Annotated in this window: 43 protein-coding genes (2 of these 43 cut by a window edge); 21 read left to right on the forward strand and 22 right to left on the reverse strand. The window is 39.5% G+C overall.

Going from position 1 to position 57,671, the window contains the following annotated elements; all coding sequences use genetic code 11:
• The 7 genes from J7E57_RS21545 to J7E57_RS21575 form a co-directional block, all read left to right on the forward strand.
• Nucleotides 1-233, forward strand: partial view of a class I SAM-dependent methyltransferase gene (locus tag J7E57_RS21545; protein WP_215131050.1) — the final stretch only. It extends 490 nt beyond the left edge of the window; the window shows 233 of its 723 coding nt (coding positions 491-723); its start codon lies beyond the left edge, outside the window; its stop codon occupies nt 231-233.
• A 436-nt stretch (nt 234-669) separates the two neighbouring features.
• Nucleotides 670-2,079 (forward strand): S41 family peptidase, encoded by a 1,410-nt coding sequence (locus J7E57_RS21550; protein ID WP_215131048.1) that lies wholly within the window; start codon nt 670-672, stop codon nt 2,077-2,079.
• A gap of 72 nt (nt 2,080-2,151) precedes the next feature.
• Nucleotides 2,152-2,742 carry an RNA polymerase sigma-70 factor gene (locus J7E57_RS21555; RefSeq protein ID WP_215131046.1) on the forward strand — a complete coding sequence of 197 codons (591 nt, stop codon included), beginning with the start codon at nt 2,152-2,154 and terminating at the stop codon, nt 2,740-2,742.
• A gap of 497 nt (nt 2,743-3,239) precedes the next feature.
• Nucleotides 3,240-4,262, forward strand: coding sequence for a FecR family protein (locus J7E57_RS21560; protein WP_215131044.1), 1,023 nt, complete (start codon nt 3,240-3,242; stop codon nt 4,260-4,262).
• Between the two features lie 171 nt (nt 4,263-4,433).
• The gene (locus J7E57_RS21565) at nt 4,434-7,685 is read left to right on the forward strand and encodes a TonB-dependent receptor (protein WP_215131042.1); all 3,252 of its coding nucleotides are present in this window, start codon (nt 4,434-4,436) and stop codon (nt 7,683-7,685) included.
• Between the two features lie 380 nt (nt 7,686-8,065).
• Nucleotides 8,066-9,367 carry a hypothetical protein gene (locus tag J7E57_RS21570; RefSeq protein ID WP_215131040.1) on the forward strand — a complete coding sequence of 434 codons (1,302 nt, stop codon included), beginning with the start codon at nt 8,066-8,068 and terminating at the stop codon, nt 9,365-9,367.
• Between the two features lie 97 nt (nt 9,368-9,464).
• Nucleotides 9,465-10,559 carry a hypothetical protein gene (locus tag J7E57_RS21575; RefSeq protein ID WP_215131038.1) on the forward strand — a complete coding sequence of 365 codons (1,095 nt, stop codon included), beginning with the start codon at nt 9,465-9,467 and terminating at the stop codon, nt 10,557-10,559.
• 588 nt (nt 10,560-11,147) lie between these two features.
• Here J7E57_RS21575 and J7E57_RS21580 read toward each other — a convergent pair.
• From J7E57_RS21580 to spt, 11 genes are all read right to left on the reverse strand, one after another.
• Nucleotides 11,148-11,417: a hypothetical protein gene (locus J7E57_RS21580; protein ID WP_215166267.1), complete on the reverse strand. Its 270-nt coding sequence runs from the start codon at nt 11,415-11,417 to the stop codon at nt 11,148-11,150.
• 47 nt (nt 11,418-11,464) lie between these two features.
• Complete coding sequence (locus tag J7E57_RS21585) at nt 11,465-12,421, reverse strand: phosphatase PAP2 family protein (protein ID WP_251030001.1); 957 nt, start codon at nt 12,419-12,421, stop codon at nt 11,465-11,467.
• Nucleotides 12,408-13,028 (reverse strand): sterol desaturase family protein, encoded by a 621-nt coding sequence (locus tag J7E57_RS21590; protein WP_215131031.1) that lies wholly within the window; start codon nt 13,026-13,028, stop codon nt 12,408-12,410. Before J7E57_RS21590 ends, J7E57_RS21585 begins: the two co-directional genes overlap by 14 nt.
• Nucleotides 13,029-13,353: 325 nt before the next feature.
• A complete protein-coding gene (locus J7E57_RS21595) occupies nt 13,354-14,643 on the reverse strand; it encodes a DUF4833 domain-containing protein (protein ID WP_215131023.1) in 1,290 nt (429 codons plus the stop codon).
• Between the two features lie 10 nt (nt 14,644-14,653).
• A complete protein-coding gene (locus tag J7E57_RS21600; protein WP_215131021.1) occupies nt 14,654-17,197 on the reverse strand; it encodes a DUF5686 and carboxypeptidase-like regulatory domain-containing protein in 2,544 nt (847 codons plus the stop codon).
• A complete protein-coding gene (locus J7E57_RS21605) occupies nt 17,198-17,575 on the reverse strand; it encodes a GtrA family protein (RefSeq protein WP_215131019.1) in 378 nt (125 codons plus the stop codon). It lies immediately after the preceding gene.
• 2 nt (nt 17,576-17,577) lie between these two features.
• Nucleotides 17,578-18,033, reverse strand: a complete 456-nt coding sequence (locus J7E57_RS21610; protein WP_317196568.1) for a phosphatidylglycerophosphatase A — start codon at nt 18,031-18,033, stop codon at nt 17,578-17,580.
• The gene (locus J7E57_RS21615) at nt 18,033-19,358 is read right to left on the reverse strand and encodes an inositol-3-phosphate synthase (RefSeq protein WP_215131018.1); all 1,326 of its coding nucleotides are present in this window, start codon (nt 19,356-19,358) and stop codon (nt 18,033-18,035) included. The genes J7E57_RS21610 and J7E57_RS21615 overlap by 1 nt, the downstream gene beginning before the upstream one ends.
• 18 nt (nt 19,359-19,376) lie before the next feature.
• On the reverse strand, nt 19,377-20,366 hold the full coding sequence (locus tag J7E57_RS21620; protein WP_215131016.1) for an NAD-dependent epimerase/dehydratase family protein: 990 nt from the start codon (nt 20,364-20,366) through the stop codon (nt 19,377-19,379).
• Nucleotides 20,363-21,484, reverse strand: a complete 1,122-nt coding sequence (locus tag J7E57_RS21625) for a hypothetical protein (protein WP_215131014.1) — start codon at nt 21,482-21,484, stop codon at nt 20,363-20,365. The genes J7E57_RS21620 and J7E57_RS21625 overlap by 4 nt, the downstream gene beginning before the upstream one ends.
• A complete protein-coding gene (spt, locus tag J7E57_RS21630) occupies nt 21,481-22,686 on the reverse strand; it encodes a serine palmitoyltransferase (protein WP_215131012.1) in 1,206 nt (401 codons plus the stop codon). The genes J7E57_RS21625 and spt overlap by 4 nt, the downstream gene beginning before the upstream one ends.
• A 542-nt stretch (nt 22,687-23,228) precedes the next feature.
• Between spt and J7E57_RS21635 the strand changes: the two genes are divergently transcribed.
• The gene (locus J7E57_RS21635; RefSeq protein WP_215131010.1) at nt 23,229-24,125 is read left to right on the forward strand and encodes a helix-turn-helix domain-containing protein; all 897 of its coding nucleotides are present in this window, start codon (nt 23,229-23,231) and stop codon (nt 24,123-24,125) included.
• Nucleotides 24,126-24,990: 865 nt separating this feature from the next.
• Here the strand turns inward: J7E57_RS21635 and J7E57_RS21640 are convergent.
• From J7E57_RS21640 to J7E57_RS21660, 5 genes are all read right to left on the reverse strand, one after another.
• Nucleotides 24,991-25,251, reverse strand: a complete 261-nt coding sequence (locus J7E57_RS21640; RefSeq protein WP_215131008.1) for a hypothetical protein — start codon at nt 25,249-25,251, stop codon at nt 24,991-24,993.
• The gene (locus tag J7E57_RS21645; protein ID WP_215131006.1) at nt 25,238-26,317 is read right to left on the reverse strand and encodes a phytase; all 1,080 of its coding nucleotides are present in this window, start codon (nt 26,315-26,317) and stop codon (nt 25,238-25,240) included. Before J7E57_RS21645 ends, J7E57_RS21640 begins: the two co-directional genes overlap by 14 nt.
• A 1-nt stretch (nt 26,318) precedes the next feature.
• A complete protein-coding gene (locus J7E57_RS21650) occupies nt 26,319-27,578 on the reverse strand; it encodes a right-handed parallel beta-helix repeat-containing protein (RefSeq protein ID WP_251030002.1) in 1,260 nt (419 codons plus the stop codon).
• Nucleotides 27,579-27,601: 23 nt separating this feature from the next.
• Nucleotides 27,602-30,379, reverse strand: a complete 2,778-nt coding sequence (locus tag J7E57_RS21655) for a TonB-dependent receptor (protein WP_215131004.1) — start codon at nt 30,377-30,379, stop codon at nt 27,602-27,604.
• Nucleotides 30,380-30,640: 261 nt separating this feature from the next.
• Nucleotides 30,641-32,245: a tetratricopeptide repeat protein gene (locus J7E57_RS21660; protein ID WP_215131002.1), complete on the reverse strand. Its 1,605-nt coding sequence runs from the start codon at nt 32,243-32,245 to the stop codon at nt 30,641-30,643.
• Nucleotides 32,246-32,416: 171 nt separating this feature from the next.
• Between J7E57_RS21660 and J7E57_RS21665 the strand changes: the two genes are divergently transcribed.
• From J7E57_RS21665 to J7E57_RS21680, 4 genes are all read left to right on the forward strand, one after another.
• Nucleotides 32,417-32,812, forward strand: a complete 396-nt coding sequence (locus tag J7E57_RS21665) for a GNAT family N-acetyltransferase (RefSeq protein ID WP_215131000.1) — start codon at nt 32,417-32,419, stop codon at nt 32,810-32,812.
• Nucleotides 32,813-32,821: 9 nt separating this feature from the next.
• A complete protein-coding gene (locus tag J7E57_RS21670; protein WP_215130998.1) occupies nt 32,822-33,373 on the forward strand; it encodes a dihydrofolate reductase family protein in 552 nt (183 codons plus the stop codon).
• Between the two features lie 347 nt (nt 33,374-33,720).
• On the forward strand, nt 33,721-34,836 hold the full coding sequence (locus J7E57_RS21675; protein WP_215130996.1) for a M23 family metallopeptidase: 1,116 nt from the start codon (nt 33,721-33,723) through the stop codon (nt 34,834-34,836).
• Between the two features lie 217 nt (nt 34,837-35,053).
• Complete coding sequence (locus J7E57_RS21680; RefSeq protein WP_215130994.1) at nt 35,054-35,632, forward strand: YdeI/OmpD-associated family protein; 579 nt, start codon at nt 35,054-35,056, stop codon at nt 35,630-35,632.
• A 714-nt stretch (nt 35,633-36,346) separates the two neighbouring features.
• Here J7E57_RS21680 and J7E57_RS21685 read toward each other — a convergent pair.
• From J7E57_RS21685 to J7E57_RS21710, 6 genes are all read right to left on the reverse strand, one after another.
• The gene (locus J7E57_RS21685; RefSeq protein WP_215130992.1) at nt 36,347-37,405 is read right to left on the reverse strand and encodes an NAD(P)H-dependent flavin oxidoreductase; all 1,059 of its coding nucleotides are present in this window, start codon (nt 37,403-37,405) and stop codon (nt 36,347-36,349) included.
• A gap of 1 nt (nt 37,406) precedes the next feature.
• Nucleotides 37,407-37,787: a nuclear transport factor 2 family protein gene (locus J7E57_RS21690; protein ID WP_215130991.1), complete on the reverse strand. Its 381-nt coding sequence runs from the start codon at nt 37,785-37,787 to the stop codon at nt 37,407-37,409.
• A 75-nt stretch (nt 37,788-37,862) separates the two neighbouring features.
• Nucleotides 37,863-38,609, reverse strand: a complete 747-nt coding sequence (locus J7E57_RS21695; RefSeq protein WP_215130989.1) for an SDR family NAD(P)-dependent oxidoreductase — start codon at nt 38,607-38,609, stop codon at nt 37,863-37,865.
• A gap of 19 nt (nt 38,610-38,628) precedes the next feature.
• On the reverse strand, nt 38,629-38,847 hold the full coding sequence (locus tag J7E57_RS21700) for a tautomerase family protein (protein ID WP_131531439.1): 219 nt from the start codon (nt 38,845-38,847) through the stop codon (nt 38,629-38,631).
• Nucleotides 38,848-38,857: 10 nt separating this feature from the next.
• Entirely contained in the window at nt 38,858-39,394 is a 537-nt protein-coding gene (locus J7E57_RS21705; RefSeq protein WP_215130987.1) for a YceI family protein, read from the reverse strand.
• Nucleotides 39,395-39,487: 93 nt separating this feature from the next.
• Nucleotides 39,488-40,066, reverse strand: a complete 579-nt coding sequence (locus J7E57_RS21710; protein WP_215130985.1) for a Crp/Fnr family transcriptional regulator — start codon at nt 40,064-40,066, stop codon at nt 39,488-39,490.
• A 706-nt stretch (nt 40,067-40,772) separates the two neighbouring features.
• Here J7E57_RS21710 and J7E57_RS21715 point away from each other — a divergent pair.
• The 9 genes from J7E57_RS21715 to J7E57_RS21755 all read left to right on the forward strand — a co-directional run.
• Nucleotides 40,773-41,141, forward strand: coding sequence for a hypothetical protein (locus J7E57_RS21715; protein WP_215130983.1), 369 nt, complete (start codon nt 40,773-40,775; stop codon nt 41,139-41,141).
• Between the two features lie 86 nt (nt 41,142-41,227).
• Nucleotides 41,228-41,923: an ABC transporter ATP-binding protein gene (locus J7E57_RS21720; RefSeq protein WP_215130982.1), complete on the forward strand. Its 696-nt coding sequence runs from the start codon at nt 41,228-41,230 to the stop codon at nt 41,921-41,923.
• 15 nt (nt 41,924-41,938) lie between these two features.
• Complete coding sequence (locus J7E57_RS21725; RefSeq protein ID WP_215130980.1) at nt 41,939-44,446, forward strand: TonB-dependent receptor; 2,508 nt, start codon at nt 41,939-41,941, stop codon at nt 44,444-44,446.
• On the forward strand, nt 44,446-45,891 hold the full coding sequence (locus tag J7E57_RS21730; protein WP_215130978.1) for an ABC transporter permease: 1,446 nt from the start codon (nt 44,446-44,448) through the stop codon (nt 45,889-45,891). The genes J7E57_RS21725 and J7E57_RS21730 overlap by 1 nt, the downstream gene beginning before the upstream one ends.
• Before the next feature lie 9 nt (nt 45,892-45,900).
• Nucleotides 45,901-47,265 (forward strand): DUF3526 domain-containing protein, encoded by a 1,365-nt coding sequence (locus tag J7E57_RS21735; protein WP_215130976.1) that lies wholly within the window; start codon nt 45,901-45,903, stop codon nt 47,263-47,265.
• A gap of 578 nt (nt 47,266-47,843) precedes the next feature.
• Nucleotides 47,844-51,044 carry a SusC/RagA family TonB-linked outer membrane protein gene (locus tag J7E57_RS21740; RefSeq protein ID WP_215130974.1) on the forward strand — a complete coding sequence of 1,067 codons (3,201 nt, stop codon included), beginning with the start codon at nt 47,844-47,846 and terminating at the stop codon, nt 51,042-51,044.
• A 21-nt stretch (nt 51,045-51,065) separates the two neighbouring features.
• Nucleotides 51,066-53,063, forward strand: a complete 1,998-nt coding sequence (locus tag J7E57_RS21745; RefSeq protein WP_215130972.1) for a RagB/SusD family nutrient uptake outer membrane protein — start codon at nt 51,066-51,068, stop codon at nt 53,061-53,063.
• 639 nt (nt 53,064-53,702) lie between these two features.
• Nucleotides 53,703-54,713 carry a family 43 glycosylhydrolase gene (locus J7E57_RS21750; protein WP_215130970.1) on the forward strand — a complete coding sequence of 337 codons (1,011 nt, stop codon included), beginning with the start codon at nt 53,703-53,705 and terminating at the stop codon, nt 54,711-54,713.
• A protein-coding gene (locus tag J7E57_RS21755; protein WP_251030003.1) for a glycoside hydrolase family 2 protein crosses the window boundary here: on the forward strand, nt 54,713-57,671 show its 5' portion. Its footprint extends 5 nt past the window's final position; the window shows 2,959 of its 2,964 coding nt (coding positions 1-2,959); it begins with the start codon at nt 54,713-54,715; its stop codon lies beyond the right edge, outside the window. Before J7E57_RS21750 ends, J7E57_RS21755 begins: the two co-directional genes overlap by 1 nt.

Here is a 57,671-nt window from a genome sequence, read left to right on the forward strand (position 1 = left end):
TCATTGCACACGATTCCGTTTTGATCGATAATCTTTTTCAAGATCAATACGGGGCCTACCTTGAAACACTTGGCGGTGAAACATACAAGCAAAAGGTATTTGATTATATTGAATATGAAGATACCCCACGTTCTTTAAACTATCAATTGGCATTATTGCAAAAAGTTGGGTTTAGCGTTACCGAGATCCTGCACAAAAACTCTTATTTTGCAGCTTTTGGAGCGATAAAATAATAAAAAAGAGGTTGTATCATAAAGGCAATTTCAGCCCAGAGCTGTCATGTTGAGCCTGTCGAAACACCTTAAAGCGTATTTAAACAGGTCCTTCGACAAGCTAAGGATGACAAATCTCATTTATGATACAACCTCTTTGTTTTCAGCTTAAAAATTTATATATCTCTTAAACGCTGAAATAGCAACAGAGATTAACGGTTCTTATTATTAATCAAATCGGTGGCTTTTCCGTTTTTGGCGTCAATGGGTTTACCATTCTGAAGGTAAATTAAGCCGTTTCTATATACAGCCAAGCTGGATTTTCCTCCAGCTAAATAGTTGCCCGGCACAGGAATATCTCCTTCTTGTTCAAATATGCAATAGATAAGTCCACTTTGAAAATTAATCTCGGGTTAACAATAGTAGTCTTAAGTTTGTTCTTAAAATCCGAAAGGCGATGACAAACCACATAACACAATTAAAAAGAGCAACTTATTACAGCATTTATCTTGTCATTCTATTTTTAGCCATTCTGCCTTCATGCAAAAAGGGCAATAAAAACCCCGATTATCCAATTGGAAGCAACGAGAGCATTAACACCTGGATACTAGATAGCCTTAAACGCTACTATTATTGGAATGAGCAATTGCCTGCCGATCCTAATATCAGTTTATCACCAAAAGATTTTTTTAATTCCATCCGCAATGCATCCGATCGCTTTTCATATATCAGTATCCCTAACGACCCAAGCACCACAATACCAAGCAATAGAAATTTTGGTTTTGATTATGCAACGGTAAGCGACCAAAACAGCGCAAAAGTTATCGGGATCATTAAAGTTGTATTAAAGGATTCTCCCGCATCGAGGGCTGGTTTAAAACGTGGAGATTACCTCAGTAAAATTAACGGCAAAACCTTAACTGCTACTAATGCACAGGCTTTGCAAACCGAAATCTTAAACAGCGACCGTTTTTCTTTAGGTTTAGCCGAGCTGAATAACAATACCTGGACAGATACACGCACTGTTGACTTAAGCAAAGGTGTAATACTCGACCAACGGGAGATTAGCAAGGTTATAGAAAGCGACGGAAAAAAAATCGGTTACCTCTATTTTCTGGATTTTAATGGCGGTTTAGCCAGCTCACTCACTCCTGTTTTTAGTAATTTTAAAGCAGAAGATGTATCCGATCTTATCCTCGATCTCCGTTATAACGCGGGTGGTCAGGTAGCAGAAGCAGCAGGCATATGTGCCATGATCGCTAAAAATGTATCGTTCAATAAACCTTTCATTACCTACAGGGGCAATAAAAATGGCGGAGCCAAAACAGAATCTATTGGTACTGCAGCTACTTTCGATGGTACCGTAAATTTCAACACCCTCTTGCAACAAAACCTTGGCCTAAGTCGGGTTTATATTTTATCAACAGCCGCCACGGCATCTGCCTCAGAAGTAATGATCAATAACCTAAAACCTTTTATTCAGGTGGTGTTAATTGGCGAAAAAACAAAGGGAAAAGATGAAGCATCATTTAGGATATTTGATGCACGAAGCCCTAAACAGGTAAAATGGGAAATGCACCCGATTGTTTATAAACTTTCTAATGCACAGGGCAGCGGTGGGTATAGTGCTGGAATCAACCCCGATATCGCAATCAATGAAATGAGTATTTTGCCCTTGCTTCAACTGGGTGATCCTGCAGATCCCATGGTAAAAGCAGCAATCGCTGCGATAACAGGCAAAGCCATCAAAACATCGATTGCTATAAATAATGTGCTTTCCAAGCGCTTTCGGGCTGATCGCATTTTAATGGATTCGAGGGCAGAATCTGCGCAACAGAGTATCGTAACTACGCACCGATTAAAGTGATAGAAAAGGTTTTCATTGTGTTAACATTAACTTTAAACGTGACCACTAACTTGCCTCCCATAACCGCTACTTATGGAACAGTTGGAAGATTTTAAAAATGCAAAACTCCTGAATGCAGTAAAAACTGGCAATTCAGCTGCTTTTAATGAAATTTACCATCTGTACCGCAAAAAAATATATGGTTATGCCTACCATTTTACACGGGACAAAGAAGAAGCTGAAGAACTTACTCAGGATGTTTTTGTAAGGCTTTGGGAACACAGATCGAAGATAGATCCGCAAAAGAATTTCGATGCCTTTCTTTATACGCTTATCCGCAACAATTTCCTCGCTACACTTCGTAAAAAAGCCAGAGAAAAAGCATACAGTAGCGAAAACCTTAAGCATGAGCAATCTTTTTATGCCATAGAAGACGAACTTAATGCCAAAGAAACTAAACAGATTGCACAGGAAGCAATAGAAAGTCTTTCTCCGCAGGTAAAAAAAATATACCTGATGAGTAGAAATGACCACCATACACATGAGGAAATATCGCAGTTGATGGGCATCTCCAAAAACACGGTAAACAATCACCTCAAAAAATCACTGGGTATAATGCGGAAATATTTTAGCACTTATTCTCCAGAAACGATATTATCTTTTCTATTGGTGTTGCTTTGTTAAGTGGTTGGCGTGGAGCGTTAAGATAAGCGCCCTCTCCTATTTTTCATCTTCCATCATTAAGAGGTTAAGAACATTAAGTTTTTTTTTTTAGCGCAACCCAAGCGGCGCGTCCTCTTGAGAGGTCTGGTTTTTCAGAACAACATTGGAGTAGAGATGACATGCCACGTAGAATCGTCATTTCGACCGCAGTGGAGAAATCTTTGAAGTATGTTAAAAGATTTCTCCATTTCGCTACGCTTCAGTCGAAATGACGACTGATTTTCTAAGTCTGTCATTGGTAACTTGTTTCAGCATCTTTATTGCTTTATCATTAACTTTTTAATCGTTGCTATTGATTATTGCAAATTGATCATTGGTTATTATCACACCACAGTACAACACGCTACTAAACAGCACTTTACATTTTATTTTAAAAAAAATATTTTTCCGCATAGCTGTATTTAAGGTTTCAGACATATATACCATAGCGCGCAGCATAAAAGCTTACAAACATTAAAGTGAAAGAAAACATTAAAATACTATTTGAACATTATTTAACAGGTAAAACCAATCCGGAGCAAGAAAAAATCCTGATGGAGTACCTGGCCGACCCGGCAAACGCCGATTCTGAATTTCACGATGTAATGGAAAAAACCTGGACAAAACAAACGGACGAAACCGATTACTCTTTAGCCGCAGTTCAAAGACTTGCACAGATATGGAATAAAGTTGAGGAACGCCAACCAAAAAGCCGATCACTCTTCCCACTATTAAAATATGCCGCCGCAATTGTGGTCATCATTTCTGCATCGCTTGGCTGGTATGCATATAAAAAAGCGCAACAACCTGTACAAACAGCCATTGCCTTTTTAAGTAAAACCACCCAAAAAGGTGAGAAAGTAAGATTGATTTTACCTGATAGTTCTATTGTATACCTCGGCGCCGGAAGTAAGCTTACCTGGCCATCACATTTTGTGAAGGGCGGTTTAAGAAATATACAGCTTGATGGAGAAGCTTTTTTCGAAGTAAAACGCGATACCACCAGTCCTTTTATTGTACATAGCGGGCAGATGCAGACACAGGTTTTGGGAACCTCGTTTAATATCTATGCTTACCCGAAAGATGGAACCTTTAGTGTTGCCGTGCGCACTGGTAAAGTGAAAGTTTCGGAGAGCAGTCAAGGTGAACTAAAAGAACTTTCGCTACTTACTCCTGGCATGAGAATATTTTATCATTTAAGGGAACATAATTATACAGTACACACTGAACGGGTAACAGAAGTAAATGCATGGATCAAAAATAGCTTCGCTTTTAAAGATATAACGCTACCAAATATGCTCAAATCATTGGAGAGATATTACAATGTAAACATTGAGCTAAAGAGTAATAAACTTAATCAATGCAGGTTTAATGCCACCTTTTCGAACAAAAGCATCACCAATGTAATGGAAGAGCTACATGTAATGAGTGGAAAACACCTGAAATACAAAATAGATACCGGCACTAAAACAATTACCATATGGGGGGAGGGCTGCCAATGATAGGTTAGCTTATACTTGAGCGCGCAAACATACCTGCGCATTATTACCGGATTTACACCTATGAAAAATAAATTAAACCTCTTTACACAAACATGGAGCCGGATTGCTCGAACAATCCAGCTCCTAAACAAAAGTTTTTAACCCGTGAGAATTAAAAAACATCTTGAACCTATGAAAATAGGGTTTTATGAATATATAAAAGAATATATTATCCATTTCGATTACAGGCCAGCAGCATTTATGTTGGTGCTGTGCGCCCTTTTGTCAAATCAGGCATTAGCAAGAAACTTTGAGCAAACACCAGGAGAAAGTAGTGTAAGCATCAAAATAGCCGAAATGAGCATCTCGGATGCCCTTAGTCTTTTAGAGGAAAAAGCAGGCTTGTCGATTAATTACAATAAATCGATTTTTAGCCAGAACAGCAGAATAAGCCTCGAGGTAAAAAACATGCCCCTTGAACTGATCCTCAAAAAAATACTTTCAGGAACCAGGGTAGCCTATAGGTTTGCTGATACCAATACCATATTGCTTTACAAACTTCCTGATCCGGTAAAACCTGGACGTATATCGGGTAAAATACTTGATGAAAAAGGTGAAACCCTTCCTGGTGCCTCCATAAAGGTTATCCAAACAGGCAAAGCCACGCAAACCGCCAGCGATGGAAGTTACACTTTAAGCGTTGAACCAGGTACTTATACTGTGGAAGTTAGTTATATTTCTTTTGTTACCCAACGCATTAGCGAGGTAAACGTAAAGGCAGACAAAAATACACCATTAGACATTTCGTTAAAACCTGATGCAAAAGGCTTACAGGAAGTAGTAGTAACGGCCAGTTACAAAAAAGCTTCGGTTGAGGGTTTATTGGCCCGGCAGAAAAATGCCTCCGAAATCAGCAATGGGATCAGCGCAGAACAAATTAGCAGAACACCCGATAAAAACATCGGTGAAAGTTTGAAACGCATTAGTGGTGTAAGCACTATTGACAATAAGTTTGTAATCGTTCGTGGAATTGGAGAACGTTACAATTCGGCTCAGTTGGATGGCGTGACCCTGCCAAGTACAGAAGCGCAGACACGCAACTTTTCCTTCGATCTTATTCCCTCTAACCTTGTTGATAATGTAGTGGTAAGCAAAACGGTTACGCCCGATATGAACACCAGTTTTGGTGGTGGATTGATACAAATCAATACCAAAGATATCCCAACAGAAAATTTTATGAGTTTTACTGCAGGTACATCGTACAACGACCAAAGTACTGGTAAGGATTTTTTAAGTCATAAAAGAGGTAAATATGATTATTTTGGCTTTGACGATGGCAGAAGGAATTATCCTGAAGACCTTGTTGTAACAGATAGAAGAGTTGCGCCCAATAATAGTTTAACGGAAGCGGAATATGCAAAAAAGGTAGAAACGCAGAGCCGTTTATTTACCAACGATAACTTCACAATGTACCGTTACCAAGCTGCACCATCTCAAAACTATCAATTCAGTATCGGAAGAATGATCCAGATTGATACTTTAAAACAAAAGAGACTTGGTTTTACTGGGTCTGTAAGTTACCGGAACACGCAACAGATCAACACATTTGATCAACAGAAAAGAGGAGACTGGTCTGCTTCCGAATTGTATAACAATGCTGGTTCGAGTTATGGTTTTAACACCACTTGGTCTGCGTTGTTAAACATTGGCTATCAATCAGGAAAAAACAGATATAGTTTCCGCAACAATTATACACACATGTACGACAATACGTTGGTGAGAACGCTAGGGCACAGTTTTGATGTTTCGGGCAATACACCGGCGAACCGTTTGGAAGAAACAGATGATCCAACATATACAGATCTGTTACAGAACAAACTGAGCGGACAGCACCAGGCTGGTAAATTTAAAATAGAATGGAATCTGGCCCGAACATCGATCAACCGTAACGAAAAAGATGTAATACTGGCTACTCAGGTACCAAGGCTTATTGACAAGGAATATCAGTATTTTTATGATATTGTAAACAGTAGTGAACCCCGTATCCTCCCAACCTCCCGTCACCATTACGAAAATGCTGAAGAGCATTATTCGTGGGATGTGTCTACATCTACTCCCTTTGAAGTTGCAGGAATAAGAAACACCTTGAAGACAGGATATTTCGGAAACTGGAAACAGGCCCGATTTAACTGGACTATTGCTTCCTTTTCGGCCAACTTCAATACCCTACCAGATAGCTTACGCTATTTAACAATAGCAGAAATGCAACAGCCCGAGAACATTCGTGGCGCCAATGGTTTCTTCTATAATGTTGGGAATGGCTTTCAGGATATATACAAGGGCAAAAGTCTTACACAGGCTGGTTTTTTGATGTTTGACACGAGGTTTCTAGAGAAATTCAGATTGGTTTGGGGTGCACGTGCAGAATATTATAAATACGATGAAATCAATAATGGAAACAACACCAACCTCAAAATATTCAGCATTAAACCAGATAAACACTGGCAATGGCTGCCATCCGCCAATTTAACTTACAGTCCCACAAGCAGCCTCAATATCCGTACCGCCTTTTCGAGTAGCGTAATCCGACCTGAACTATTAGACAATAGCCAATTTTGGAGATATAGCCCATATCTTGGTGCACAATTTGGTAACCAGGGCTTATACAGTACCAGGATTAATAGTTACGACCTGAAAGCAGAATGGTTTCCGGGACTTGGTGAAATTATTTCTGCAGGAGGCTTTTACAAGAAATTCAACACACCCACCGAGCTTACCTTTAGTACTGCTTCAGGCAACATCAACTACTACTTAAAAAGTGCCGATTTTGCACAAGTTTATGGGCTGGAACTTGAACTACGGAAAAATTTCAGCTTTATTTCTACGCATAAACTATTTAGTAACCTAACGGCCTACGCCAATTTAACCCTTCAGCGATCGGATGTGAAAGGAACATATCTGGTGGCCAATACAGATCCAAATGGTCCATCAACCATAGAGGCTCCAAGCAAACAGAACCGCCCCATGTACGGACAGTCGCCTTACCTGGTTAACCTGGGTTTACAATATAGTGCAAGCCATTTTAGCTTCAATGTCATGTACAACAAATCGGGCTATAAAACATATATCGTAAGTGAACTGCCCGCTGATATTGAATACGAAAAATCTAGGGCACAGATAGATGCGCAAATTAGTGGGCGTTTATTAAAAAACAGGCTTGAGATAAAGATCAATGCCGGAAATCTGTTGAACAGGGCATCGGTTTTTTATCGAAACACCGCCAGCTACGAGGTAAATCCTGATTACGTTGGTGGCGATGCCGATCGCAGCACCAGGACAAGGTTAAAAGAGGGTTATAGTGACAAATATGATGATGGCGACCTGATCAGCTTTAGCCAGAAATTCGGACGCACCTACAGTACCTCTATTACTTATAATTTTTAAAGCTACCATGAAAAACAATATAAATCAATTTACACCCTTTAATCAGAAAGGAGGAACAAAGTTTCCTGCATAGCCATAAAAAAACGAAAGGTTGTACCAGAACCCTTCGTTTAAACCGATCATTTCTAGTAGAACGGCAATCAGGATAAACCTGAAATATTTTAAAAAACCTGCTGTTAAAAGCCAAGGGCAGTCAACAGATCTGCTTAGTTATCGATAAGAAATACTAAGATATAAAAAACATCCTATTTAGTGATATATAAGCTTTTATTTCCATAAAAAAGAAAGGGATTATCTGCTCTATCCCTAAATAACCAAAAAATCAACCTAAAAAACATGGATCCTACCTATTAGATCCTATGAAAAACAAAAAAACGAAAATGAAAAATTTCAAAAATTTAATCGGTCTTTTATCAATTGTTGCTGTTTCTTTTACAGCTTGTAAAAAAAATGAAGGTGGATCAGCTTCATTCGGCAACCGCAGCACTTCAGCAGCAGATTATTCACAATCATCATTACCAGTTGTAGCCGTTAGCGGAGACATTACCAGCTCTGTTACCTGGACAGCAGGAAACGTTTACGAATTAAGTGGTGTAGTAACGGTTAGAAACGGTGCAACTTTAACCATCCAACCAGGTACTTATATTAAAGCATCAGTAAATACCACAGGTGTACAAAACGGTGTATTGGTTGTAGCAAAAGATGGTACCATTAATGCTGTTGGTACAGCTGCTGATCCGATTGTATTTACCAGTCGTTACCTTTTAGACGGTGATGCCAGTACAACAGGTAAACCAGGCGATTTAGGTGGTTTAATTGTTTTAGGTAATGCAACGATCAACGTTGGCGATAAACTGATTGAAGGTTTAGCTGATCAACCTCAGTTCCATTACGGTGGATCAAACGATGCTGATAACCGCGGTATTATACAGTATGTACGCATCGAATATGCAGGTTTCCAGTTGGCTACAAACATCGAGGTAAATGGTTTAACTTTAGGCGGTGTAGGTAGCGGTACTACTATCGATCACGTACAGGTTTCTTACGGTCTTGATGATGGATTCGAATTTTTCGGTGGTACAGTGAGCCCAAGCAATTTAATTGCTTTAGCATCTGATGACGATCAATTTGATTTTGATAACGGTTTTACCGGAACATTGACTGATGCAGTAGCCATTGCTGATAAAAACGCTACACACAGTACAAGTGGTGGTAACAGCGATTCTAACGGTATCGAATCTGACAACAATGCACCTGCTGAAGATGCAACCTTTAGCTTAACGCCTAAAACACATCCAACTTTAATTAATGTAAATATCTTCGGAACTGAAAACACCAGCGGTATCGCAGGTTTAGGTTACCGCAATGGTATCCGCGAGCGCAGAGGTTCGGAAGTTGAATTAATTGATGTAATTGTTTCTGGCTATAACACGGGTATCGCTTTCGATGCAGATGCTCCAGCCGGTGTTTCAACCATCAGTACTACATCTGTTCATGGTTTCGTTAACGCAATCACTACAGCATCTGGCACTTACGTTGATGGTGGTGGCAATAATTTGGTTGTTAATGCAACTAACGCAAGCGCTTTTGGTGTAAGCCAGCCATGGTACAACACACCTGGTTCTCCTGCTACCGTTACATTACCAAGTTGGGCAGCTACGTGGTCAAAACTTGTATTCTAATTTTTTTCTCTCTTAACTAAAGGAGGCCGTACCCCAAAGGGTACGGTCTCTTTATTACAAAAACAGACAGCTGTTTTTAAATGTAATTACCCTTTATATGAAACTAAAAATTTTTACCCTTTTCTTTCTTTCTGCTTTTGTAACCTTAAGTTTATCTTGTCGCAAAGCAGAACTTCTTCAACCAGAACCAGCTAAAATTATTCAATTAAGCGTTACCGGTTCAACCAATGTTGAACTGGAATACCTGTATAAAGACAGTATTATAGCTACTCCACCCGCTGGTGGTATCAGTTTAAAAACCCTTCTTGCTGTAAAAGATCAAAATGCCGTTTTAAAGATCAGAAAAAAGGGTACTTCTGAAATATTACTCACCAGAACAATTACAGCTGCACCATTCGATCAGAACATCAGTATTTTTTATGATGGGACTAAAATATACAACAATGCCATTTCATTAGAGATTAAGGGCTATGCGCTATCTGGCGAACTCGAGTTCTTATTAGATGGAAATGTAATTTCCTCAGAAACCGGAAAAGTGAATAAAGTGTTGTCTATCCTGATCGACAAAGGCACCACAAGGGAAATCCAGATCCGTAAGAAAGGAGAAACGGCCATTCTATTTACCAAAACGATCGAATCTACCATCCCAAAGCAGGATATCGGTTACTTATTTGATGGCACTAAAATAGTGGATAATGTAAAACTAGATCCTCCTAAGAATCCTGCAAATATGATAGTGAGTGCTAAATTTGAGACTACATTTCCAAATCAGTTCAAAAATTTAGACGTTGATCTGGTTTTTTACACCAGGCTTAAAACCGCATCGAACACCACCGTTGGAACAAAAGTAATGCCCGAACTTAGGTTTACACTACCCAAGGATGGCTCCTTCAATTCGATAGAACTACCACCTTTACCGGGATCAAATTATATTTACAGTTTCGATATTGTAGAGAAAGGGACCAATAACGATCCTTACAACCCTACCAGCCCGTTGGTACCAAATGGATTTACACTTAAACCCAACGAAGGTAGAATTACTTCAGCCTTTGCAAACGATGGATTTAACTTTCAGGCAGGAACATCTAAACTATTTTTAATTATCGATGCCAAGACAACAGTTACTTCCCCTACAAGATCTATTTATGTATCAGGTGGAAAATTAACAGATCTTTCTCAGTATTTTCAATAGGATTTATACTTATTGTATAGAAAAATGGGAAAAACCAAAGCAATTGCTGCAGGTATTCCCTTTTTCTTTTATTACAATTTGCTTACTCCTCTATTAACAATCATCATTTAACTTACAGCACGATTAAGCCAGCTACTAATTCATTTATCTGAGGTCCTGAACAATCAGTAAAAGCAATTCTGGTTTTACATGAATAGATTTTTATCGGCTGATTTGATGTGATTTTCTTCCAAGTACCCAGCGGTTACGCATGCAGCGGTAACACCTATAACGTTTCATGGGTAACCAGAATAACAGGGTTTTCATCATAAATGTCCTTGGAATTCTTTCCAGATCCGATTTATCACCCTTACCACATGGGCATGCACCTTGAAGATGGTCGTTGCCGATTGAATCGATTGCTGCTGTCATGATGCAAAAAATTGAAAACTTATACTAACCCTATAGATAACCAAAAATACAGCGCTAATGTTAATATAAAATAACCTGTTCAATACCAAAACGGGTTTATCACCTCAGTACCAAAAAATCTCGAAGTTATTTTCTGATCTTTCTATAAAACCTGGCTATTTTTTTTTAGCATCTTTTTTAAATGTTTCCAGATAATCTTCTATTTCCTTTCGATAATGTTTCAATCTTCGCTTTAACCGCATGCTTAAAACTTCCCACTGCAAGTAGCTGGTTTCTACTATCGCGAAATTTCACATTAGGAAAAAGCGCTGTAATATGGCGTTTATTCCTTTCCCTAATTTCGTTCAGTTTGGTAAAAGATTTTGAATTTGTATCGCTATTTAAATCTGTAAGCAAGTTATAATAATCATAATCATTAATGTAATTGATCGCGCTGAGGGTAACCATGTTCAAATCCATATTTACTTTTGTTTCAGCTAAATATGCCTGATTGCCTAATTACCGATGGCACTTATCATATTAGCTACAAGCTGTTTCAACCTGGTATTGCGTATTAAATAATTGAAAGAAATAATGCCCAAAAATGCACAGCTTAATCCGGCTAAAACATCAAGCGTATAATGATGACTGGTATAAACAGCCGAAAACCAGATCCCGAGCATAACGGCGGCAAAAAAAATATTGATCTTACCCAACCGGTTTTTCAAACCATAATAAACAACAATAACGGGATAAGATGAGTGCAACGATGGCATGGCCGCAAATACATTAGAACCTTTACTGTATATCCCATGAAAAAGCGTAATATTAAAATAATGGTCAAACCGGGCCAATCCAGCAGTATTACCAGCAGTTTTCGCAATAAATTCGAAGCCATGTTCCTGCACATACCATGGTGGTGCAGCCGGAAAAGCGTAGTACAACACAAAGCCTAACAGATTTACCCAAACAAATGTGAGCGAAAACCAAACAAACTGTTCTTTATTCTTAAAGAAAAGATAAGTAGCGAATGCCAGTGGAACAGGTACCCACATCAGGTAGAAAAACCCGGTTAATACATCTAAAAATGCAGTACTGTTAATTTTCCAATACTCGTTAGGTGTAAGTATTAAGCCATGGTAGTTAATGCCGAAAGTATTTTTTTCCAGGTCATATAAATCTTCAATATGTACCGTATTAAAAAGATAGTTTGGAAAAGCTTTCATGTAATCAAACAGTACCCAGTAGACAATAAAGATTGAAAAGCCTAGGATAAACTGCCTGGTTCCTTTTGAGATAAAAAACAAAGTATTAAAAATAAAAATCAGCACCAGCTGATCGGTTTTAAAGCCGACCAGTAGTACTGATAACAATAGATATCCAACAGATATAGCAACTGTTAGATAAATATTCCGAAGATTATAAAAACTGTTTTTAAGCAATACCTCTTGCTGCATGTTATTTTTTATCAAAATTAGATCTAAAAATATGATCCCAAAAAGTCCAGCTTACCCCATAACCTTTGGTCGAATCGGAATAATGGTGAAGCATATGGTGCTGTTTTAACTGTTTCCAGAAACCGCTTTTAAAATTGGCATGATGAAGCGCATAATGTACCATATCATAAAAAAGATAACCGATCATAAAGCCTGAGAAAAATGGATATACTATTGTATCTGGTAGTAACCAGTCGAAAAGAAAATAAAAGCCCAAGGCCATGGGAATACTGGCTGAAGGTGGCATCACCAATCTTTTCGCATCGTTGGGGTAATCGTGGTGTACACCGTGAAAAATAAAATGGATTTTCTTGCCCCATTCCACATTTGGCTCAAAATGAAACACATAGCGATGCAGGATGTATTCCGTGATGGTCCAGATGGCCAGGCCTAGCAAAAACCATCCTGCAAAATTTAAAACAGGCATTTCGATTTCCCAAAGTGCCTTCCAAAAAAGGAAAGCAATCACGGGAACATAAACAATCAGAGGCACATAAAACCTAACTTTTGATAAGCTTTCTAAAAAGTCGTTTTTAAACATCCTGATAGATGCTGTCGAATTTGAAACAAAATTCTTTTTCATTGGTAATATTTTTAACTGGTCTTCGGTTTATCCTTTGGCCGTCATCTCGACTGAAGCTCACCGATTTTTCATCGGAAGCGAAATGGAGAGATCTTTGAATATAGATTTCTCGGCTACGTTGCACTCCGCTCGAAATGACGGATCGGGTGAGCGTGTAGTGAAAGTCTTCGACTCCGCTCAGACTGACAAAATCATATAATCGATCGTCATTCCCGCGCAGGCGGGAACCCTAAAGCCTATTGCACTAAGATTCCCAATCAAGTTGGAATGACACCTCGAGTGGAGACTCCGCCTTGAACTAACGCCACCCGCATAACTTCCTCCGCTAAACCTTAATCCTTTCAACTAACACCTTTGAAGGTTCTGAAGCATCCACACCTTTTATCTCTACATATTTTACATTCGGAAACCAAAAGGTACCGCCCTCAATCCGAAGGAATATCCGTTCTAACTGCATTTTTTTATTGTTTATCGTGGCAAAAACATGGTATTTTTTATCTGCGCCAGATTTATTCAGGTACATCGGCAGTTTTTTATGCGAAGTAAACCGCAGTTCGAACTGACCATTACCCAGATTTTTGCTGATAATTCCATAGGCAAATTTCCGCTGGATATAACTCAGTTCTTTCTTTTCACCTTTATCTCCGTAACGCATCCAAAATACATTTACAGGTTGATCTTTATTCACCACACCATGTTTATCTACATTTAACTGGCAGATAATGGTATTGGTATTCGGATCGCGCTGTAAATAAAACAGCTGATTGCTGATAGCTGTAGGCGTTGGAAAAGTAATTGGAGAAGGATCTGATTCCTGCGCATTTGCGTTAAAAGAAAGCATTCCTGTTAAACTTCCCATTAACACCAAACCCGCAATTAATGCAGCCTTGTTATTTCCGTTTCGCTCATTAAACTCTTGCGCTTCGAGTCCTTTTTTGGCTTCCTGTAACCTTTTAACTGCCGTAATATTGGTTAATACCGCCATTAGGGTAATGGGCATGGTAAAAATCGACATCGTTTCGAAAACATGGAATGAAACACCTGGTACGTAAACTTTGTAATTGCCACCAATAAAATGACCTGCAATACCACAGGCAATGGCAAAAACACCAATGGTTACTACCCTTTCCGGCCTTTGCATTAAACCGCCTTTACACTCTACTCCCAATCCCTCGGCTCTTGCACGGGTATAACTCACCATCATCGACCCAATTAATGCAATAAACGCAAACAAGGAACTTAAAAAATAATGATGCGCCACCAGGTAATAACAGATCCCTAAAAACATAATCATTTCACTATAGCGATCGAGTACCGAATCGTACAATGCGCCAAACTTCGAACTCATGTTTCCCAATCGTGCCACCTGACCATCGAGCATATCGAACAGGCCCGCAAAAAGCACCAGTGCTCCTCCCCAACCGATGTATGACATATCGCCGCGGTTCGATTTTTCGGCACCGAGTACAAAAATAACCGCCACACCGATATTCAGGATCAAGCCAATGGTCGTCACTGCATTAGGTGTTAAACCTATTTTTATCAATCCCTTTACAAAAGGATTGATCACCTTGTATATGCCCTGTTGCAGACTGTCTCTTAGATTTTTTTTCATCGCTTTTTTCTTAAAAATCAAATTTTACCCTTGCCCTTATTCCCCATTCCGAAACCTCCGGATTATTGAGGTAGTTGAACCGTTTCACCACGTCGACCCTCAATAGTTTAAAAATGTTGCCTATACCAACACTGCCTTCCATATACGGCTCGTTACCCAATGCATAAGTTCTTTGTGCACCATTTTCGTAAACCGGAAACTGGTATAGTCCTGATTGGAAATTTGGATTGTTTTCATTCCGTAAACCACCATATAAGGCTTTGAATGACACCACTTCCCTCAACTTTAATTTTTTGATCAACGGCACTTTATTAAAAAAGAAGCCGTTAAAATTGTGGTCAATATTGATGCTCACATAGTGATCACTCACAAACTCTAGAAAGTTCATCAGGTTATAAGAGTTGAGCTGATAGGCATAAGTTTGGTTAGCCCGGTGTATGGCCAATAAAGGGAACGGCACTTTTCCTGCGATATAACCACCTTCGAAAGTTACATCGCTATAACCCAACTGCGATAAATAGAAACGTTTATCGATGCTGCCCATTAAGTTATGGTAATTGTATTCGCCACCGAAAACACCCTTTAAACCTGCGGTATAACGTAAATTAAATACCGGATAGCGATCGGCAATGGGCACACGGTATATTTTTCCCTGATAAAACTTTTCATTCGGCGCGTACCGTAATTGCAAGGAGATTTCGCTGGTACTTAACCGGTTAACAGCCTGATTTGCTCCGTTTAGGTAATTGAGTCCACCGGCAGGCGTTTGGCTCCACTTTTTAAAGCCAAGGTTGTAAGAAAAGTGGTTTTCGAATTCTTTAACATAATCTAAACGGTAAAAATCGTTATAGAGCAACATATCGTTTACCCCTCTTTTAAACGAGAGCAAGAAATTATCTTCCTGCACAAACTGGAGTTCTTGTCCCGGTATTTTAGTATCTCGTTGAAAACTGGCCCTGACGTAGTTTTGGGGGAATTCGTAGATCGATTTATTGTTTAGCGAATAAGTTCCGGAAAGGAAAAACTTCCATTTCTCATCTTTAATCCCATAAGCCAAATAATTTTCGAAATAATACCGTTTACTAAGCTCAGGCGTTGTTCGGCCGCCTACCCGCAGCCTTAAACCTTCTACATTGTTAAAGCTATAAAATGTATTTACCGGACCAATTTCGTAAGGACCGAGATTCTGATAACCTGCAAATAAAAGCGTAACGATTTTCATTGTCCGTTTAAAAGACGGAAGGTTTTGCAGGGTATCGATATTGCCATAAATCTTCAACTGGTTCTTCGAAATGGTATCCAGTCTGTTTTGCTCCCAGAATTTATTGTCTTTTTTTGCTGCATCGGCCCGCACAACGATACTTTTCCCTTGAAAAATAGTATCTGGCAGAACCGTATCAAACTGGTAATTCTTATAAGTAACGGTACGCTCGCCGGTAAAACCTATGCCTTTGGTTTTTCCAATGCCAAAATCGGCCAACAGATTGCTTTTGCTTAAACTGTACTTGCCTTTGTTGTTGGCTTCGAAATCGAGATCGATTTTTAGCGCACGGACAAAATTGAGGTTAATGTTTTTATTTACCCCAAATGAAGCACCCGTAACGGCGTAATGGTTATCATTCGTTACATAAATCTTTCCTTCGAACAGCATATCGTTTGTATTTCGGGGGGTAAAAGAAAGTTCAATAACCTGAGGTTTCTGATTTTTTAACGTATCGGTAATGAAAAACTTATAAAAAGCAGGTGCCCCATCCGAAATCGGACTTAAAAATTCGTTACTGATCACCGAAATGTTGTTTTTATAGATATCGATGTCCTGATACATCCTATCGAAATAGGTTTTCATTCCTTTATTATCGATGTACCTGCTATCGAAGTTTACCTGTTTCTCGGCAATAACAACAGTTTTATTTCTTTCGGGATCTTTACTGAGGTAACTATCGGCCAGTTTCTCCTGAATGTACACAGGCAAGAGGTTTTTTCCGCCAATTAAGGTCGAATCCTGTTCCTGAAATAAAAACTGATAATTTCTGAACATCTTTTTGTTCTTAAACTTTTCCGAAACATTGCTCAACGAAAACAACATCTTCTCATATTGCCTAAAAGACACCGTATTGTAACTCTTAATCCGGTTTTCATCTTTATGGGCAATTACCTGGCGGATCAATTCTACCGCGGGATTATCTTTGTTTCGGTATTTTATCTTTTTACCACCCACAATGATCACTTCGTCCAAAGCTTTTGAATCAGGAACCAATGCAATATCGAGTTCCTGAGTTGCAGATGGCATAACATTTTTAAAAGCCGCTCGATAACCTACATAATTAAAAGTGATTTCATTCTGAGGATCGGGAGAAACCAATGTGTACTTTCCGTTTACATCGGTTTGTATGCCTATTTTAGTATCCTTAAAAAAAACGGAAACATTGGGTAGTGTTTCTTTGGTAACCGCATCGCGCACGATACCAGATACTACTGTTCTTTGGCCAAAAGCATTTACCTGCAAAATAAAACTGAGCACCACGAGGAGAAAAAATGAATAAATCGGTTTCATTTAACTTGAAAAAATAAACTGCTTTTGCATGATATAATTGTAGCTTAACCCGGTTAAAACTGAGCTAAGTACTTTAGCGAGAACATAATTGAGATTAAAAAAATGGGTGAGCATGAACACACCCGTGGTTACGATGATCAGATTGCCTGTCCATACCAAAACGTATTTTAAAATCTGCCATTTAATTGCTGTAGATTCACTTTCAAAAACCCATTTACGGTTCACGTAAAAATTAACTGCCCCACCTGTAACCGTCCCCGTAATACTTGCAGCCAGATACCACCAGCCAAAAAGATTTGCGGCAATAATGGTCACACCGAAATCTGTTGCCGAGGCCACTAAAGATGATGCCTGGGCTTTTAGATAAGTGAACATCATGGTTAAAACAGTTCTAAAACAACAACCAGTTGCAGTATAACATTTGCATAAATCCCAGCCAGCACATCATCTGCCATTACACCCCAACCACCTGGCAATTCTTCGAGTTTTCGGATGTAAAGTGGTTTGAGGATATCGAAAAATCTAAAAAGAATAAGTCCTATTAGCGTGTATTCCCATTTTAAAGGCACAAATAACAGGGTGATGCACATTCCTGCCACTTCATCAATCACCACCCTACCGTGGTCTTTCCCCCAAATCTCTTCCACCCGATCGGCACTCATTACCCCCAAAATCACGATGAGCATAGTGAAAAGTACCGGCCATAAATAAGGGTTGGTATAAGGGCTCTGGAAAAGATGCCAACAGATGCAGGTTGCTATAGCAGCATAAGTACCTGCGCCCTTGCCGATATACCCGATTCCCAGAGCCGTTGAAAGAAATTTGTGGATAAACACTATACTGTTTCTATCAGTTCTTCTTCGTAATCCTGACCTAAATGGGTGATCAATTCTTCGCCCATAATGTAACGTAAGGTATTCTGAAGTTTCATTAACTGTTTAAAAATGTCGTTTTCTACAGGTACACCTGGAATCGTTTGTGGCGATTTCAGGTAGAATGATAACCATTCCTGAATGCCCGATAGGTTTGCACGTTTAGCCAAATCGATAAACAAAGCAAGATCTAATACAATCGGTGCGGCTAAAATCGAATCGCGGCAAAGGAAATTGATCTTGATCTGCATTTTATAACCTAACCAACCGAAAATATCGATGTTATCCCAGCTTTCTTTGTTATCACCGTGGGGCGGATAATAGTTGATCCTGATTTTGTGGTACATATCGCCATACAAATCAGGGTTAACCTCTGGTTTAAAGATATCTTCCAGTACACCAAGTTTAGATACTTCTTTTGTTTTAAAATTATCAGGATCGTCTAACACCAAACCATCGCGGTTACCTAAAATATTATCAGAAAACCAACCGTTTACACCTAACGAACGTGCCGCCAAACCAGGCGCCAAAATGGTTTTCATTAAAGTTTGACCGGTTTTAAAATCTTTACCAGCAATTGGGGTATCGGTTTCTTTAGCCAGTTCGATTAAGGCTGGAATATCAACTGTTAAGTTTGGTGCTCCGTTAGCGAAAGGAATTCCTAATTTTAATGCAGCATAAGCATAGATCATACTTGGCGCAATACGCAAATCGTTGTCTCTTAAACCTTGCTCAAATGCAGCAAGCGACTCATGTACTTCTGATGCTTCGAAATAAATCTCTGTAGAACCACACCAAACCAGTACAATACGATCGCAATTGTTTTCTGCTTTGAAGTTTTTAATATCCTCCATTACGGCTAAAGCCAGTTCGTAACGGTTATCGAGATCTTTTACATATTTACCATCAAGGTTTTTTACATAATTTCTATCGAAAGCAGCGCGCATCGGTTTAATGGCTTGTAATTCCTCACGTACGTCGCGCAAAAGGTTAGCGTCTAATACGCGGGCATTCATTGCCGCTTCGTAAACATTATCTTCATAAACATCCCAGCCACCGAAAACTAAGTCTTCAAGACCAGCCAGAGGCACAAAATCTTTAATTTTTGGTTCTCTTTTTTCTGTTCTTTTGCCCAAACGGATGGTACCCATCTGTGTTAACGAACCGATCGGTTTTGATATCCCTTTTTTAATTGCAGCAACTCCGGCAATCATGGTTGTTGCTACAGCGCCTAATCCTGGCATTAATATTCCCAGCTTGCCTTCAGCTGCTTTTACTTGTTGTTTCATTCTATTTTATTTAAAATCTTATAACCAATTGTTTTTACGGTACCAGTTTATGGTTTCATTAAGCCCTTGTTCGAGTCCGAATTGGGGCACAAAACCAAAGTCGTTCTGAATATTTTCAATGTCGCAGCCCCAATTGAGCGCGGTGAGTTCTTTTATCTTATCTACATTTAAAGCAGGAATCTTATTAAACACGCCATACAACCGTTCCATCGACCAGGCAAGGCCCTTAATCATTTGCACAGGTACATTCACGGTCAATGTTTTTTTGTTTAAGGCCTTACGCACATGGGCAGCTAGCGCAGAGCGGTTATAAACTGCTCCATCAGAAATGTTATAACTTTTGCCAACAACATCAGATGCAAGTGCTTTTATAATAATATTGGCCAAATCGGTGGCGTATACAAAGCTCAGTTCCTGTTCCTGTTTGCCGATATACAGCTCCAGTCCTGCTTTAATGGTTTTAATCAATATGAAAATGTCTTTCTCCCTCGGCCCATATACTGCGGTAGGCCTGAAGGTGATTAGAGGCAGATTCGGAATCTGAGCCAAGTATGTCTCTGCAAGTGCTTTGCTGATCCCATAATTGGTTACCGGATTTGATGCCCCCATATCTGTCAGTTTTTCATTTTTCCGATTTAAAGGCCCCAGTGCGGCCAAACTGCTGATAAATACGAATTTCTTTATGCTATGTGCCGATTTTGAAGCCGCCAAAGCCAGGTTCCGGGTATAAATGGCGTTTATCTGATTGTAATCATCGAGTTTTTTTGCCTTGGTTACCGCAGCTGCATGCACGATGTAGTCATATCTTTTTTCCTCTATATTTTCCTTCAACAGGTATATGGAAGAAAGATCAAGGTCAACATAGTTGATCGGAAAATCTTTAAGATGTGTTGCAGTGGCCGATTGACGTACATTTGCATACACTTCAAGATCATTCGCCAAAGCAGATTTTATCAGGTGATACCCTACAAATCCTGTCGCCCCTGTAATCAACACGCGCTTTTTCATATCGCTTTCTCCAAAATCCTATATTTCCGGTACAGTTTCCCACCAATATCTTCAATAGGTTTATTGATCAGATCGTTATGATCTAAAGTCCAGCTGGCCTCTGCATATTTCATATTTTTGGCCTTGAAATGTTTGATGATACGGCCATAAAGACAAGCTTCAATCCCCATTTTACGGTAACCATCTACCACGCCAAGTAACAAAATACGGATGCCATCAATTTTCTTTTTATTGGCCAAAAGTTTGATCAATCCGGTAGGGAACAATCTTCCGCGTTTAATTTTGATCAGGATCTGGTTAATATCGGGTATAGCCAACGCAAAACCCACAATCTTACCATGTTGCTCGGCCAGGATACAAAACTCAGGGTCAAGGATCAGTTTTAAATCGTTCGCGCTATAGTCAAACTCTTTATCCGTCATCGGCACAAAACCAAGGTTTTTATCCCATGCTTTGTTGTATACATCCTTCACCGCATTGCACTCCTCCTTGAATTTCTTCATATTGATTTTGCGGAGTACAATATCATTCCGGAGCAAACGCTCTTCTATCCTATCCAGCAGCTTAACTGATCTTTCGCTATAATTGCCCGCGGTGTAGCGGTAGGCCCTTAAATCGACATTTTTCTGAAAGCCGATTTGCTCTAAAAGCGACAGATAATATGGTGCATTATATGGCATCATGGCTACAGGTGGCCCGTCGAAACCTTCAATCAGTAATCCGCATACTTCGTTGGTTGAAAAATTTACCGGACCTAAAACTTTTGTCAGTCCTCTTTCCGTAAGCCATTCTTCTGCCGCACCAAGCAGTTCATTAGCCGCTGTTACATCATTAATACAATCGAAAAAGCCAAAGAAACCATCATTCCCGCCGTAAACTTTATTATGGTTGGTATTGTTGATGGCCGCAATACGCCCAATGATTTTACCATCATTGTACAGCAAAAAAAGCTGGATTTCTGAATGTTCGTAAAAGGGGTGTTTGCCTGGGGTAAGCAGATCGCGTTGGGCAATAAAAAGCTCAGGAACATAGTTTACATCGGCCGCATACAATTGGTGCGGAAAATCTACAAATGCCTTTAATGCTTTTTTACCAGAAACCTTTACCAGTTCTCTCATGATTGGCTTCCTACTAATTCTACGTTAACGGCCTTAAAAGCTGCACTTAGTTTGCTTATGGCTGATTCAATCTGATCGAAGCTATGTGTGGCCATCAAAGAAAATCTGATCAAAGAAGAATCTGAAGGCACTGCCGGCGAAACCACTGGATTTATAAATACACCATTTTGTTGAAGGATATTGGTAATCATAAAGGTTTTAATGTTATCGCGGATATAAACCGGAATGATCGGGCTGTTGCTGTGCCCAATATCAAAACCCGCTTCGAGCAAAAGTTTTTTTGCATATTCTGTATTGGCCCAAAGTTTATCAATCCGTTCAGGTTCCGATTCAATAATATCCAATGCAGCAATTACACTTGCTACAGCTGACGGCGGCATGCTTGCGCTAAACATCAACGATCGGGCGCGATGCTTGATATATTCGATGGTTTCGGTACTACCAGCAATAAAACCTCCTAGTGAGGCCAGCGATTTGCTAAAAGTGCCCATAATCAGGTCTACATCCTCAGTAAGATTGAAATGTGATGCTGTGCCCGACCCATTAAAGCCAATAACACCAAGGCTGTGTGCATCGTCCATCATGATATTGGCACCAAATTCGTTGGCAATGTTTACCATTTCAGGAAGATTAACTAAATCGCCTTCCATACTGAAAATGCCGTCAGAAACGATCAGTTTGGCAGCATCTTCAGGTAACCTGCTTAATTTTCGGCGCAGATCCTGCATATCATTATGCGCATATTTAATGGTACGTGCAAAAGCCAAACGGCTTCCATCAATGATGGAGGCATGGTCATATTCATCAAGCAACAGGTAATCGTTACGATCTAATAAACAAGATATTACACCCAGGTTTACCTGAAATCCGGTACTAAAAAGCACTGCAGACTCCTTGCCAACATATTCGGCCAGTCGGTTTTCCAATGTTAAGTGGATATCGAGCGAGCCGTTCAAAAACCTTGAACCGGCACATCCCGTACCATATTTTTCGATGGCCGCTTTTGCAGCTTCCTTTATTTTAGGATGATTGGTAAGCCCTAAATAAGAGTTTGACCCAAACATAAGTACCTTTTTTCCGTCGATCACTACCTCGGTATCCTGAGCAGATTCTATCGACCTGAAATAAGGGTACAATCCCTTTTCCTTTATCACAGCTGCATCCTTAAAAGAGGCAATTCTATCTTGTAATTTTTTACGCATACTGAACGCTTTTGTTCTTCAGTTTTTTAAAACCCTGTTCTGAAAGTTTGGCCTGCTCTTGAATACTATTTGTTGATAACAAAATCAACCCTATAGATTAAGGTTGCATTAACCATACGATTTGATAACACAATTTTAACGCGGAATTGGAGCGAAAAAAAGGTTCAAATGTGGGATATATTGGTCAAAAAGTTGGATTGATGAAATGTGACATTCAGATGAATTGACCAATTGACATTCTGACTTTTATTATAAAATAGTAAAACGACAAAAAACATACAAAAAAGCACAATAAATAACATAATTTACTGTTTTTAAGTCAATTAAAACTACATATTTATTAATCAAAAGATTGAAAATTAATCAGAAATTAGTCATTTTAAAAAATTTTACTTGCAAAATTGATCTCGAACATTACATTTGCGAATACAAAATACGACAGATAAAAGGCGAAAGACCATCCATAACCGGATGGCTAAAATTGTGGTGAAAAAGAGGATTGTATCTGTTAAGAAATTATTAAAAAAACGCTGAACGATTTTATGCAACCACAGTTACTTAATAAAACTTTTTCAGAAAAAAACCATGAGGAAGCGCTTTCTTTAAATGATGGATTGATGGCGAAAATCCATCATAGTAGCGATCCGCATTATTGTAGTTCGGAGCCTTTCCGCGTATCGAGTTATGCTTTAATTCTGATCACAAAAGGAAAGATGAACCTTCGGATAAATTTTGTAGAGCATGTATTAAATCAAAGAGATATTCTACTCATTTTTCCACATGCGGTTTATGAGATTAAGGATAATAGCGATGTTTCTTTCATCAGTATCCATTTTAACAAAAATTATTTAAAAACAAAGGGGGTATTCTTTAATAGCGGAGAAGCTTACAGAATGTTCCAGAACGATCCTACTCATAAATTTTCATTATCAAAAGAGGAATATACATTCATTTACTACGATATGCTTGCCCTGCACAAAAAGCTGAATGTATCTAAAGATACCCCGCAGATTAAAAACATAGTGCATAATAGCTTCCTGGAACTGCTGTACGATCTCTTTCTGCTAAAAAACAAACAGAAAGATCCTTTGCCTTTTGTTCACGATAGCAGGACAGAACTCACCAATCGTTTTTTATCGCTGGTATCAGAAAACTTTAAAAAGGAAAAGCGTGTAATTTATTATGCCAACTGTTTACGCATTACACCAAGGCATTTATCACAGGTGGTTAAACAGGTAACCGATAGAACGGCGGGGAAAGTTATTGATGAAATGGTGATCAGGGAAGCGAAATTACTGTTAACCAGCCATGTAATGAATATCTCTGAAGTAGCCATGGAACTGCGTTTTAGCAACTCCTCTTTTTTTGGCAAGTATTTTAAAAAACAGACGGGCATTACCCCGTCTGAATATAAATTATCGAATAATATTGCGGTATAGATCGATAACCGTCATCGCTGAAGCTCGACGTGTAGTGATTTTAGTTGTTAGCAAAATAAGGCTGTATCATTAATATAGAATTGTCGTCCTGAGGGATAATTTATTTCATAAAAATCAATGTTAGTGACGTATAATTGAATTTTTTTGCCATACACCACGATCTTGCCTCGGCTCGCCGCCGCCGAAGGGCTCTTTCTTTTTGGCATCAAAAAGAAACAAAAAATGCCGGCTGAAAATTTTTCTTTTGAAGCCAGTTGTGCGGCCAAAACAGTGTAGCCCGAAAAATTTGTTAGGCCGGATTTAAGTAGAACGGGGATACCGTGCTATGGCCTAGCTGGATGGAAATGCGAAAGTAGTTAAAATGCTGATTAATAATAATTTGTAAAATAACGTCAATGGTAGCTTGTCGAAGGACCTGCTTAAATGTCGCGGAGGGCGTTTCGACAAGCTCAACGTTACAAATTCGAATGAGATTTATGAGACAACCTTAGAAATATTTAAACCTAATCTATTCTTTTTTTGGAAAGCAGGGATAGTGGTACTTCGGTTCCGCTAGTCCCGCCCTTTGCTTTATCCCGATAGAAGAAATCGGGGATAACGCTGCCAGTCGGGTTTATTTTACCCATAATAGCAGTACTATTCACGCTCCCTAAACCTGATCAAAGCGAGATGCCAATTTCCTTCAAATTGGCAGAAGCGGGAGCAGGACTGAACCTCCCTAAATGCTTCTGCAATTGCTTTCCAAAAAATAAGTTAATGTTATGGATGTGCAATAGTAAGTTTTTTACCTGCTATATCTTCCCATCGATAAAAATGAAATAACAATAGCTGATGCATACAGAGAGAGAGATCTTTATACTTATTCTTATTTTTTGGAAAGCAGGGATAGTGGTACTTCGGCTCCCTTAGTTCCGTCCTTTGCTTTATCCCGATAGAAGAAATCGGGGATAACGCTGTCGGTCGGGTTTATTTTACCCATAATAGTAGTACTATTCATGCTCCTTAAACATGACCAAAGCGGAATGCCAATTTCCTTCAAATTGGCAGAAGCGGGAGCAGGACTGAACCTCCCTAAATGCTTCTGCAATTGCTTTCCAAAAAATAAGTTAATGTTATGGATGTGCAATAGTCAATTTTTTACCTGCTATATCTTCCCATCGATAAAAATGAAAGGTTTTATCATCGCTCATAGCCACCAACAAACCATGTTTAAAATCGGTGTTTAAAGGAACTGAAACCACATCAATGCCATCTGTTTGATTAGCCGAATATTTAACGGTGGTTAACAATGGGTGTGGATGAGCAGTATTGGTTTTAGCCACCCGATCGTACACTTTTAACTGCTTAGCACCCTGATCGGATACGATAATATAACCTTTATTCCCTGAAGTTTTATAAATGGCAATCCCTTCATTGTCGACAGCAAAATCGCCCTGCCCGAACAGTGCCAGTTCTTTATTCCCTTTGGCCGGATCGGCATAATACTTGCGTACACCAACCTGCTCATCGCAATAATAAACATACCCCAGTTCGTTATCAACAGCAATGGCTTCTATTTCCTTTTTACCACTATACTGGCCAAATTTTCGAACCAAATCTGCTTTAACATTGCCTTTCCCATCATCGGTTAACAGGTATTGCCAAAGATAACCTCCGTTTTTAGGCCCCGTTTTACGACCAACAATTGCATAAGTTTTTCCATTTGGATCGGTATATATCGAAATTCCCATCAAATCGCGGTACTCCGCACCGGTTTCACCAACAAAAACAGGAATTCCACCATTATCGATTGCTTTCATATCGGGAAGAGAGAATATCCGCAGTTTATGGGTGTAACGTTCTGTTGTTACCGCAATATCTGTTTTTTTTCCAGCCAACAATAAACCATAGGCAATATCAACGTTGTTTGGGCGCTTTAAGCCTTTTACGGTTTTTGACTTAATGATTTTACCTTTCAGGTCGAAAACATATAAGCCACCACTGGTATCTTTATCAGTACCGATTACCAAAGACTGTGCTGGATCGTTGGGATTTACCCAGATCGCTGGATCGTCGGTATCAAAATCGACAGGATCAGATACATATAAGGGTTTTATTGCTTCACTATTTCCGCTTTGTGTACCACCATTACAAGAAATGGTTAAGCTTAAAACCACAAGGGTGGCAAGATTTAATATATTGTTACGCTTCATTTTATATTTTAGTTCCGTATGCACCAACAAATGTTGATGGTGAGGGTGAGATATAAGTTATACCATTTTTCATTATAATTCCGGCCTGGTGATGACGGGTAAAGTTAGTGATGCCCTTACCCAAAGCTGGTGAGTTACCTTGCAGGTGAAAATCCCATGTGGTATTAAAATCGGCATTGGTAACCGCTGTGTTTAAAGGATAATTCACAAATTTAGGGTCATTTGCTCCGGCAACATTACTAATTACATCGTTTTTACCGCCTACAATATCGCCAGTTGGCTGAAACTGGTTTACAGTGGCCTGATCGAAACCATAATACCAGTTATTGCTGTAAGCAGAACGGTTATCTTCAGGCTTTTTTGGATCTCTTTTTACACCAAAACGGGTATTGGCAAAAAGATTATTATACAGATCGGCACGCACAGTACTTTCCAGCCAGATTGATCCACCTTTCGCAGTTGGTCTTCTCCAGCCTGTGTTCACCATCGTATTGTTGTAAGCAATAATATATGTTTGTGGTGTTTTATCTCCAGTGTTAGATAATTTTAAGGCATTGGTATTGGTACTATAGACCAAATTATAGGCTATATCTGCCAAACAGCCCGATTTAAAATTCATGGCTTCTCCTCCTGTTACACCCGTGGTATAAAACACATTATTGGCAAAAATGATTCTTCCACCTTCAATATAAGTACAATCTTCCTGAAAATTTCTGATGGTACTATTTTGAACCACCAATCTGCCTCTGGCATTGGCAAACCAAAGTGCAGGCAAACTTTCGCCCGCAACAGCCTTGTACAGGCCCATTTTTACCGAAGTAGAAGCATCCGATGTTTTAGCACCGCCATATTCTAGAATTACGTGGTCAAGCACCAGCTCCTCACATGTTGGACCAGCCAAAATACCGCCCCAGAGTTTACCAAACCTGGTTAACGGCGTTTTGTAAAAATCGTTTACGGTAAATTTGATAGGGTTCTCTGTGGTGCCTAAAGCATACAGATTACCTTTTACGATAAATTCGGGTTTTGCAACAGTATCCATTAAAACCGTTACCCCTTCTTCAATGGATAAAGATTTACCTTCGGGAATAATCACATCGCCTTTAATTACCTGGGTGCTGCCCTTCGCCCAAACACCTGAAACTTCTCCAATTGCTGAACCATCTACAGCAGTCGCATCTACATCCACATTGGCTTTTTCACATCCTGCCAAGGCTAGCACCATGAGGATCATTAATTTAAAAATCTGATTCGATTTCATGTCTTTGTATCTTTAAATTCTATTTAATTAAACTTATATCTGAAACCAACAAGATAGTTTTGCCCATAATAATCACTTCTGATCAAGGTGTTTCCATTTTTGACCAAATCTTCATTGATCTTGTCATTTTCTGGATTTGTACCTTTTATAAATAATTTTGTTGGTGTATTTAAGATGTTATTGGCTTTTACAAAAACGCTAATGCCACCTTTAAAACGTTTTTCGGCAGATGCATCCATCTGGATGAAACCTTCTTGCCATAAATCGTTATTTAAAAATTGAGAAACCGTGTTAATACGAGGACCTGTATAAGCACCCGCAACCTGAACATCCCAGCCTTTTTTAGTGTCTTTAAATAACAATGATAAGTTGGCAATGTGCGCTGATTGTCCGTAAAGAGGTCGCTCCTGATCAACAGAAAGCGCCTGGATATCACCTGTTGTACTATTAATGCTTCTTGTGGTTTTAGGCGTTACAATACGCGAATGGGTATAAGTATAATTGGCTTTTACGCCGATTTTACTGAAATACTTGATGTAATCTACCTCTGCACCGTAATTATTGGCAGTACCAAAGTTTCCAGGTGTGTAATAAATATCCTGTCCACGAACGGCATCAGCCTGAAAGGTATATTCAATAGGGTTTTTGATCCGCTTATAAAAAGCACCCACCAACAATTGTTCTGAAGCGCCCGGAAAAAGTTCATAACGTAAATCGAAGTTATCTGCTAAGGCCCGTTGCAGGTTCACATTACCACGCTCTACAAAATCCTCATTAACTACTTTTCCAGGTACAATTTCATAAAAACCAGGACGGTTAAGGGCCTTGTAATAAGAGGCATGTAATTGTGCTTTTGCACTTAAGAAGTATTTTGCGGTTAAACTGGGCAACAGATCAGTATAAATCTGATTTCCATTTGGAAAAGCTTCGCCCGCAGGGAAAAGCAGGTTATAACCCTGATTGGTATGCTCTACTCTTAACCCTCCTATCACTTCTAATTTGGCTGAATTATACTTAAACATACCATAACCTGCTGCGATTTTCTCGGTGGCATCGTATGTAAGTGCATTAGCTACTGCTCCTGTAGAATTACTCACCACGAGGTTTAAATCGGTATAATTCTGAAAATTCACACCGTAAAGATCAAATGCATTGGCTGCGCTAGGGGCAAGATTGTAGTTGTTAAAGAAACTGCTTCTTTGTTTATCGCGGTATAAACCTCCGGCCATAATATCCAGTTTATGTTCGCCAGCCAAAACCTGGTAAGTCAGATCCAGGTAGCCAGCTAAGTCCTCATCAGTATTACGTTCCCATCTACGGGTAACCGGATTAGTATTGACCAAACTGGTACGTTTGCTTTGAAAACTCTGTTGTATTCCATTTAAACTGATGCTGGTATTTTCGGGCACATCGTTTTTGGCCGAAGAATAAACAGCCGACCATTGTACTTTAAATTTATCATCAAAGAATTTATGATCGCCATGAAGCGTAGTATTATAAATCTGTTGCTCGGTTAAGCGGCTACGGGTATCATAAACCAATTCTGCATTTCCTGCTGTTGGATTATAAACCCCATTATAAGTAGTGGTTACAGCATCTCTAACCTGCTGGTTTTTTAGGTTAACATATACATTGTATAAACTGATCTGGTGGTCTTTGTTAAAAACGTAATCAACCTTCCCATGCAAACCTGTTCGTTGCTGTTGTTCGGAAAACTCACGGTAACTTTTGCTCGTAATTTTGGCATAAGCATCACTTCCAACAACAGCATTATTATAAAAAGTACTGTTGCTGCCACGGTAGGTATTCTGATAACTTCCCGCCAGCACCACCCCTAATTTATTATCCAAAAAGCGTTTACTTAAGGATAAGCTACCGATTAAATTAGGTGCAGGGGTTTTATATTTATAATCGAGTGTTCCCTTGCTAAAATCGTTCTGTGTAGCATTATAGTTTTTCCCGTTTATTTCGTAAGGCGATTTATAATTAATATCTGAAGCATTGTAGCTGGTAAACTTACGGTCGAAAAACAATTGGTTATAACCTGTAGAAACATTGGCATTTACCTGCAATAAGCCTGGGGCATTTTTCATCACCATATTAATGGCACCGCCAATGGCATCGCCCTCTAAATTTGGCGTAAGCGTTTTGTACACCTCTAAACGGTCGAGTAAATCAGAAGGGAAAAGATCTAGCGGAACATAACGGTATTTATTATCCGGACTTGGGATTTTCACGCCATTTACCAAAGTATAATTGTAGCGTTTATCCATTCCTCTTAATATGGCGTATTGCCCGTCGCCGTTGCTATTGCGCTCTATAGATACACCAGAAATACGCTGCATCACATTGGCTACCGTTAAATCTGGTGAAATCTCTATCGACCTTCCTGATACGATATTCATCAGCTGTGGAGCACTTTTTTCCAGGCGCCTTGCCCCCTGATCAGTAGAACTAACGGCATTCGACTTGATGGTAATATCATCAAGGCTTTTCGAATCGCTCTCCATGTAGAACTTTAAGTGATCGTTATCCTCTTTCAGTATCACTAAGGTTTTCTCGATGGTTTTGTAAGTAATGTAGCTTACGCTAATTTTGGCAGCACCTGCTTTTACATCCTTAAACTCGAAAGTACCATCCAATCCGGTATTGGTTATGCGCCTTGGGTTCTCTAAAACCACGGTAGCACCTACAATGGCCTCTCCAGTTTGCTTATCGTAAACGTGGCCTTTCAGTTTTGTGGCATTTGCGGTGCCTGCACAAAAAAGAAGTAAAAACAGAATTTGTAATCGTTTATTCATTGTGTTTGGTCATGTCTTTTTATTATCGACGGGGCAAAGGTGTATACACCATTTTACACAAAGAAATTATTGAGGTTACATAAAGGCAACAGCGTTACAACAAGCATATATCAAAAAGCAACACAAAAATACAACACAATGATTATCAATAAATTAAACAAGAATCAAAACGCCGTTATGCTTTCATTACCGTTACATTAACAAATTGTTAAGCCCTTAAAATCAAAAAAACAGGTAATAATATCACAGCCGATGTAACGGTTATAACGCTTGGATAAATGCGGATAAATTATCGCCTTGTGCCAGATTTAGCTTTTTCCTTAGCCTATATCTCGATACCCTTAGGCTATCGGTAGATATACCAAGCAAGGTCGCAATATCGCCTGAATCGAGGTTCATTTTTAACAGCGCAATCAAGCGCATATCGGCTGAAGTAAGCTCGCTGCTATATTTTTTTAGGCTTTCGAGAAATTGATGGTGCACCTGTTCGAAAGCCACGGTAAATTCTTTCCAGTTGCGTTCGTGATTAAAACTCTGATTAATCTCGGCGAGGATCTGGTTCATCTGCTTTTTCTGATCACGTTTATCCTCCTTTACCATCGCCTGTAAAGTACCTCTAAGGTTTTCTAAAAACTGGTTGTGTTTAATCAGATTTAAGGTATGGGTAGACAGTTCCCTGCTTTTAACCTCCAGCAACTGCTTTAGGTTCTGTTCTTCGAGCTGAAGATTTTTGAGCTCCAGACTGGTCATATCGTGCTCTATTGCCTTCTGCCGCGCCAGCATCTGCTGATCTCTTAACTTTAACCTTTGTCTGCTAAAAATAACAAATCCCAAAATAACCAATAATATGACTACAATTGTGGCAGAAAAAGCAATGATCCTGTTCACCTTTCGGTCATTTTTCAGTTTATTAATCTCATCCGATTTTTTATTGATATCGTAAAGCACCTGCAAAAAAGCTACCTGCCGGGCACCATCTTCCGAATACAGATCGATCGTGTATTTATAGCCAAGTTTTACATAGTGGTAGGCGCTGTCCATGTTGTTCAACAGTTCGAATGCCTTGCCCAAATCTCTGCAGCAGGAGCTTAACTGATAAATATTACCCATCTTTTCGGCCAGTTTCAACGCTGTTTCGGTTTGTACAATACTTTCCTTGTACCGGCCTGTTTTACGGAGGATATCACCCAAATTATTAATTACCTCGATACTACCCAAATCATTATGGTCTTCCTGATATAAATTTAACGACTGTTTAAAATGCACATAAGCAGAATCGTAACGCTCCAGATCTTCATATATACTACCCAGGTTTTCGTGTATTTTTGCTGCCCCACTTTTATCATTAACCTGCCCGTTTATTTTTAAAGCGAGTTTTTGATAGTAAAATGCACTGTCGTAAAGTTGCCTTTTTTCATATAACTGCCCAATATTGCCCAAAACGGTTGCCTGTCCGGTTAAGTTATTCGATCTTTTATAGATACCGATGGCTTTGTTATAGCTATGCATGGCCTTGTCTTTCTGCTTCATATAATAGTAGAGCACGCCAGCATCGTTAAGGTTAGCGGCCAATAAAAGCGATTGATTGGTATTGTTGAATATTTTATCGGCTTTTAAAAAGAACTCTAACGATTGACTGAAATGCCCCTGTGTATAACAAATCTTGCCCATCTTCTGCAAACATTTGCCTTCTAAAAGCTCATCATTGTCATCGATAGATTTGGCGTATATTTTTTTTAATTGAGCCAGGGCTGCAGTCGGATCTTTTTGATTCAGCGCAATAATCGATTCGAATTTTTCTTCCTGGGCAAGCGCATTCGAAATGAAGAGCAAAAAAAGTACAAGAACACTAAAAGGTTTGATCATGTTAAAAGCATCTATATCAGGCAATACTGAACAAAGAAAGAGCGTATATGTTAACTTAAGGTTAAGTTGAAGAATTAAGTGATTATGATGAATGTCAAATCTAATTTCAAAACCGATTTTATATTAGTCCATTAAGTGATATTTTGTAATTTAGTAGTAAAACCTATTGATATGAATATTACCTATGAGATAGGTGTAATCCCTGCACCAGAAGAAGTAATTGAACTATTTGTCCAGGCCGGACTTAAAAGGCCAACTGAACCCGAAAGAATAGCGCTGATGTTAAAAAATGCCGACCTATTGGTTACCGCATGGCAAGAGGATAAGCTTGTTGGGATTTGCAGAACCATCACCGATTGGGTTTGGTGTGCTTACCTGGCAGACTTGGCTGTATTTACAGGCTTTAAAAGCGCTGGTATAGGCAAAGAAATGATTGCTATTACACGTCAAAAACTCGGTGATCAATGTATGCTTCTTCTCTTATCGGTACCTACCGCTTTTGATTATTACCCTAAAGTGGGTTTTAATAAAGAAGATCGCGCTTTTAGCATCGAACGGACAAAATAATTTCGAAATATGAGAAAGATTATTCTAAATCTTGCCGTTACGCTTGATGGCTACATTGAAGGGCCTAATGGAGAAATTGATTGGTGTATTATGGATGGCGATGCCAATTTTAACGATTTTTTAGATGGCATAGATTCTATTTTTTATGGACGAATCAGCTACGATCTCTGGGGAAATTACCAGCCTGGAGAAGAAGAGGATGAATTGATGAAATCGATCTCCGAAAATATTAACAGCAAGAAAAAATATGTTTTTTCGCAGACCAAAATCAGCGATGATACAGGTGCTGTTTTTATCCAAACGGATATTGTGGAAAAAGTAAACCAAATTAAAAATCTTCCCGGAAAAGATATCTGGCTGTACGGTGGTGCAAAATTAATATCGACTTTTTTAAATACCGGCCTGGTCGATGAGTTGCAGCTGGCTGTACACCCCGTAATATTGGGTGACGGAAAATTACTGTTCAGCGAAATTAACAATCGGGTTTGGTTAACATTAAAAGAAACAAAAAGCGCTCCATCAGGTGTTGTGCAGCTTATATATGAGGTGAAGGATAAATGAGCAAGGCTTAGTTTGGAGTTGAGCGTTTGGCGTTTGGAGTCGATTAACTAATTTATACAAAACCAATTAATATTGAAATGTACCAATGACTAGTGAATGAATTGTTAGTTTGGAGTTGAGGGTTTGGAGCTGGGAGTGAATTAGCAATTTATACAATTAACCGGTTAACCGACATCTACCAATCACTAATGAACCAATTGTTAGTTTGGAGTTGGGGGGTTGGCGTTTAGAGTCTATTAACCAATTATACAATTAACCGATTAACCTTGAACTATATTAATGACTAGTGAACTAATGGCAAATGAACAAATGAACCTAATTACTCTGGAGTTGATAAAATTTAAAACATGATTAAACAGTTATTAACCATCACTTTTCTTCTTGGTTTAGGTCTACTTTTTGAGCCCCTCTTTGCTCAAAATAAAGACATAATATCATTATCTATTCACCAAAATCCATCATGGATCAAGATCGGAACAAATTCTTTTCTCTACTATGAACTTCAATTAGAAAATGATGGCCCAGATACGATTGAACTCAAAACATTGAACATATCAGGACAAAATAAGTCATACCTTAACCTAAATGCACCAAAACTGGCCGAACGCACAAAAAGTAGCGATCAGGTAAACAGAAACCTGATTATTCCTGCTGGCAGCTCTGCTTTGATTTATATAGAGCTCGAAACCCAGGTATTAAAAGCCGAAACTATGGTAAACAAACTTGAGTTTTGGATTCACCACCAAACCAAAAGTAATACAACTGCATTTATCACAACAGCATTACACCCAACAGTTACTAAACCAACAGTATTGGGCAAGCCACTGCAGGCAGGTTTATGGACTGCCATTTATGATCCTGCATGGGCTTCAGGACATAGAAGAGTATTTTATTCAGAAAAAGGTAAGCAATTTCTTCCCGGCCGTTTCGCCATCGATTTTATGCGCGTAGACAGTTTAGGAAAATATGCCTCAAAAAATACAGATTCTATCCAAAACTGGTTTGGTTATCAAAATGCAATACTAGCAGTAGCCGATGGTACGGTATCTTCGGTACTAAATGATTTTAATGAATCAGCAACTGTTTCGCAGCACAAAACCCCTGCACCCGAACAAGCCAGTGGTAATTATATTTCCGTAAAGATTGCGAATGGGCAATATGCTTTTTATGAACACTTAAAGCCAAACAGTATCCGGGTTAAACGAGGCGATAAAGTAAAAAAAGGTGATGTAATTGCGCTATTGGGCTTTACCGGACAATCTACGGGCCCTCATCTCCATTTCCATTTGGCCGATCGAGATAGCCGCCTATATGCAGAAGGATTACCTTATGTGTTTGAGAATTTTTTCCAAGTAGGTCGATATTCAAACCTGGATAACTTCGGTAATAGCCCTTGGCAATACAAGGAACAGCTTAAAATAAAACAAGGAAGACCCTTATCAAATTCGGTAATTGAATTCTAATTTGACATTATGCAGTTACAGGTATTTTTTTACCAAAGGGATTTTCCGCATCAAATAAGCAGTTCCCCAACTTAATCAGCGACAAAACGCAGATAATATATCCATATATTCCTTAAAGATTGATTAGCCAATATAAATCTCAATTAAAACAATTGCATTAATGGTAAATTAACTATCTTAATAAGATTAAGCATCAAAAAAACGATACTATATTTTTATGGAAGAAATAAAAAACGGAGTTAAAGCTTTTTATGCCAAAACCCAGGCCGATTGGCGCCAATGGCTTGCCGAAAACCATAAAAAAGAAGTATCTGTTTGGTTAATTATCTATAAAAAAGATGCACCAGCAAATAGTTTACCACATAGCAACGCAGTTGATGAAGCGCTCTGTTATGGTTGGATTGATAGTTTAACAATGAAACGTGATGAAGAAAGCCGCTATCAATTTTTCTCCAAAAGAAAACCTAAAAGCAATTGGAGCGCAATTAACAAGAATAAGGCTTTACACATGATAGCCCAAGGATTGATGAGCCATGCAGGGCTACAGTCGATCGAAATAGCTAAAGCCAATGGCATGTGGGATGCCCTGAACGATGTGGAAAATCTGATTGTACCCGATGATTTAAAAAAAGAATTTAAAGCCAACAAATCAGCACAAGCACATTGGGATAAATTCCCTCGTTCTTCAAAGAAAGCCATATTAAAATGGATATCAGAAGCCAAAAGAACAGAAACAAGAGCAACAAGGATTAGTGAAACGGTTAGGTTAGCTGAAGAAAATGTACGGGTGAAGTAGCACTTAGTCCAGAGTCTTTAGTCGGGAGTCCGAAGATCAGTTGCCAGTTAACAGTTGCCAGTTATCAATCTTTAGTTAACCAGTTTACAGTTGTCAGTTATCAATTTGCAATAACCAGTAGGACAGTCTAGCGTCTGAATTTTTTAATCTGAAGTTCATTCGAAATATCACCTTGAGGAGTAATTTATTTTGTAATAATCAAAATAAATGAAAGTAGGTGTAATGAGATAAATCATCTCCAAGCATCGTCATTTCGACCGTAGCGGAGAACCTGAAGGCTCTGCGAAGCAAAATTTTTTAAATTTCGTTTCAATAATTTGCTTCAAAGATCTCTCCATTCCGTTGCACTCCAGTCGAGATGACGACCCTCTATTGGAATCTGTTAATGGTAACCTGAAGTCGATTTATCATTCGAAATGTCGCACTGAGGGATAATTTATTTTATGAAAATAAATACGAATGACAGCGGATTTTAAGGCCAATAAATCATCTCGGAGTGTCGTCATTTCGACCGTAGTGGAGAAATCTTTAAATTTCGTTTCATTAATTTGCTTCAAAGATCTCTCCGTTCCGTTGCACTCCAGTCGAGATGACGCCCCTTAGTTATCTCTATTAATGGTAGCAGAGTCGAAGAGTCAATATTAGTGGAGGATAAGCGTTCAATTAACCGATTAACCAAACAGACTATTGACAAATGAACCAATGACCAATGAACTAATGCATCTCCCTGATCAACACCTCCATTAATTCTTTTGCAGAAGTATATTTTAAGTTTACCGCGTTTTGTCCCGACCAGAAATTGTACATATCTGTTTTGCCCTGTTCAATGGCAGCGGCTCGTAACGGCCCCATTAATCGGGTTTGCAATGGAAAGGGCAATACCTCAGTTTCATAACGAATAGCATTGGATATCCGGTTAGCAATCATCCGGCCCATTCTCCCTGTTAATGATTTAGAAAGTATCGTATTTTTTGATTCTTCGGAGAAAAGTTTTGCCTTGTGCATTGGCGTTGCATTAGATTCGTCGGTTACTAAAAAGGCGGTACCGATCTGGACTGCATCTGCACCAAGTGTTAATGCGGCCCTTATACCTTTTGCATCGGCAATACCACCGGCAGCAATTAGAGGTGTTTTTGTTTTCGCTTTTACCTGTTGGATCAATGCAAAAGTTCCTGTTAACGATTCATCTGCCGGTTTAAGAAACGAAGGACGATGCCCACCCGCTTCAAATCCTGTTGCAACAATGGCATCAACCCCAGCTTCTTCGAGTGCTAAAGCTTCGTCTAATGTGGTTGCTGCACCCACTGTTTTAATGCCTAACTTTCGTGCTTCGTTTAATATTTCTTTTGAAGGTATGCCGAATATAAAACTAAATACTGCTGGTTTCAGCTCAAAAACGGCTTCAACCTGTTTCAAAAATTTTGAAGGAATATTGGCATCAAGATCAGGTAATGGGATGCTCAATTCGTCGAAAAAAGATTTGAATAATAGTTTAATTTCCTCTATTTTTTCTGATGGATAATTAAGCAAATGCTCATCTACATCATTTACCAATAGGTTGATATTGTAAGGTTTATCTGTTTTTGTTCTTACAATTTTATCGGTTTCTATAATTTCTTCAGGGCTTAAGGTATATGCGCCGATGCTGCCCAAACCACCAGCGTTTGATACGGCTGCTAAAAGTTCAGGTGTTGAAAATCCGCCGCCCATTGGCCCTAATAAAATCGGATATTCGATTTTTAAAAGTTCGGTTATTTTAGTTCTATTCCACATCCTAATAAATTTTTACGTTGGTTAATAGTTTATTCACAATCACCCACCCGTTATCGGTTAGATTTAACGACAAAAGATCGTAATAATTAAAATCAAAAATAGGCAGATGAACTTTGGCAATTGCAATAGAATTGATAATTTCTATCGACAATATTTCCATTCGGAATGTTTCATTGAGCTCCTGCGGACTTTTGCGCTTACTTACCCCTTCTAAATACTCATCCAGTGTTTTAAAATATGGAAGGCCATTTATATCACCAGCCAATATAGACTGGGGGTGAAATATTTTTCTGAGCAATGCTGTGTCTCCATTAAAAACTCCCTTAAAATAAGATGACAGTACCTCTGCTATTGCATTTGCGTTTTCAGTGTAATTGTTCATGGTTTTAATTTTTTAAGGTATGCCCGGGGTTAAGTGTTCCCTTTGCATACCTGGTTCTTGTTTTAATTTTTATTCTTAGCCAATGTGATGCCCCGCTACATGGCCTCCGTCCAAATTGATGATTTCGCCCGTTACAAAATTACTTTCTGCCAGGTACAGGGCGAGTTGAGCTACATCTTCTGTTTCGCCAATCCGGTTTAATAAATGTAAACCCGCAAACGCATCCGCATCACTAATGCCATTTTTGGCCTGCAACGGACTTCTAATAATCCCAGGAGCGATGCCATTTACCCGGATGTTGTTTTTGCCGAACTCTGCAGCCAATTGTTTGGTTAAAGCATGGATGCCACCTTTACTTGAAATGGGTGCTGTAGCAGGAAAACCTCCAATGGCATGATCTACCAATACAGTTCCGATGTTAATAATAACACCACCATCTTGTTTCAACATCTGCGTGATGGCTGCCTGAGTAGTGAAAAATGTGCCTTTTAAATTGATGTTCAAAAATTTGTCCAGGTGCGCTTCATCTACCTCTAAAAAAGGTTTTGGTTCAAAAATACCGGCATTATTTACCAGCACATCTACGGCACCAAAACGCGCTATGGCAGTTTCTACCAATCGTTTACCTGTGTTTATATTGCTGATATCGCCAGCTACCATCGCTAATTGGTGGTGCGATCCTAATTCATTGAAAGCAGTGATTAAATTGTTTTCATTTGCAGCGTTGATCACCACATTGTGACCCTGTTTTAAAAATAACGCTGCAATGGCGCGACCAATGCCTGTTGATGCGCCTGTTATGATTACGGTTAGTGTTTTCATGATTTTGATTATTATTTGGTTATTTATTGTTTGCTGTTATCCCTTTTTCGCGCAATACCGATACCTGTTCGCCTGCATAGCCCCAATCATCCAATTCGATCTCTTGAATTACTACATGGGTAAGCTTTGGATCTTTATCCAATACCTCGGTAATCAGTTTGGTTATTCCACTAATTAAGGTCTGTTTCTGTTCGCGTGTAACACCTTCACGGGTTACTTCTATTTTTACGTATGGCATGGCTGTTCGATTAAATAGTTAATGATGCTGTTAATTTTACATCAAGTTCAAATTCATTGTAGATCAGGTTATCGCCAAGGTTGGTGAAAAAGTTACCTGATCTGAATTTCATGTTGTACTTGGTACGGTCGATAAAGATTTTACCAGAAGCGGTTAAGGTATTGCCATTAACCACAACATCTGCCGCAAAAACTACAGCATGTGTAATGCCTTTAATGGTTAAATCGCCAGTAATTACTGTATTGTCTTCATTGGTTTGATCAACAGCAGTAATGATAAATGTGGCTTCTGGGAATTGATCGGTTGCAAAAAAATCTTCAGAGAATAAATGTCCCGCGAATTGTGCATTGGTTGCAGAGTCAGTAACATCCAATATTACAATTGAGGTGGTATCGATAATAAAGTTCCCGTTGCTGAGTTTACCATCGTTTAAGCTTAGTGAACCCGATTTAATCGTGATGGTTCCGTTGTGTGCGCCGGTAACTTTTTTACCAGTCCAGTTGATGTTGCTTTGAGCGCTTACAATTTCAAATTTTGTAGTTTCCATTTCTTTGTTTTATCAATCGTTAGTGATTTGACAACACAAAGTAAAGGAGGATTTTTACAGGGCTTAGGTGATGTACATCACATTCTGCAAGCGTTATTTTTGTGCGTTGTAAAGTCTGCTCAGGGTTTCTCTCGAAACACCCAAATAAGCTGCGATTAAATGTTTGGGCACGAGATTATAGAGTTGAGGATACATGGCCAAAAGTTCCTCGTAACGGGCTTTAGTATCGTTATTCATAAACGACAACAGCCTTTTCTGCGAAGCCAGATAGCCCCTGTTTGTTCTCCACCGGAAAAAATGTTCAGCCTGATGGATTTCACTGCAGATCTTTTCACGGTCATCGTTAGAAAGGCATAATACCTCTGCATCGCTAATACAATCTACGCTTATGGTTGCACGGGTATGGTTGTATAGGGCGCCATAATCTGAAGTCCACCAGGTAGGCATAGCAAACTGCAGGATATACATCTTGATTTCATCGTTGATAAAAAAAGCTTTTAAACAACCCGAGATCACAAAATATTCGTGATCTACCTTATCTCCCTCGCTAATGATGGCCTGCCCTTTTTTAAAAGACTTTAACTTGAAATGGGAAAATAAATAATCGAACGCTGCGTCGGTTAAAATAGCGGTTTTTAAAATATGCGCTTTTAGTGTTTCTCTAGGATCCATAGCTTGAAATAAAGATAAGAATTATTGGAGTTAGTCAGAAGTCCGAAGTCGATTAAACGATTAATATATATGCTGATTCCCCAATCGAAATGTCACCCTTACCTTTGGATGTCACCCTGAGCGGAGTCGAAGGGGACTTTATATGAATTTAAACAAAATGAGGAATTAGGTTAATGTAACGGTTCCCTATTTTCTTTTTAGAAAGTGAAAGTAACAAGCTCTATGGCAGCCTCCTGCCCTGCTTTACTCTTCAAGCCTCATCCGATGAAGGATCGGATTGCGGGCTTTCCGTTTCAATCAGGCTTAATAACAAAGTTTGCAACCCATCAAAGCGCAAACCTTTAAATATGATAATCTGCGTTTATCTTTTATCTCATAAAACCGATATAAATAGCAAGAGAATTTAAAAGATAAAATCTCCTCAGATAATCTTTATCCGATAGCTATCGGATGCGAGAAGGCTTTTTCAGCCGACAGCCTGTCCCCGACCTTTCGAGAAAGCAATCTTTATAGCAGGATCACTATCATGAAAGATTGCTTCGTTGTTCCTCGTAATGACGACTTTCCATGTAGAGCTGTTAATGGTATCGGAGTTGAAAGACAATATTAATCCGCGATGAATGAAACGATGTAAAGTTAACCGACTCAGCAATAACAGCACAACACAATACTTGATTTATAATTTTTTAAATGTAACTTTGTTGCATTGAAATATTCAGTGTACACATATCGCAAAGAAATTTTTGCCCGTATATGGGCGGTATTGCTATTGGCGGTATTTCTTAATGCAACACTGATAGAAAGCCTGCATCATCATAGTGCCGAAAAAATTGGTTACAACAAACAAAGCTACAGTGAGGCGCACCTGTTTAAACAATTGAGTTCGGCAAAGCTAAAATGTAAATTGTGCGAGGTATTGAAACACCGATCGCACTCTTTCGATTTTCCCACTCCTATTGCATTTGCTTTATCCGCAGTTAAACCAACGGTAAAACCTTGCGTTTACCTCATGAGGCATCCTGTTGCTTACATCCTATGCTGCGCCAATAAAGGCCCACCTAGCCTAATGGCTTAATCTTCATACAAGAAGTTTCCTTTCATATCCTTCAAATTTACTCTGTTTAACGCACATGCCTGTTTGGTATGCGCCAATATTTTATTATGCTTCAAGCCATTTCATTATCCAAAAATTATCAATCTTACCGGGCCTTAAATCAGCTTAATTTAACCGTTAACCCTGGTGAAGTATTTTGCCTGCTGGGCCAAAACGGTGCCGGAAAAACCACTACCATCAATTTATTTTTAGGTTTTATTGAGCCAAGTAGCGGAAAAATCTTAATCGACAACGAAGAAATCTCTGCGCACGATGACGAACGGCGGAAACACCTGGCCTACATTCCTGAGGTGGTTATGCTTTACAGCAATCTTTCGGCCATTGAAAATCTCGATTACTTTTCTAAACTGGCAGGGTTTAACTATGGTACTTCAAGCTTGATCGGTTTTTTAAAGCAATGTGGTTTACAGGAAGCTGCCCACCACAAACATTTATCGGGCTTTAGTAAAGGCATGCGCCAAAAAGTGGGTATCGCTATTGCACTGGCCAAAAATGCAAAGATTATTTTAATGGACGAGCCTACCAGTGGATTAGACCCAAAAGCCACCGCAGAATTTACCCAACTGGTTAAACAATTAGCTGCCGAGGGAAAATCTGTATTAATGGCTACGCACGATATTTTTAATGCGGTAAATGTAGGTTCGCACATTGGCATTATGAAACAAGGCGAATTGATCCATACACTTAAAGCCAGCGACATCACTGCAGCCGATCTTCAGGAATTATACTTACAAACTATTTAAAAACAAATCCATTTCATGTACCCAATATATAAAGGTCTTTCTATTTTCCGTGCAATCTGTTTGCTATTGCTCTTCAGCACATTTAGCCTGATCACTTTTGCTCAGATTAAGGTGAGTGGAAAAGTGATCGACACCCAAAACCAAGCTGTCCAAAAAGCCACTATTAAATTTAAGAATGGGAAAGATCAACTGAATACAAGCAGCGATTCGCTTGGTAATTTTTCTGTTGTTTTACCTAAAACGGCCAATTACACCATCACCATTAGTGCCATAGGCTACAGCAGCTTTAATCGCATTTACCGCCTTAATGGCATTGGTGATTTAAAACTTGATGCGATTGTGCTACAAACCACTAACGAAGAATTGCAGACCGTTGAAGTGGTAGGCACCAATGGCAAAAAGTATTATGGCAACTATTCTTTTTCAGCCACTAAAACAGCTACTTTGAATAGGGACATCCCACAGGCTATTTCTTCGGTTTCGAAAGAATTAATTGCCGACAGGCAGGCGGCTGTACTGGCCGATGCAGTTAAAAATGTAACCAGCGTATCACAAAGCAGCTATTACAACCAATTTTCGATCAGGGGAATTAACCAGAACGAAGAGGGTGCTATAATTAACGGCATGCGTACCCGTCAATATTATTTTAACCAGCCTTTAACCAATAATCTGGAGCGGATAGAGGTAATAAAAGGTCCGGCAAGTGCTACATTTTCGAGTGTAGACCCAGGGGGAAGCATTAACCTGGTAACCAAAAAACCACTGACTGAAGACCGCAAAGAGATCAGTCTCTCGGCCGGAAGTTTCAGCACCATTAGAGGAGCTTTGGATTTTACAGGTCCTTTAAATGCTGACAAAACGCTGCTTTACCGGCTTAATGTGGGATATGAAGACAGCAAAAGCTTCAGAGACCTACAATACAGGAAAGGTTACCTGATTGCCCCTTCCTTTTCGTACATCCCCAACGATCGAACCAGCTTAAATGTAGAAGTGGTAATGAATAACAGCAATTCGAGGTTAGACCGCGGGCAGGCTATTTTTGGTGCAATTGCTGGTAAAACCGATTTAAAAAGTACACCGATCAGTTTCAATATGGGCGCCAGTAATGATCGCTTTAACAGTCAGGATTTAATGTTGATGACCAATTTTTCGCATAGCCTTACGCAGGATATTGTATTTAATGTGGCCTATATGAAGCAGAACTGGAACGAAGATCTTTTAGAACATAGAACCACCAATGCTTTTGGTGTGGATGAAAACAATCAAGCTATCCCTACCCTTGCGGCCATGCGTGCCGTTCAGCGTCAGCAAAAATGGCGAACCGACAACTTAAGCACCTATTTTAGTATTAACACCAATACTTTTATTTTAAGCCATAAGCTGGTAATCGGATACGATAGAATAAACACACAGAAACTGCGGGGCGGTGGCGAAAACTCGGCTCAGGGCTACCGTTTAAAAGATGGAACCATTGCAGCTAGGTACGATCCCACAAAGAAAGACCTCTATTTATTTAAGGTCGTAAATGGTATAAATGCACCAGTGCCCAATGTAGAGCACTTTAACCTGAGCAACCCAGCCTATACCATTAAAAATTTAAGCGATTATGTTTTTACCAAAACAGAAATTCCAGCTGCATATAATCTGGTTAATGCAGTATACCTGCAGGATCAGATAAAATACGATCAGCTTACCTTAACATTGGGTTTACGACAAGAGTGGTACGAGGATTACAGCAACTACAAATTGGCTACCGAAAAGAAAATTTATCAGCATAAGCTTTTGCCAAGGGCCGGAATTACCTATGCCATAAACACAAACATTAACCTTTACGCAACCTATTTACAAGGGTACCAGCCGCAAGGCAATACCTCAACCCTGGTTATTGTTCCGCCACCTGCAGGCACCAATTTTAAGCCTTTAGAAAGTGATTTAAAAGAGATTGGTGCAAAATCCGAATGGTTGAATAAAAGTTTAATGGTTAACATTTCGGTATTCGAAATCAACCAGAAAAACCTATTGATGAATGCAAATGATCCATTGGATGTAAACCGTTTAATAGAACGCGGTGCCCAACGCAGCCGTGGTGTCGAATTGGAAACTTCTGGCTTTATCAGGTCTAACTGGCAGTTTAATGCGGGTTATAGTTATGTAGATGCCATTATTAAGGATGATTTTAATCCTGATTTAATTGGTCAGAGGGTGCAGAACACGCCAAAACACAGTGCCAGCTTATGGACACGCTACAACTTTGAAACCCTTAAGCTAAAGGGAATAGGTTTTGGAGCAGGCTTACAGTACAGTGGCACTAAACTTCCGTTGTACATCAGAGATTTTGTACTGCCTGCTTATACCCTGTTAGATGCCGCGCTCTATTATTCGCCTGCTGGTTCTAAAGTGCAGCTGGCTGTAAATATGAATAACATTTTAAATAAAACCTATTGGGTTGGCGCACAAAACTATCTACGCCTTTTCCCTGGTACACCAAGAAATGTAATGTTTAACGTAACCTATAGAATATAATGCCAAATAGAGTAAGCACTATAGCCAAACAAACTTTTAAAACCGCCCTTAACAACAGGGCCACCTTAGCCTTAACCCTTTTATTAGGTTTATCACTTGGTTTGGCTACCTATGTAGGCTGGCAGAATTTTAAAACACAAAACAATCAGCGCCTGCATTATAAAGAATTGGTTAGGGCACAATGGCTGGCAAAGCCAGATAAACACCCACACCGGATGGCGCACTATGGTTACCTCGCCTTTCGCGAGAAACATGAACTGAGTTTCTTCGATTTTGGGATAGAAAGTTTTGCAGGTGTATCGATCTTTTTAGAAGCGCATAAACAAAACACAGTAAATTTTAGTGAAGCAGGTTTTTCTAACGGAATGTTGCGCTTCGGCGAAATCAGTGTGGCCATGGTACTGCAACTCCTGGTACCACTTCTCATTTTCTTCTTAGGTTACAACAGCATTTCGGCTGAGCGCGAATCGGGGACATTAAAGATCCTGCTATGCCAAAATGTAAGCTGGAAACAGCTCCTTTGGGGCAAAACATTGGGCATAATTGGTGTTTGTTTGTCGATATTTATCCCCCTTATGCTGCTTACCATTTTGTTATGGGCCTCACTAAGTCATTGGCAGATTAGTGGTGATGCCAGTTTGCGCTTAATGATATTGGTATTTAGCTATGCGATCTATTTCTTCATTGTATCTGCTGTTACGGTTTTGGTCTCGGCTTTTGCACGCAGTTCTAAATCAGCCCTAACTACTTTATTGGCCTGCTGGATATTTTTTATGGTCATTATGCCGAGGATCACCCAGGCAGTTGGCGTAAAAATTTACCCCTCCCCATCTAAAATAGCGTTTGCCGATGCCATTGCTACCGACATCCATAAACAGGGCGATAGCCATAATCCAGATGACCCACATTATGCTGCGATTAAAGACTCACTACTCAAAACTTACGGTGTTACCGATGTAAAAAAACTACCTTTTAACTATGGTGGCTATATTATGGCAGAGGGCGAAAAAATAACCTCAAAAATTTACAGCAACCACCAAAAGGAACTGAATAAAATTTTTGAAAAGCAGAACAGCATTACAAAGGTAGCAGGTTTCATAAACCCTTACTTATCCCTCAAGCATATTTCGATGGCCATAACAGCCTCTGATTTTAACACCTTTGTTGATTTTCAGAACCAGACAGAAGTCTACCGTTATCAGCTGGCTCAAAAGATGAATAAACTACAAATTGATAAGATCAGTAACATTGCCCCAGGAGAAGAAGAAAAACCTTTGGCCATTAGTAAGGCAAACTGGGCCGAGCAACCTGATTTCAATTACCACTTTGGCAAATTAAGTTTAGTAATAACAAATGAGTTATTGGCACTGAGTGCTTTAGCCTGTTGGTTATTGGCAACGGTTATGCTGCTACAATACACGACCAGGTGGATTAAAACGATATAGCTATTAAGGATGAAAAAAAGTATATATAACCTCGAATTTAAACTGTTTTTTAGAAACAGCTCCTCATGGATAGGCATCATTGTGCTGCTGATTACAGGTGTTGCCGGTTTGTATTTCGGCAAAACATTTATTGCCAACCAACAGGCCGTAATTGAAAAAGCAGCAATGTTACAAAAGAAAAACACCCTCAGCAATATCGATCATTTTGGTAAAGATATTGGCTTATTGTTTTACCACAATAAATTTTCATTGGCTAATGCACCCAATGCCTGGGCCGCCTTTGCTAATGGGCAGCGGGATATTAACCCTTATTTAATCTCGGTAACCATGCTGGGTTTAGAAGGTCAGATTTACGATACAGATATTAATAACCCGGTAAGCCTGCTTTTGGGCAACATGGACCTGAGTTTTGTGTTTATCTTTTTATTTCCCCTGGTGATTATTGCATTTAGCTATAACTTACTTTCGGAGCAAAAAGAAAGTGGCGTTTGGTCGCTTTTAAGCGCGCAGACCAACCGGTCTTTTCGGGTAATCTGGCAAAAATTTTTAGTTAGGGTAGCCGTAATTTTCTCTGTTGCTTTATTACTATTATTTGTAGCTATCCTTTATTTGCATTTGCCCGTAGACTTCATTTTCTTTTCAATAACTACACTCATTATCTTTTATCTGGCTTTCTGGTTTGCAGTTTCATTTTTTATCATTTCTTTAGCAAAATCATCGAACTTTAATGCATCGGCATTGGTTGCCATTTGGGTACTTATCTGCATTGTAATTCCAGCATCACTTAACCTGTTTCTTACCCGAAAATACCCCATGCCAGAAGCCCTGCAAAATGTAATTAACCAACGCGAGGGATATCACGAAAAATGGGATATGGCCAAAGAAGTTACGATGAAACCGTTTTTTGAACATTATCCGGAACTGAAGCAATATCCCTTCCCACAAGAGAAAACTTTTAGCTGGTTCTGGTATTATGCCATGCAACAAATGGGCGATGATCAGGCAATGCCAAGTAGGCACGCAATTGAGAATAAACTGGCCGCCAGACAGCGATTTACAAATACACTTGCGTTTTTCTTCCCTACCATACAAACCCAGTTGGGGATAAACAATATGGCTGGATCGGATCTTAATACCCACCTCGATTTCCAGCAGGCGGTTAGAAAATATCATGAGCAGATCCGCTGGCATTTTTATCCAGGCATCTTTCTTAATAAAGCAGTGGACAGTACAGATGTTAAGGACTATAAATTGGAAAAATATAGTCCGCAGCAAACGCCTTCAGTTTGGGTTAATTTGCTATCTATATCGATCCTAACCGTAATCCTAATTGGAACAACAGCTTTTAACTTTAAAAGGCAGGAACAATTTTAGGTTTACTGTGGTTGAAACAATATAAAAATGGTCTGTGTTTACATGGACCATTTTTATATCATAAACCGTTAAGAAGTTATAAATATCGAATAGGTGATGGCCTGTCGAATAGAAATTAGCCGAAGTCAAAAGCAGTATGAGTTAATTCCACGTTGCAGCCAAATAACCTATTGAACAATATACTAAAACCTATTAGCCAAAGAAGAAAACTCTTTACATCTGGCTATACATTACAGGATGGAACAGGATGGACTAACGAAATAAAAGTTCTAATCTCGTATAACCAAATATCATTAATTCTTTTAATCGACACCTATATGAGCAAGAAAAACTATACGTCAAACAATGCAATCGTTTGCACCTAATCACCCCTATACTACCATTTTAAAGCCTTAAGGCAAAGAAAAGACTATTGTAGTCAAACATTAAAAACTAACTCATTTTTCATCCTAAAACAGGTAATACATCCAGAAAAGAATGGATTAATTGCTTAATCATATGCCCTCAAAACAGATAGCATACTCCATCTAACATGCTATTTGGCTAAATAACCAAATATTTACATAACCAATAAAACTATGGATCTTAATTTTTATCCAGAAAATCTAAAACGACGAAAAGGCTCTTCGTACAAAAAAATCCTGCTTACGGCTATGTCGGCATTGTGCTTACTTTGCGTGGCGAATACTGCAAATGCGGCCAACCGTAAAACGACACCAGGAACTGTGGGTACAAACATTTCAACGAGCAAACGAGATGTTAACCTTAAAGGAAAGATTGTTGATGAAAAAGGTGAAACTTTGGTTGGCGTTAGCATTAGAGTGAAGGGCACTACCATTGTTGCTTCTACCGACGCCAATGGTGCTTTCTCCATTACTATTCCATCAACCGTAAGCAGCCCGGTTTTGGTGGTTTCGTACATTGGATATACCACACAAGAAGTACCTGTAGATGGAAAAACGACTATAAATATTCAATTAAAAAGCGCTACAAATGATTTAGATGAGGTTGTAGTTGTTGGTTATAACACTGTAAAGAAAAGTGATTTAACCGGAGCGGTTGTAAGCGTGGGTGCTAAAGAAATCAGATCGAGGCCGGTAACCAATGCCTTACAGGCCATGCAAGGCAAAGCAGCAGGTGTAGATATCACTTCGAATGAGCGCCCTGGTCAGGTTGGAGATATTAAAATTCGGGGTCTTAGGTCATTAAAAGCCAGCAATTCGCCCTTATTCGTGGTAGATGGTATTCCATTGCAAGCTGGCGGGATCGATGCCATTAATCCGAACGACATTGAAAACATTGATGTTTTAAAGGATGCCTCCGCAACAGCCATTTATGGTTCGAGAGGTGCCAATGGAGTTGTACTTGTAACCACCAAAAAAGGTAAAACCGGGAGGTTAACTATGGATTATGTAGGAACAGCAACCATCGAAACCCTAAACGACAGGATGGAAATGATGAATTCGGCACAATATATCGAGTTTCGCCGTGATGCATTTAGGGCATTGCCTATAACCGATACCCGGAAATATCCAACTGTAGCTACGCTGGCTAAAGACAGAGAAATTTTTGCTGGCGATCCCTATGTGCTCGAAAACATAGAAAAGGGCTGGGCAAATGGCGTTTATGATGGCAGCCTGGTTCCCACTACCGATTGGGGCGATTTAGTTACCAGAACCGGGATTACCCAAGATCATGTATTGAGTGTAAGCGGCGGTACCGAAAAAATGAAAGCATATGGATCATTTGGCTACCTGAATCAAACCGGCACACAGTTGGGGCAGGATTTTGAAAGATATAGTGGTAAATTAAGTGTAGAGATTAATCCCGTTAAATGGTTTAAAATGGGACTTAACATCACAACAACCTATAGCCTGCAAAACTATGGTTTCGTTGCGGCCAGTGCTTCGGGTGCTGGAAATATTTATGCAGCAGCGCGTGGCATGCTCCCTATGGCTATTCCTTACGATCCGAGTGGCAATAGAATTAACCTGCCAGGTGGCGATATCAATATCCAGAATCCAATTCTCGAAGCCGATTATAACATCAATCTTCGTAAAACCCTAAGAACCCTAGGTTCGGCTTTTGCTGAGGTTAATATTTTAAAAGGGTTAAAATACCGCATCAATTTCGGCCCTGATTTTTCTAATTTCTATAATGGAAAGTACCAGGACGCAAAATCGGTAAACCGCGATGCAGGTATACCCGGTTCGGTTAACAATTATGCACAGTTAAATCAAAGCAACAAGTTTGCCTATACCCTCGATCATTTATTGTATTACGACAAAACCATTAACAAGCACAGTTTTGGAGTAACTTTATTACAAAGTTCTTCCCTGTTTCAGGATGAATCTTCATCACTAACGGGCAGTAAAATAAATTTGATTGCTCCACTTTGGTATGGATTAAGAGCAGGAAGTATTACTGCTTTGGATGGATTTGATACAGATTTTAGAAAGTCTACCCTCGAATCTTACATGGCAAGGGTAAACTATAGTTTTGATAGTAAATACCTCTTAACCGCATCGCTACGTTCGGATGGGGCATCGCAATTGGCTGAAGGCAACAAGTGGGATTTTTTCCCATCAGCAGCTCTGGCGTGGCGTATGGATCAGGAAGATTTCATGAAAAACATTAAATGGGTAAACCAATTGAAATTGAGGCTTGGCGTAGGTAGTACCGGTAACTCATCAGTGGATATTGGTAGCACATTAGGCCTTTTACAACCACTTACCTATACCTTTGGCAGTGCTGCCCAGATAGGTTATGTAGCATCAGACGCTTCTCTGGCCAACCCAATTTCATTTCCCAACAAATTGTTAAGCTGGGAAAAAACCCAACAGTATAATTTAGGTCTGGATTTCGATTTGCTACAGGGAAGAATAAGCGGTTCATTAGATCTCTATAAATCTAAAACTACCGATTTAATCTTGCTTAAAAAGATCAATATCATTAACGGTTATCCTACCTCTTATGATAACATTGGTTCGACCAAAAACAAAGGACTCGATTTAACACTAAATACGGTTAACGTTAGATCGAAAGATTTTAGTTGGGAATCTACCCTGAATTTTTCAACCAGTAGAGACGAGATTGTGAAACTGAACGGAGGCGATATGGTTGCCGATCTTTTCTTTATCGGAAACGGGATCAGTGTAGCTTACGATTATGTTAAAGATGGCATTTGGCAAGACACACCAGATGATTTAAAAGAAATAGCAAAATTTAATGCCAATGGAACCAGTTTTAAACCAGGAAGCATTAAGATAAGAGATTTAAACAATGATTATAAAATTGATGCGAATAACGACCGTCAGGTATTGGGCCGTTATACACCAAGCTGGAGCGGTGGTATTACTAACACATTTAACTACAAAGGTTTCGATTTATCTGTTTTTATTATTGCAAGGTATAATTTCCTTATCGCCACTGGCGCCGAATCATTGCAGGGCCGTTTTGCACAACGTGTATTAGATTACTGGACACCAACCAACCCTACCAACGATTATCCTGCACCTAACTACGGTAGTGCAGCGGGCGACCAGTTTAAAAGTGCTATGAACTATCAGGACGGTTCTTTTATCAAGGTTAGAAACATATCGTTGGGTTATAATTTTGCCGACAACATGACTAAAAAACTAACATTATCGAGGTTAAGGGTATATGCCCAGATGATTAATCCTGGTTTAATCTACTCGAAGGTTAAATGGATAGATCCGGATTTAGGTGGTTCTACTTTTAACAGAGGTGTTGTATTTGGCATTAACGCAAGTTTCTAACAGAGTGAAAAAATATTGATTATGAAAAAGATTGTAAATATTATATCAGGGGTGGCTTTGTTAGGAAGCTTAATGGTTCTTCCCACTTCCTGTAAAAAAAGTTTCCTGGATGAGGAAGTGATCAACTCACGCAATACATCCGATTTTCAAAAAACAGAAGGATTAGACGGATTGGTTATTGGTATGTACCAAAGTTTAAAATTCCATTTTAATTATACCTGGGCCTACACCAGCACCAATTATGGGGTAGATGAGTTTACTGTTGGTGGTGATAGAACCGAGCAGATGTGGAACTCGTATGACGGAACCTTAAATTCGCTAAATGTGGATGTACAGGCTGTTTTCGACAATATGTATACGAATATTAACTCAGCCAATATCGTGATTAAAAATGTACCCATCTATTACACTGGTGCCAACAAAAATACCCGATTGGGAGAAGGCTACTTTATGCGTGCCTTCGATTATTTTAAACTGGTTAAGCAATATGGAGGGGTGCCTTTACAGCTCGAATCGGTAGAAACGATTAAAGATGAATTTACAAGGAATTCGGCTAAAGAAGTATACGAGCAGGTAATTCAGGATTTTACACAAGCTTATAATCTGCTGCCAACAGTGGCTGCAGAAAGAGGAAGAATTACCAAATGGGCGGCGGCCCACTTTCTGGCCAAGGCTTATCTGTTCCGCGCGAGTGAAATGAACAACGACTGGAATGGCGATACCAAAACGGCCGATCTACAAAACGCAATTAAATATGCAGATTTAGTAATTGGCAGCGGCCAGCATAGTTTAGCTTCGAACTACAGCGATCTGTGGAACTTCACCGCGGTTGATGGTGCAAACGAAACCAACCGGGAAGTTATCCTGGCTGCCCAGTTTTCGAACAATACTGCAACCCAAGGAAGATATGGTAACCAAATACACCTGTATTATCCATCCGTTTACCAAACCCTTCCCGGAATGACACGCGATATAGCTGGAGGACGCGAATTTCAACGTATGAGATCAACAGATTATGCCTTAGACGTTTTTGACCGCGTGAATGATTCAAGATTCTGGAAAAGTTTCAAAACACGTTACGTAGCCAATAATGCAGCCAGTATTCCAAAATGGGTTAAAGGTAGCGCCCCTACTCCGGCACAAGAAGGACAACCAAAATTTGTAGTTGGTGAAGAGGCTGTTTTGTACATTGTAAACAATGCTGGCGATACCCGATATACGCCAATAGTTGATAAGGCCGATCCTGCTTTACCAACAGATCTTGCGCGCCGCAAACCAACTATGTTTGTGAGGTATTTTGCCGGTCAACCACAAAGCTACTTAAATGCCCATGGCAATTACGGTGTGAGCCAATATGTAGCTTTATCTAAATTTATGGATGGCTCCAGAAACCTGGTTGCTTCACAGTTCGGTCAGCGTGATGGAATTCTGGCCCGTCTTGCCGAAACCTATTTAATTGCAGCCGAAGCTTACGGACGATTGGGTCAGTATGCACAGGCCATTCCTTACCTAAATACGGTTCGCGATCGTGCAGCCTACAAAGATGGAGAAGACCGTTCTTCTTACGTTGATGGTGGAATTTCTTATAAAACGAATCCAGCAGTAACCTCTGCAATTGTTTCCTATTCAGACAAAAATACCTATTTCGAATCGAATAATATCCCTGTAACGACAACCAATACATTATCGTCAATGCATTTAAATAGTGAGGCCGATATTTTTAACTCCGGCAAAGATTTTTACGATAAAGTTGGCGCAAGTTCGGATGCAGACAAGTTCAAAGCCTTTATTTTGGATGAACGTTCGAGAGAATTGATGGGCGAGTTAATGAGATGGGAAGACTTGGCCCGCACCAAAACATTGGTGACCCGTACCGCTGCATTTAATCTGGAAGCTAAACCGATTGCAAGTAAACATTACCTGCGCCCAATTCCTCAAAGTTTCTTAGATGTACTTAAAATTGGTGGAGAGCCTTTAACTGCTGAGCAAAAACAAGCCATGCAAAACCCGGGTTGGTAAATAGCTTGGGCTAAAAAAAGGTTGTATTATAAATATAGCTTTGTCATCCTGAGGGATAACTTATTGTACAAAATCAAAATCTTTGCGGTGATAGGCCGCGAAAAATCGTCATTGCGAGAAGGCTTTTTCAGCCGACGAAGCAATCTTACAACGATCGCTACCAGCGTGCGCATTAAGATTGCTTTGTTCCTCACAATGACGAAATTTCTATAGGAATCTGTAAGTGGTAGTAGAATCGAAGGACTTGTTTTAAATACTTTTGAAGTGTTTCGACGACTTGTCCCGATTTTCATCGGGAGGCTCTCCGTAGGAGTCCTTTGGACAACATGACAGAATCTGATGAGCAATTAACTTTATGATGCAACCTTTTTTAAAAAAAACCTTATTATTATCCCTCTCTGTATTTCGTATTGTATTTGTTACTTCCTCACTACAACCACTGCAGCATTATTTCAAACGTTTGAAAAGCGTTTAAAGCTGTTTATCTGTACGCTGCCCATTTTCTACAGGATAGAGCAGGACGGCCCTCTCAATTTTAAACGCTAAACTCGTTTAAACTATTTAACCAAATATTTCCTTTTTATTAATGGCGTTTTTATCCCAATGGTATAGAAACGGTCCAATAATGATCAATTTGAGATGAAAAAACTCCTCCTTGCATTTTTGATACTGTTTTCTATATGTGCTTTTGCTCAAAAAAGCAACAAAACAACGCTAGTTCCCAAGCCATTGTACAGCGATCCTGTTTACGATGGCGCTGCCGATCCGGTGGTGATCTGGAATGAAGGAGAAAAGAAGTGGTTTATGTTTTATACCAACCGCAGGGCAAATGTTAAAAACCTCGATGGCGTAAGTTGGGTACATGGCACCCGTATCGGCATTGCTGAATCTGAAGATGGCGTAAAATGGAAATATCGTGATACCTGCGATATTCAATACCGCTTAACCGATTATACCCATTGGGCACCAGAGGTAATCGAAAATAAGGGAATTTACCACATGTATTTAACCTATGTGCCTGGCGTTTTTAAAGATTGGCGCCACCCAAGGTATATTGTTCACCTTACGAGTAAAAACCTCATCAACTGGAAATTCGAATCCAAACTGAACCTGGCCTCCGATCATTGCATTGATGCCTGTGTATTTAAATTGCCTAATAACAAAGGATGGCGCATGTATTACAACAATGAAATGGCTGGCAAATCCATCTATTATGCCGACAGTAAAAATCTGTACAACTGGGAAGATAGCGGCAAAAAATTAATTGGCGATAAAGGCTGCGAAGGTCCAAAAGTTTTCTATTGGAAAAACACCTATTGGATGGTGGTCGACAACTGGAACGGTCTCGGCATATATTCATCTACCGATCTCCTCACCTGGAAACGCCAGCCCAAAAACATTTTACAGGCACCCGGAAAAGGAACCGATGATGGTGTAATGGGCGGTCATGCCGATGTGGTAGTGAATGGAGATAAAGCCTATATCTATTACTTTACCCACCCTGGCCGAACACCCGAAAATAAAGGAATCGATAACTACACGACTAGAAGAAGTGTGATTCAACTGGCAGAATTAGAATACGCCAATGGCGAAATCAGCTGCAACCGTGATAAATCCTTAGCTATTAAATTAAGTCCTAACCAAAAATAATGAAGCATATTTACCTTTTCTTAATGGTTGCGCTACTGCCCTTTATCACTTTTGCCCAACAACCGGTTACCCCAAGAAAAACCTACAACTTTAATCCCGGCTGGAAACTCTTTGTAGGTGATTTACCTGGCGCAGAAAGCACCGATTTTGATGATAAGGCATGGAAACCGATTACCCTACCCTATGCATGGAACGAAGATGAAGCCTTCAAAAAATCTATAGAAGATTTATCAACCGGTATTGCTTGGTACCGTAAACATTTTACCATTTCAGAAACCAACAAAAGCAGTAAAATATTCCTTGAATTTGAGGGTATTAGGCAGGCGGGTGAATTTTACCTGAACGGAAAGTTTATTGGCCGGCATGAAAATGGCGTGATGGCTTTTGGATTTGACATTAGCAGTTTAATTAATCAGAACAAAGAAAATGTGATTGCGGTTAAGATCGATAATGCCTGGAACTACAAAGAAAAGGCGACCAACTCTGGCTACCAATGGAACGATAAAAATTTTAATGCCAATTACGGGGGAATATCTAAAAACGTACGCCTGCATGTTACTGGTAATGTATATCAAACACTTCCACTTTATTCTACTTTAAAAACTACGGGTAACTACTGTTACGCTAAAGATTTCAATATTAAAGGTAAATCAGCTTTAGTGGTTTCTGAATCGCAGGTTAAAAATGAAAGTGAAACGGATAAAAAACTGATTTATGAGGTGGAACTTAAAGACCTTGATGGAAAAATAGTTAAAACCTTTAAATCCGCAGAAACCAATATCAAAGCTGGCGATACTTTAACCTTAAAAGCCGAAGCATTGGTAACCGGCTTAAATTTTTGGAGCTGGGGCTACGGCTACTTATACACGGTTACTTCAAGATTAAAATCTGAAGGCAAGACTATCGATGAGCTGAGCACCAAAACCGGATTTAGAAAAACAGCATTTAAAAACGGGATGGTTTATTTGAACGATCGGGTATTGATGATGAAAGGTTATGCCCAGCGCAGCAGTAACGAATGGCCGGCAATCGGCTTATCAGTACCACCTTGGCTAAGCGATTACAGCAATCAACTCATGGTAGAAAGCAACGCCAATTTGGTACGCTGGATGCACATTACGCCATGGAAACAGGATATAGAATCTTGCGACCGCGTAGGTTTGATCCAAGCCATGCCTGCCGGAGATTCGGAAAAAGATGTTACCGGAACCCGTTGGGATCAGCGAAAAGCGGTAATGACAGATGCGATTATTTACAACCGCAACAACCCGAGTATCGTTTTTTACGAATGTGGAAACGAATCGATCAGTACAGCGCACATGCAGGAAATGAAAGAGATTAGAAATCTTTACGACCCAAATGGAGGCAGAGCAATCGGATCGAGAGAAATGCTTGATATCCCTGAAGCCGAATATGGTGGCGAAATGTTATACATCAATAAAAGCGCAACCAAACCAGTATGGTCTATGGAGTATTCAAGAGATGAGGCCCTAAGGAAATATTGGGATGAGTTCTCCCCTCCCTTCCATGTAAATGGTGCAGGTCCGAAATACAAAGATGCCGATGCCAGCGATTATAACCGCAACCAGGATTCTTTTGCCATTGAAGATGTAATCCGTTGGAACGAATATTACGAAGAACGCCCCGGAACAGGAACCAGGATAAGTTCGGGTGGGGTAAACATTATATTTTCTGATTCGAATACCCACCACCGCGGCGAAGAAAACTACCGCAGAAGTGGCGAAGTGGATGCGATGCGCATTCCTAAAGATGCCTTTTTTGCACACAAAGTAATGTGGGATGGTTGGGTTGATGCTAAAAAAACCGGGATCCACTTAATCGGGCACTGGAACTACAAAGCTGGAGTTAAGAAGAATGTATACGTGGTGGCCAGTGGCGACAAGGTTGAGCTGATTTTGAACAATAAATCGCTTGGTTTTGGCGAAAAAAGTAATGGTTTTCTGTTCACTTTTAGAAACATAACTTTCCAGGCGGGCACAATAAAGGCCATTTCTTATTCTTCAGCAGGAAAAAAACTGACAGAAACACAATTAAAAACAGCAGGCAAACCAGTAGGGTTAAAACTTACTGTAATGAAAAACCCAAGCGGTTTTAAGGCTGATGGTGCCGATGTGGTATTGGTGCAGGTTGAAGTAACAGATCAGGATGGAAACCGTTGCCCTACGGCTTCAAATATGATCAAATTTAGTTTAGATGGCCCAGCCGAATGGCGTGGAGGTTTAGCCCAAGGGCCAGATAATTATATTTTGGCCAAAGATCTGCCAGTAGAAAATGGGGTAAACAGAGTGCTCATCAGATCGACAACTACTGCTGGGAAAATTAATTTAACCGCAAAAGCAGAAGACCTACAATCAGCACGCCTTTCATTCGAAACTTTACCGGTTAATACTGCTCAGGGATTATCTAACCAATTACCAAGCGATGGCTTGAAACCGAATTTAAGCAAAGGCGCAACACCGCTTGATCCATCATACACAATTTCCCGTAAATCGATTAAAATTATTGCTGCTGAAGCAGGTGCAAACAGCGAAAAAGCCAATTTAAGTTTCGATGATAATGAATTGAGCGATTGGGTAAACGATGGAAAGATCGCTACCGCATGGATCAAATATACTTTAGCAAAAGAAAGTACGGTATCAGCAGTTTCGCTAAAATTGAATGGTTTTAGAACCAAAATTTATCCGTTAAGGGTCTTGGTTGATGGAAAAGTGGTTTTCGAAGGCAATAGCAAACCTAGCCTAGGTTATTTTACTGCAAACTGCAAGCCAACAAAAGGAAAAACAGTGACCATACAATTAGTGGGCTCCGGAAAAGACAAAGAAAACTCATATATTGGCGTAGAGGTAAATGGTAAAAAACTTGATGATGGTATTGACCATGCAGAAACCAAACTAAAAGGTGGTTTAAGTATTATTGAAGCAGAAATTTACGAGCAGC

It is taken from the genome of Pedobacter sp. ISL-64 (assembly GCF_018613605.1).
Lineage (GTDB): Bacteria > Bacteroidota > Bacteroidia > Sphingobacteriales > Sphingobacteriaceae > Pedobacter.

What these genes read in the sequence shown, in the direction of transcription:
- J7E57_RS21740 (WP_215130974.1), top strand. Translation starts at nt 47,844, where the DNA reads ATGGATCTTAATTTTTATCCAGAAAATCTAAAACGACGAAAAGGCTCT.
- J7E57_RS21735 (WP_215130976.1), top strand. Translation starts at nt 45,901, where the DNA reads ATGAAAAAAAGTATATATAACCTCGAATTTAAACTGTTTTTTAGAAAC.
- J7E57_RS21665 (WP_215131000.1), top strand. Translation starts at nt 32,417, where the DNA reads ATGAATATTACCTATGAGATAGGTGTAATCCCTGCACCAGAAGAAGTA.
- J7E57_RS21705 (WP_215130987.1), bottom strand. Translation starts at nt 39,394, where the DNA reads ATGGAAACTACAAAATTTGAAATTGTAAGCGCTCAAAGCAACATCAAC.
- J7E57_RS21710 (WP_215130985.1), bottom strand. Translation starts at nt 40,066, where the DNA reads ATGGATCCTAGAGAAACACTAAAAGCGCATATTTTAAAAACCGCTATT.
- J7E57_RS21745 (WP_215130972.1), top strand. Translation starts at nt 51,066, where the DNA reads ATGAAAAAGATTGTAAATATTATATCAGGGGTGGCTTTGTTAGGAAGC.
- J7E57_RS21725 (WP_215130980.1), top strand. Translation starts at nt 41,939, where the DNA reads ATGTACCCAATATATAAAGGTCTTTCTATTTTCCGTGCAATCTGTTTG.
- J7E57_RS21625 (WP_215131014.1), bottom strand. Translation starts at nt 21,484, where the DNA reads ATGAGAGAACTGGTAAAGGTTTCTGGTAAAAAAGCATTAAAGGCATTT.
- J7E57_RS21615 (WP_215131018.1), bottom strand. Translation starts at nt 19,358, where the DNA reads ATGAAACAACAAGTAAAAGCAGCTGAAGGCAAGCTGGGAATATTAATG.
- J7E57_RS21730 (WP_215130978.1), top strand. Translation starts at nt 44,446, where the DNA reads ATGCCAAATAGAGTAAGCACTATAGCCAAACAAACTTTTAAAACCGCC.
- J7E57_RS21645 (WP_215131006.1), bottom strand. Translation starts at nt 26,317, where the DNA reads ATGAAGCGTAACAATATATTAAATCTTGCCACCCTTGTGGTTTTAAGC.
- J7E57_RS21670 (WP_215130998.1), top strand. Translation starts at nt 32,822, where the DNA reads ATGAGAAAGATTATTCTAAATCTTGCCGTTACGCTTGATGGCTACATT.
- spt (WP_215131012.1), bottom strand. Translation starts at nt 22,686, where the DNA reads ATGCGTAAAAAATTACAAGATAGAATTGCCTCTTTTAAGGATGCAGCT.
- J7E57_RS21620 (WP_215131016.1), bottom strand. Translation starts at nt 20,366, where the DNA reads ATGAAAAAGCGCGTGTTGATTACAGGGGCGACAGGATTTGTAGGGTAT.
- J7E57_RS21675 (WP_215130996.1), top strand. Translation starts at nt 33,721, where the DNA reads ATGATTAAACAGTTATTAACCATCACTTTTCTTCTTGGTTTAGGTCTA.
- J7E57_RS21575 (WP_215131038.1), top strand. Translation starts at nt 9,465, where the DNA reads ATGAAACTAAAAATTTTTACCCTTTTCTTTCTTTCTGCTTTTGTAACC.
- J7E57_RS21660 (WP_215131002.1), bottom strand. Translation starts at nt 32,245, where the DNA reads ATGATCAAACCTTTTAGTGTTCTTGTACTTTTTTTGCTCTTCATTTCG.
- J7E57_RS21550 (WP_215131048.1), top strand. Translation starts at nt 670, where the DNA reads ATGACAAACCACATAACACAATTAAAAAGAGCAACTTATTACAGCATT.
- J7E57_RS21650 (WP_251030002.1), bottom strand. Translation starts at nt 27,578, where the DNA reads ATGAAATCGAATCAGATTTTTAAATTAATGATCCTCATGGTGCTAGCC.
- J7E57_RS21700 (WP_131531439.1), bottom strand. Translation starts at nt 38,847, where the DNA reads ATGCCATACGTAAAAATAGAAGTAACCCGTGAAGGTGTTACACGCGAA.
- J7E57_RS21685 (WP_215130992.1), bottom strand. Translation starts at nt 37,405, where the DNA reads ATGTGGAATAGAACTAAAATAACCGAACTTTTAAAAATCGAATATCCG.
- J7E57_RS21605 (WP_215131019.1), bottom strand. Translation starts at nt 17,575, where the DNA reads ATGATGTTCACTTATCTAAAAGCCCAGGCATCATCTTTAGTGGCCTCG.
- J7E57_RS21555 (WP_215131046.1), top strand. Translation starts at nt 2,152, where the DNA reads ATGGAACAGTTGGAAGATTTTAAAAATGCAAAACTCCTGAATGCAGTA.
- J7E57_RS21580 (WP_215166267.1), bottom strand. Translation starts at nt 11,417, where the DNA reads ATGGTTACCCTCAGCGCGATCAATTACATTAATGATTATGATTATTAT.
- J7E57_RS21595 (WP_215131023.1), bottom strand. Translation starts at nt 14,643, where the DNA reads ATGAAAAAAAATCTAAGAGACAGTCTGCAACAGGGCATATACAAGGTG.
- J7E57_RS21655 (WP_215131004.1), bottom strand. Translation starts at nt 30,379, where the DNA reads ATGAATAAACGATTACAAATTCTGTTTTTACTTCTTTTTTGTGCAGGC.
- J7E57_RS21750 (WP_215130970.1), top strand. Translation starts at nt 53,703, where the DNA reads ATGAAAAAACTCCTCCTTGCATTTTTGATACTGTTTTCTATATGTGCT.
- J7E57_RS21635 (WP_215131010.1), top strand. Translation starts at nt 23,229, where the DNA reads ATGCAACCACAGTTACTTAATAAAACTTTTTCAGAAAAAAACCATGAG.
- J7E57_RS21690 (WP_215130991.1), bottom strand. Translation starts at nt 37,787, where the DNA reads ATGAACAATTACACTGAAAACGCAAATGCAATAGCAGAGGTACTGTCA.
- J7E57_RS21565 (WP_215131042.1), top strand. Translation starts at nt 4,434, where the DNA reads ATGAAAATAGGGTTTTATGAATATATAAAAGAATATATTATCCATTTC.
- J7E57_RS21680 (WP_215130994.1), top strand. Translation starts at nt 35,054, where the DNA reads ATGGAAGAAATAAAAAACGGAGTTAAAGCTTTTTATGCCAAAACCCAG.
- J7E57_RS21720 (WP_215130982.1), top strand. Translation starts at nt 41,228, where the DNA reads ATGCTTCAAGCCATTTCATTATCCAAAAATTATCAATCTTACCGGGCC.
- J7E57_RS21590 (WP_215131031.1), bottom strand. Translation starts at nt 13,028, where the DNA reads ATGAAAAAGAATTTTGTTTCAAATTCGACAGCATCTATCAGGATGTTT.
- J7E57_RS21600 (WP_215131021.1), bottom strand. Translation starts at nt 17,197, where the DNA reads ATGAAACCGATTTATTCATTTTTTCTCCTCGTGGTGCTCAGTTTTATT.
- J7E57_RS21570 (WP_215131040.1), top strand. Translation starts at nt 8,066, where the DNA reads ATGAAAAATTTCAAAAATTTAATCGGTCTTTTATCAATTGTTGCTGTT.
- J7E57_RS21695 (WP_215130989.1), bottom strand. Translation starts at nt 38,609, where the DNA reads ATGAAAACACTAACCGTAATCATAACAGGCGCATCAACAGGCATTGGT.